The sequence below is a fragment of the Actinomadura miaoliensis genome (assembly GCF_039536785.1).
GTDB classification, from domain to species: Bacteria; Actinomycetota; Actinomycetes; order Streptosporangiales; family Streptosporangiaceae; genus Spirillospora; species Spirillospora miaoliensis.
The window spans coordinates 1-53,794 of sequence record NZ_BAAAZG010000062.1 but is presented as its reverse complement, the minus strand read 5'-3'; the positions used below and the strand labels follow the sequence as shown (position 1 = coordinate 53,794).

54 protein-coding genes are annotated in these 53,794 nt (G+C 73.4%); 13 read left to right on the top strand and 41 right to left on the bottom strand.

The window, feature by feature from the left end; translation table 11 throughout:
* Positions 1-21 precede the first annotated feature (21 nt).
* The 18 genes from ABD811_RS38950 to pgsA all read right to left on the bottom strand — a co-directional run bounded on the left by ABD811_RS38950 (position 22) and on the right by pgsA (position 18,825).
* Positions 22-2,196 carry a RelA/SpoT family protein gene (locus ABD811_RS38950; protein WP_344957947.1) on the bottom strand — a complete coding sequence of 725 codons (2,175 nt, stop codon included), beginning with the start codon at positions 2,194-2,196 and terminating at the stop codon, positions 22-24.
* 574 nt (positions 2,197-2,770) lie between these two features.
* Positions 2,771-3,316 carry an adenine phosphoribosyltransferase gene (locus tag ABD811_RS38945; protein WP_344957867.1) on the bottom strand — a complete coding sequence of 182 codons (546 nt, stop codon included), beginning with the start codon at positions 3,314-3,316 and terminating at the stop codon, positions 2,771-2,773.
* 106 nt (positions 3,317-3,422) lie between these two features.
* The gene (gene secF / locus ABD811_RS38940) at positions 3,423-4,625 is read right to left on the bottom strand and encodes a protein translocase subunit SecF (protein WP_344957865.1); all 1,203 of its coding nucleotides are present in this window, start codon (positions 4,623-4,625) and stop codon (positions 3,423-3,425) included.
* A complete protein-coding gene (gene secD / locus ABD811_RS38935; RefSeq protein WP_344957863.1) occupies positions 4,625-6,316 on the bottom strand; it encodes a protein translocase subunit SecD in 1,692 nt (563 codons plus the stop codon). The genes secF and secD overlap by 1 nt, the downstream gene beginning before the upstream one ends.
* A gap of 188 nt (positions 6,317-6,504) precedes the next feature.
* The gene (yajC, locus tag ABD811_RS38930; RefSeq protein WP_344957861.1) at positions 6,505-7,014 is read right to left on the bottom strand and encodes a preprotein translocase subunit YajC; all 510 of its coding nucleotides are present in this window, start codon (positions 7,012-7,014) and stop codon (positions 6,505-6,507) included.
* Positions 7,015-7,190: 176 nt separating this feature from the next.
* Positions 7,191-8,264: a Holliday junction branch migration DNA helicase RuvB gene (gene ruvB, locus ABD811_RS38925; RefSeq protein ID WP_344957859.1), complete on the bottom strand. Its 1,074-nt coding sequence runs from the start codon at positions 8,262-8,264 to the stop codon at positions 7,191-7,193.
* A gap of 25 nt (positions 8,265-8,289) precedes the next feature.
* On the bottom strand, positions 8,290-8,892 hold the full coding sequence (gene ruvA / locus ABD811_RS38920; protein ID WP_344957857.1) for a Holliday junction branch migration protein RuvA: 603 nt from the start codon (positions 8,890-8,892) through the stop codon (positions 8,290-8,292).
* Positions 8,889-9,449 (bottom strand): crossover junction endodeoxyribonuclease RuvC, encoded by a 561-nt coding sequence (ruvC, locus tag ABD811_RS38915; protein WP_344957945.1) that lies wholly within the window; start codon positions 9,447-9,449, stop codon positions 8,889-8,891. The genes ruvA and ruvC overlap by 4 nt, the downstream gene beginning before the upstream one ends.
* A 94-nt stretch (positions 9,450-9,543) precedes the next feature.
* A complete protein-coding gene (locus ABD811_RS38910; RefSeq protein ID WP_344957855.1) occupies positions 9,544-10,701 on the bottom strand; it encodes a GNAT family N-acetyltransferase in 1,158 nt (385 codons plus the stop codon).
* A gap of 152 nt (positions 10,702-10,853) precedes the next feature.
* Positions 10,854-11,606, bottom strand: a complete 753-nt coding sequence (locus ABD811_RS38905) for a YebC/PmpR family DNA-binding transcriptional regulator (protein WP_344957853.1) — start codon at positions 11,604-11,606, stop codon at positions 10,854-10,856.
* A 23-nt stretch (positions 11,607-11,629) separates the two neighbouring features.
* Entirely contained in the window at positions 11,630-12,271 is a 642-nt protein-coding gene (gene pdxT / locus ABD811_RS38900) for a pyridoxal 5'-phosphate synthase glutaminase subunit PdxT (protein ID WP_344957943.1), read from the bottom strand.
* 125 nt (positions 12,272-12,396) lie between these two features.
* Entirely contained in the window at positions 12,397-13,014 is a 618-nt protein-coding gene (locus tag ABD811_RS38895) for a DUF6928 family protein (RefSeq protein ID WP_344957851.1), read from the bottom strand.
* Between the two features lie 130 nt (positions 13,015-13,144).
* Complete coding sequence (gene pdxS / locus ABD811_RS38890; protein ID WP_344957849.1) at positions 13,145-14,065, bottom strand: pyridoxal 5'-phosphate synthase lyase subunit PdxS; 921 nt, start codon at positions 14,063-14,065, stop codon at positions 13,145-13,147.
* Positions 14,066-14,202: 137 nt separating this feature from the next.
* Complete coding sequence (locus ABD811_RS38885; protein WP_344957847.1) at positions 14,203-15,243, bottom strand: DUF3048 domain-containing protein; 1,041 nt, start codon at positions 15,241-15,243, stop codon at positions 14,203-14,205.
* 149 nt (positions 15,244-15,392) lie between these two features.
* A complete protein-coding gene (locus ABD811_RS38880; RefSeq protein ID WP_344957845.1) occupies positions 15,393-15,929 on the bottom strand; it encodes a LemA family protein in 537 nt (178 codons plus the stop codon).
* 9 nt (positions 15,930-15,938) lie between these two features.
* On the bottom strand, positions 15,939-17,099 hold the full coding sequence (locus ABD811_RS38875) for a glycosyltransferase family 4 protein (protein WP_344957843.1): 1,161 nt from the start codon (positions 17,097-17,099) through the stop codon (positions 15,939-15,941).
* On the bottom strand, positions 17,096-18,022 hold the full coding sequence (locus ABD811_RS38870; protein WP_344957841.1) for a phosphatidylinositol mannoside acyltransferase: 927 nt from the start codon (positions 18,020-18,022) through the stop codon (positions 17,096-17,098). The genes ABD811_RS38875 and ABD811_RS38870 overlap by 4 nt, the downstream gene beginning before the upstream one ends.
* Positions 18,019-18,825 (bottom strand): phosphatidylinositol phosphate synthase, encoded by an 807-nt coding sequence (gene pgsA / locus ABD811_RS38865; RefSeq protein ID WP_344957839.1) that lies wholly within the window; start codon positions 18,823-18,825, stop codon positions 18,019-18,021. The genes ABD811_RS38870 and pgsA overlap by 4 nt, the downstream gene beginning before the upstream one ends.
* A 489-nt stretch (positions 18,826-19,314) precedes the next feature.
* Here pgsA and ABD811_RS38860 point away from each other — a divergent pair, with 489 nt between their 5' ends.
* The 3 genes from ABD811_RS38860 (at position 19,315) to ABD811_RS38850 (ending at position 22,903) form a co-directional block, all read left to right on the top strand.
* The gene (locus ABD811_RS38860) at positions 19,315-21,474 is read left to right on the top strand and encodes an elongation factor G-like protein EF-G2 (RefSeq protein WP_344957837.1); all 2,160 of its coding nucleotides are present in this window, start codon (positions 19,315-19,317) and stop codon (positions 21,472-21,474) included.
* Between the two features lie 89 nt (positions 21,475-21,563).
* Positions 21,564-22,019 carry a hypothetical protein gene (locus ABD811_RS38855; RefSeq protein ID WP_344957835.1) on the top strand — a complete coding sequence of 152 codons (456 nt, stop codon included), beginning with the start codon at positions 21,564-21,566 and terminating at the stop codon, positions 22,017-22,019.
* Positions 22,016-22,903, top strand: coding sequence for an HTTM domain-containing protein (locus ABD811_RS38850; RefSeq protein ID WP_344957833.1), 888 nt, complete (start codon positions 22,016-22,018; stop codon positions 22,901-22,903). Before ABD811_RS38855 ends, ABD811_RS38850 begins: the two co-directional genes overlap by 4 nt.
* A gap of 76 nt (positions 22,904-22,979) precedes the next feature.
* On the opposite strand, the gene ABD811_RS38845 is transcribed toward ABD811_RS38850, so the two are convergent.
* On the bottom strand, positions 22,980-23,387 hold the full coding sequence (locus ABD811_RS38845) for a thiol-disulfide oxidoreductase DCC family protein (protein ID WP_344957831.1): 408 nt from the start codon (positions 23,385-23,387) through the stop codon (positions 22,980-22,982).
* Positions 23,388-23,413: 26 nt separating this feature from the next.
* Positions 23,414-24,040, bottom strand: a complete 627-nt coding sequence (locus tag ABD811_RS38840; RefSeq protein ID WP_344957829.1) for an HIT family protein — start codon at positions 24,038-24,040, stop codon at positions 23,414-23,416.
* 192 nt (positions 24,041-24,232) lie between these two features.
* Between ABD811_RS38840 and ABD811_RS38835 the strand changes: the two genes are divergently transcribed.
* Positions 24,233-24,850, top strand: coding sequence for an Asp23/Gls24 family envelope stress response protein (locus tag ABD811_RS38835; protein WP_344957827.1), 618 nt, complete (start codon positions 24,233-24,235; stop codon positions 24,848-24,850).
* Between the two features lie 24 nt (positions 24,851-24,874).
* Here the strand turns inward: ABD811_RS38835 and ABD811_RS38830 are convergent, their stop codons facing one another.
* The 9 genes from ABD811_RS38830 to ABD811_RS44095 form a co-directional block, all read right to left on the bottom strand.
* Complete coding sequence (locus ABD811_RS38830; RefSeq protein WP_344957825.1) at positions 24,875-25,477, bottom strand: hypothetical protein; 603 nt, start codon at positions 25,475-25,477, stop codon at positions 24,875-24,877.
* A 95-nt stretch (positions 25,478-25,572) separates the two neighbouring features.
* Complete coding sequence (locus ABD811_RS38825; protein WP_344957824.1) at positions 25,573-25,806, bottom strand: hypothetical protein; 234 nt, start codon at positions 25,804-25,806, stop codon at positions 25,573-25,575.
* Positions 25,807-25,969: 163 nt separating this feature from the next.
* On the bottom strand, positions 25,970-27,946 hold the full coding sequence (thrS, locus tag ABD811_RS38820) for a threonine--tRNA ligase (protein ID WP_344957821.1): 1,977 nt from the start codon (positions 27,944-27,946) through the stop codon (positions 25,970-25,972).
* 360 nt (positions 27,947-28,306) lie between these two features.
* A complete protein-coding gene (locus tag ABD811_RS38815) occupies positions 28,307-29,776 on the bottom strand; it encodes a sugar porter family MFS transporter (RefSeq protein WP_344957819.1) in 1,470 nt (489 codons plus the stop codon).
* Positions 29,777-29,843: 67 nt separating this feature from the next.
* Positions 29,844-31,004 (bottom strand): LLM class flavin-dependent oxidoreductase, encoded by a 1,161-nt coding sequence (locus tag ABD811_RS38810; protein WP_344957817.1) that lies wholly within the window; start codon positions 31,002-31,004, stop codon positions 29,844-29,846.
* Positions 31,005-31,091: 87 nt separating this feature from the next.
* Positions 31,092-32,096: an ABC transporter substrate-binding protein gene (locus tag ABD811_RS38805; RefSeq protein ID WP_344957815.1), complete on the bottom strand. Its 1,005-nt coding sequence runs from the start codon at positions 32,094-32,096 to the stop codon at positions 31,092-31,094.
* Positions 32,093-32,860, bottom strand: a complete 768-nt coding sequence (locus ABD811_RS38800) for an ABC transporter ATP-binding protein (RefSeq protein ID WP_344957813.1) — start codon at positions 32,858-32,860, stop codon at positions 32,093-32,095. The genes ABD811_RS38805 and ABD811_RS38800 overlap by 4 nt, the downstream gene beginning before the upstream one ends.
* Positions 32,836-33,675 carry an ABC transporter permease gene (locus tag ABD811_RS38795; protein WP_344957811.1) on the bottom strand — a complete coding sequence of 280 codons (840 nt, stop codon included), beginning with the start codon at positions 33,673-33,675 and terminating at the stop codon, positions 32,836-32,838. The genes ABD811_RS38800 and ABD811_RS38795 overlap by 25 nt, the downstream gene beginning before the upstream one ends.
* An 85-nt stretch (positions 33,676-33,760) precedes the next feature.
* Positions 33,761-33,841: a putative leader peptide gene (locus tag ABD811_RS44095; RefSeq protein ID WP_425549507.1), complete on the bottom strand. Its 81-nt coding sequence runs from the start codon at positions 33,839-33,841 to the stop codon at positions 33,761-33,763.
* A 141-nt stretch (positions 33,842-33,982) separates the two neighbouring features.
* Here ABD811_RS44095 and ABD811_RS38790 point away from each other — a divergent pair, with 141 nt between their 5' ends.
* On the top strand, positions 33,983-35,242 hold the full coding sequence (locus tag ABD811_RS38790; RefSeq protein ID WP_344957809.1) for a sensor histidine kinase: 1,260 nt from the start codon (positions 33,983-33,985) through the stop codon (positions 35,240-35,242).
* A gap of 64 nt (positions 35,243-35,306) precedes the next feature.
* Entirely contained in the window at positions 35,307-35,987 is a 681-nt protein-coding gene (locus tag ABD811_RS38785) for a response regulator (RefSeq protein WP_344957807.1), read from the top strand.
* A gap of 39 nt (positions 35,988-36,026) precedes the next feature.
* Here ABD811_RS38785 and ABD811_RS38780 read toward each other — a convergent pair whose 3' ends face one another.
* Both ABD811_RS38780 and ABD811_RS38775 read right to left on the bottom strand, forming a co-directional pair.
* Complete coding sequence (locus tag ABD811_RS38780; protein ID WP_344957806.1) at positions 36,027-36,983, bottom strand: quinone oxidoreductase family protein; 957 nt, start codon at positions 36,981-36,983, stop codon at positions 36,027-36,029.
* 29 nt (positions 36,984-37,012) lie between these two features.
* A complete protein-coding gene (locus ABD811_RS38775) occupies positions 37,013-37,804 on the bottom strand; it encodes an SDR family oxidoreductase (protein ID WP_344957804.1) in 792 nt (263 codons plus the stop codon).
* Positions 37,805-37,853: 49 nt separating this feature from the next.
* Here ABD811_RS38775 and ABD811_RS38770 point away from each other — a divergent pair, with 49 nt between their 5' ends.
* From ABD811_RS38770 to ABD811_RS38760, 3 genes are all read left to right on the top strand, one after another.
* A complete protein-coding gene (locus ABD811_RS38770; protein WP_344957802.1) occupies positions 37,854-39,122 on the top strand; it encodes an acyl-CoA dehydrogenase family protein in 1,269 nt (422 codons plus the stop codon).
* Complete coding sequence (locus tag ABD811_RS38765; protein ID WP_344957800.1) at positions 39,119-39,829, top strand: TetR/AcrR family transcriptional regulator; 711 nt, start codon at positions 39,119-39,121, stop codon at positions 39,827-39,829. The genes ABD811_RS38770 and ABD811_RS38765 overlap by 4 nt, the downstream gene beginning before the upstream one ends.
* Before the next feature lie 131 nt (positions 39,830-39,960).
* The gene (locus ABD811_RS38760) at positions 39,961-40,431 is read left to right on the top strand and encodes a luciferase domain-containing protein (RefSeq protein ID WP_344957798.1); all 471 of its coding nucleotides are present in this window, start codon (positions 39,961-39,963) and stop codon (positions 40,429-40,431) included.
* Positions 40,432-40,434: 3 nt separating this feature from the next.
* Here ABD811_RS38760 and ABD811_RS38755 read toward each other — a convergent pair whose 3' ends face one another.
* Positions 40,435-41,475, bottom strand: coding sequence for a hypothetical protein (locus ABD811_RS38755; protein WP_344957796.1), 1,041 nt, complete (start codon positions 41,473-41,475; stop codon positions 40,435-40,437).
* Between the two features lie 80 nt (positions 41,476-41,555).
* Here ABD811_RS38755 and ABD811_RS38750 point away from each other — a divergent pair, with 80 nt between their 5' ends.
* Positions 41,556-42,137, top strand: a complete 582-nt coding sequence (locus ABD811_RS38750; RefSeq protein WP_344957794.1) for a TetR/AcrR family transcriptional regulator — start codon at positions 41,556-41,558, stop codon at positions 42,135-42,137.
* Between the two features lie 18 nt (positions 42,138-42,155).
* Here ABD811_RS38750 and kynU read toward each other — a convergent pair whose 3' ends face one another.
* From kynU to ABD811_RS38715, 7 genes are all read right to left on the bottom strand, one after another.
* Positions 42,156-43,427, bottom strand: a complete 1,272-nt coding sequence (kynU, locus tag ABD811_RS38745; protein ID WP_344957792.1) for a kynureninase — start codon at positions 43,425-43,427, stop codon at positions 42,156-42,158.
* 65 nt (positions 43,428-43,492) lie between these two features.
* On the bottom strand, positions 43,493-44,518 hold the full coding sequence (locus ABD811_RS38740; RefSeq protein ID WP_344957790.1) for an amidohydrolase family protein: 1,026 nt from the start codon (positions 44,516-44,518) through the stop codon (positions 43,493-43,495).
* The gene (locus ABD811_RS38735) at positions 44,515-45,090 is read right to left on the bottom strand and encodes a 3-hydroxyanthranilate 3,4-dioxygenase (RefSeq protein WP_344957788.1); all 576 of its coding nucleotides are present in this window, start codon (positions 45,088-45,090) and stop codon (positions 44,515-44,517) included. The genes ABD811_RS38740 and ABD811_RS38735 overlap by 4 nt, the downstream gene beginning before the upstream one ends.
* Complete coding sequence (locus tag ABD811_RS38730; RefSeq protein WP_344957786.1) at positions 45,087-45,554, bottom strand: RidA family protein; 468 nt, start codon at positions 45,552-45,554, stop codon at positions 45,087-45,089. The genes ABD811_RS38735 and ABD811_RS38730 overlap by 4 nt, the downstream gene beginning before the upstream one ends.
* Entirely contained in the window at positions 45,551-46,297 is a 747-nt protein-coding gene (locus ABD811_RS38725) for a 2-keto-4-pentenoate hydratase (protein ID WP_344957784.1), read from the bottom strand. The genes ABD811_RS38730 and ABD811_RS38725 overlap by 4 nt, the downstream gene beginning before the upstream one ends.
* A complete protein-coding gene (locus ABD811_RS38720) occupies positions 46,294-47,112 on the bottom strand; it encodes a 2-keto-4-pentenoate hydratase (protein WP_344957782.1) in 819 nt (272 codons plus the stop codon). The genes ABD811_RS38725 and ABD811_RS38720 overlap by 4 nt, the downstream gene beginning before the upstream one ends.
* A gap of 11 nt (positions 47,113-47,123) precedes the next feature.
* Positions 47,124-48,563 (bottom strand): 2-hydroxymuconic semialdehyde dehydrogenase, encoded by a 1,440-nt coding sequence (locus ABD811_RS38715; protein ID WP_344957779.1) that lies wholly within the window; start codon positions 48,561-48,563, stop codon positions 47,124-47,126.
* Between the two features lie 124 nt (positions 48,564-48,687).
* Between ABD811_RS38715 and ABD811_RS38710 the strand changes: the two genes are divergently transcribed.
* Positions 48,688-49,626, top strand: coding sequence for a LysR substrate-binding domain-containing protein (locus ABD811_RS38710; RefSeq protein WP_344957777.1), 939 nt, complete (start codon positions 48,688-48,690; stop codon positions 49,624-49,626).
* On the opposite strand, the gene ABD811_RS38705 is transcribed toward ABD811_RS38710, so the two are convergent.
* Together ABD811_RS38705 and ABD811_RS38700 are read right to left on the bottom strand one after the other, a co-directional pair.
* A complete protein-coding gene (locus ABD811_RS38705; RefSeq protein ID WP_344957775.1) occupies positions 49,604-50,485 on the bottom strand; it encodes an alpha/beta hydrolase in 882 nt (293 codons plus the stop codon). The genes ABD811_RS38710 and ABD811_RS38705 overlap by 23 nt on opposite strands.
* Before the next feature lie 54 nt (positions 50,486-50,539).
* A complete protein-coding gene (locus ABD811_RS38700) occupies positions 50,540-52,138 on the bottom strand; it encodes an ABC-F family ATP-binding cassette domain-containing protein (protein ID WP_344957773.1) in 1,599 nt (532 codons plus the stop codon).
* A 74-nt stretch (positions 52,139-52,212) separates the two neighbouring features.
* Here ABD811_RS38700 and ABD811_RS38695 point away from each other — a divergent pair, with 74 nt between their 5' ends.
* On the top strand, positions 52,213-52,863 hold the full coding sequence (locus ABD811_RS38695; RefSeq protein WP_344957772.1) for a TetR/AcrR family transcriptional regulator: 651 nt from the start codon (positions 52,213-52,215) through the stop codon (positions 52,861-52,863).
* An 86-nt stretch (positions 52,864-52,949) separates the two neighbouring features.
* Positions 52,950-53,794, top strand: an 845-nt coding sequence (locus tag ABD811_RS38690) for a serine/threonine-protein kinase (protein ID WP_344957771.1), incomplete at its 3' end; no start/stop codon positions are given.

Below are 53,794 nucleotides of genomic sequence, written 5' to 3'. Positions count from 1 at the left end.
GTTCGCCGGGGTTCTCCGGGGTCAGCGGTGGGTGCCGCTGGTGATGCGGTAGACGTCGTAGACGCCGTCGATGGAGCGGACGGCCTTCAGGACGTGGCCGAGATGCTTCGGGTCGCCCATCTCGAAGGTGAAGCGGCTGACGGCGACGCGGTCGCGGGTGGTGGTGACCGAGGCCGACAGGATGTTCACGTGCTGGTCGGACAGGACGCGGGTGACGTCCGACAGCAGGCGGGGACGGTCCAGCGCCTCGACCTGGATGGCGACCAGGAAGACCGAGTCCTCGGTGGGCGACCACTTGACGTCGATAAGCCGGTCCGGCTGGGAGCGCAGCTGGGCGACGTTGGCGCAGTCGGCGCGGTGCACCGACACGCCGTGCCCGCGGGTGACGAAGCCGACGATGTCGTCGCCGGGCACCGGGGTGCAGCAGCGCGACAGCCGTACCCACACGTCCGGGTCGCCGGCCACGACGACGCCGGGGTCGCCCGCCGGGCGGACCCGCTTGCGGCGGGTCGGCAGGGCGATCTCGGCCAGGTCCTCCTCGGCGCTCTCCACCCCGCCCAGGGCGTCCACCAGGCGCTGCACGACGTGCTGGGCCGAGACGTGGCCCTCGCCGACCGCGGCGTACAGGGACGACACGTCGGTGTAGTTCATGTCGCGGGCCAGCGCCAGCAGGGCCTCGCCGGACATCATGCGCTGCAGCGGCATGTTCTGCTTGCGCATGGCGCGGGCGATCGACTCCTTGCCGGACTCGATCGCGGTGTCGCGGCGCTCCTTGGAGAACCAGTGCTTGATCTTGTTGCGGGCGCGGGCGCTCTTGACGAACCCCAGCCAGTCGCGGCTGGGCCCGGCATCGGGTGACTTGGACGTGAACACCTCGACGGTGTCGCCGTTGTCGAGCGCGGACTCCAGCGGCACGAGGCGGCCGTTGACGCGGGCGCCGATGCAGCGGTGCCCGACCTCGGTGTGGATGGCGTAGGCGAAGTCGACCGGGGTGGCGCCCTGCGGCAGCGCGATCACGTCGCCCTTGGGGGTGAAGACGAAGACCTCGGAGACCGACAGGTCGAAGCGCAGCGACTCCAGGAACTCGGCCGGGTCGGCGGTCTCCTTCTGCCAGTCCAGGAGCTGGCGCAGCCACTGCATGTCGCCCGCCTTGCGGCCGGCGACCGTCTCCTCCTTGTACTTCCAGTGCGCGGCGACGCCGTACTCGGCGCGGCGGTGCATGCCCCAGGTGCGGATCTGCAGCTCGACCGGCTTGCCCTCCGGGCCGATCACCGTGGTGTGCAGCGACTGGTACATGTTGAACTTCGGCATCGCGATGTAGTCCTTGAACCGGCCGGGGACCGGGTTCCATCGCGCGTGGATCGAGCCGAGGGCGGCGTAGCAGTCGCGGACGCTGTCGACCAGGACGCGGATGCCGACGAGGTCGTAGATGTCGTCGAAGCTGACGTCCCGGGCGATCATCTTCTGGTAGATCGAGTAGTAGTGCTTGGGGCGGCCGGTCACGGTCGCCTTGATCCGCGCCTCGCGCAGGTCGGCGGAGACGTTCTCGATCACTTCCTGCAGGTAGACGTCGCGGCGCGGGGCCCGCTCGGACACCAGCCGGGCGATCTCGTCGAACCGCTTGGGGTAGAGGGTGGCGAACGCCAGGTCCTCCAGCTCCCACTTGAGGGTGTTCATGCCGAGCCGGTGCGCCAGCGGGGCGAAGATCTCCAGCGTCTCCCGGGCCTTGCGCTCCTGCTTGTGCCGGGGCAGGTAGCGCAGCGTGCGCATGTTGTGCAGCCGGTCGGCCAGCTTGATGACCAGGACCCGGATGTCGCGCGACATCGCCACGACCATCTTGCGGACGGTCTCGGCCTCGGCCGCCTCGCCGTACTTGACCTTGTCGAGCTTGGTCACCCCGTCGACCAGCGCGGTGATCTCGTCGCCGAAGTCGGCGCGCAGCTCCTCGATGGTGTACGGGGTGTCCTCGACGGTGTCGTGCAGCAGCGCCGCGCACAGCGTCTCGGTGTTCATGCCGAGCTCGGCGAGGATGGTGGCGACGGCGAGGGGGTGGGTGATGTAGGGGTCGCCGCTCTTGCGCTTCTGCTCGCGGTGGTAGTGCGCGGCGACGTCGTAGGCGCGCTCGATCAGCCGCAGGTCCGCTTTGGGATGGGTGTTGCGGACGGTCTTGATCAGTGGTTCCAGTACCGGGTTCATAGCGGTGCCGCGCTGGGCCCCCAGCCGGGCGAGCCTGCGGCGTACCCGGGCGGCGGACGGCGGGGTCGTGGCCGGAGAGGGCCGGGACGGGACGGTGGGGGCGGAGGCGGCGGTGCGGGAGGGGGGCTGGGCGGTCTGGCCGCGGGAGGGCGGACGGGCGGCGGAGGCGGGCTCTTTCGCGGCGGAGGCGGGCTCTTTCGCGGCGGAGCCGCCGGCCTGCGGGCGGTCGCGCGGGGGCTCGGCGGGACGGGCCGCGTCACCGCCGCCCTCGCCTTTCGGCCCCTCCTCGCGGACCTCGGCGCCCTCGCCCGAGGTCTTCGGGTCGGCCGCCGGATCGGCGGCGCGGGCCGGGGCGGCGCGCTCCGCGGGACGGCGGGCGGTGTCGTCCGCCCCGTCCACCGCGGCGCCGTTCACCGCGTCGGTCGATGCCACCTCACCTGGCACCCAGCCTCCCTAGTCCAGTGGACGCCGTCCCCGTCGGTACCGCCCCGCGCGGGCGGCGCCCGTCCCACCGGATCCTGATTCCCGCCAGTCTATCCGCCCATGTCCGGTTCCAGGACCGTGACCAGGGCCGTCAGACCGTGACCAGGGTGTGCACGTCCAGGTCACCGAGCCGGTCGCGGCCGCGCAGGAAGGACAGCTCCAGCAGCACCGACAGACCCACCACCTGGGCGCCCGTCCGGCCCACCAGCTCGGCGGCCGCTCGCGCGGTGCCTCCGGTGGCCAGGACGTCGTCGACGATCAGAACCCGTTCGCCGGGACCGAAGGCGTCGGCGTGCACCTCGATGGTCTCGGTCCCGTACTCGAGATCATAGGTCTCCTCGTACGTCCGCGCGGGCAGCTTTCCCTTTTTTCGCACCGGAACGAATCCGGCGCCGAAGTGGTAGGCCACGGGGGCGGCCAGGATGAAGCCGCGCGCCTCGATGCCGACGATCTTGTCGATGGTGCCGCGGCCGTGGTGGTTGACGATCGCGTCGACCACGCCGGCGAACGCCACGTGGTCGGCCAGCAAGGGGGTGATGTCCTTGAACAGCACGCCCGGCTTGGGGTAGTCGGGCACGTCGCGGATCCGGTCGTGGATCAGCTTCTCGAGGTCCACAGGCGGTGTTCTCCTGCTCATGCGGCGGCCGTGTGCGGGCCTCCCGGGGGAGGCCCGCACACGGCCGGTTTCCGGTTCAATCCGCGCCCGGCGGCGCCGGGCGACGATCTGACGACCGCTCAGGCGGTCATTTGCCGCCGCGGCGCTGCTGGCGGGTGCCCCGCTTGGGCTGCTGCCGGGGCCCCTGCTGGACGACCTTGCGCACCGTGACCGACACGGGCGCCTCCTCGGCGGCCTCGGCGCCGCCGCCGGAGCGGCCGCCGTTCGGCGCGGCCTCGCCGGGGCCCTCGGAGTCGCCCGGCGGCACGTCGTCCTCGTCGGCGGTCGTCACCGCGGCCCGGGTCCGGGCGGCCTTGGCCTGCCGCTTGGCGCTGGCGTCGCGGCGGGCGATGTTCTCGCGCAGCTGCCGGTAGCGGGGTTCGCGCTCCTTGAGCTGCACCAGCATCGGGGTGGCCACGCAGATCGACGAGTACGTCCCGACGATCATGCCGACGAACAGGGCCAGCGACAGGTCCTTCAGCGTCCCGGCGCCGAACAGCGTGGTGCCGATGAACAGGATCGCCGCCACCGGCAGGATCGCCACCAGCGAGGTGTTCAGGGAGCGGACCAGGGTGCTGCTGAGCGCCTGGTTCGCCGCCTCGCTGTAGGTGATCTTGGACGTGGGGCCGAGCGGTTTGGTGACCTCCTTGATCATGTCGAAGACCACGACCGCGTCGTACAGCGAGTAGCCCAGGATGGTCAGGAAGCCCAGCAGCGTCGCCGGGGTGACCTCGAACCCGGACCAGGCGTAGATGCCCGCCGTGATGATCAGGTCGTGCACCAACGCCACCAGCGCGGCCAGCGCCATCCGCCATTCGAAGGCCAGGCTGAGGTAGGCGATGATCAGCACCATGAAGACGGCGAGCGCCTGCCAGGCCTTCGCCGAGACCTCACCGCCCCAGGACGCCCCCACCACCTGCGTGCTGACCTTCGCGGCGGGCACCCCGAGGTCGTCGGAGATGCTCTTCTTGACCTCGTTGACCTCGGTGGAGCTGAGGCTCTCGGTGGTGACCCGCCAGTCGCCGCCGGCCTTCTGCACGATGGCCTGATGGGCGCCGCCGCCCTGGACCGCCCCGCGCACGTCCTCGATGGAGTGGTTGGAGGCGCCGAAGGTGAACACCGACCCGCCGCGGAACTCCACGCCGAAGTTCAGGCCCTGGACCACCAGCCCGGCGATGGACAGCGCCAGCAGCAGGCCGGAGATCGAGTACCACAGCTTGGGCCGGCCGACGATGTCGGCGCTGATCTCGCCCCGGTAGACCCGGGATATGACTGCGCGCAGCCCCAGCATCACGCCTCCTGGCCGGTCGGACGGGTCGTGGTGGTCGTGGTCGTCGCGCGCAGCCGCCTGGGGTCGAGACCCGACAGCGCATGGCCGCGGCCGAAGAACCTCGTCCGCGACAGCAGCGCCACCAGCGGCTTGGTGAAGAAGAACACCACCACCACGTCGATGAGCGTGGTCAGCCCCATGGCGAACGCGAAGCCGCGGACCCCGCCGACGGCCAGGAAGTACAGCACCAGGGCCGCCAGGAACGTCACCGCGTCGGCGACCAGGATGGTGCGCCGGGCCCGGCGCCAGGCGGTCTCCACCGACGGTCTGAGCGTGCGTCCGGCGCGCAGCTCGTCACGCAGCCGCTCGAAGTAGACGATGAACGAGTCTGCGGTGATGCCGATGGAGACGATGAGGCCGATGATGTGCGGCAGCGACAGCCGGAACCCCATGTTCTCGCCCAGGATCACCACCGACACCCAGGTGATCCCGGAGGCCACCAGGAGGCTGCCGACCGCGACCAGACCCAGGCCCCGGTAGTACAGCAGGCAGTACAGCACCACCAGCACCAGGCCGATCGCACCGGCGATCAGGCCGCCGCGCAGCTGGTCGGAGCCGAGCGTGGACGACACCTCGTCGATGGAGCTCTGGGTGAACTCCAGCGGCAGCGCGCCGTACTTGAGCACGTTGGCCAGGTCCGTGGCGTAGCTCTGGGTGAAGCTCTCCGGCGGGCCGTAGATGCTGGCGGTGCCGCCGGTGATCGCGCCGTTGTCGATGCTCGGCGCGGAGATCACCTGGCCGTCCAGCACGATCGCCACCTGCCGCTGCGGGCTGCCCGCCGGGGCCTGGTAGGCCTCGCTGGTCACCTGTCCGAACTGGCGGCCGCCCTGCGCCTTGAACTTCAGCGCGACGGTCCAGCTGCTCTGGCCCTGCTGGGCGTCCGGCGGCATGGCGTTGGCGTCGGAGACCTGGGTGCCCTCCACCCGCACCGGGCCGAGGATGTACTTGGCCTCGCCGTCCTGGTCGCAGGCCGCCACCCACTTGCGGTTGGGGTCGTTGGCGCCGGGGGCGCGCTTGTCGGCGCCCGAGCAGTTCAGCTTCTCGAACTGCTGGATCACGGCCTTGTCGTCGATGGCGCTGTAGTCCTGCCCGCCGAGCAGGTCGGTCGGCAGCGGCGACGGGGCGCCCGTGGCCGACGGAGAGGCCGACGGAGACGCGCTGCCGCCGCTGGACGAGGCCGACGGCGACGGCGACGGCGCCGCCAGCGCCTTCGACACCGCCCTGCCGCGCGGCGTGGTCGTGCCCGAAGGACTCGCCGACGGGCTCGCCGACGGCTTGGCGCTGCCGCTCGGGCTGGGTGCGGGGCTCGGCGAGGTCCCCGAGGTCGGCCTGCCCTCGGCGACGGCGAACACCTGCCGGAACTGCAGCTTGGCCGTGGTCCCGATGAGCTGGACGACGCGGTCCTGGCCCTCTCCGGGGACGTTGACGACGATGTTGCGGTTGCCCTGCTTGGCGACCTCGGCGTCGGACACGCCCAGCCCGTTGACCCGCTGCGTCATGATCTTGACGGCCTGGGTCATCTGGGTGTCGGGCGGCGTCGCGCCGCTTTCGGTCCTGGCGGTCAGCGTGACGGTGGTGCCGCCGGCCAGGTCCAGCCCGAGCTTGGGCGTGGGCTGGCCCTGGAGGAACATCACGCAGGTCAGGACCGCCATGACCGCGAACAGCCCGAAGAGTGTGCGCCCGGGCTTGGGAACGTTGCTACGAGGCGGAGCCACTGGTCGTTGTACTTCCCGTCTTGGTGGTACGCCGTACGGCGTCGGGCGGCGACGTCACGTCCTCCCGGCCGCCCGAGCGCCCGCGCGACGGACGGGCGGTTCCGGGATATGGACGAAACGTCGCGTCAGGACGACGGCTTGCCCGCGGCCCTGGCCTTGGGTGCGTCCTCGTCCTCCTCGGCCTCGGTGTCCGCGGTGCCCTTGACGTCCTCGGCGTTCTTCCCGGCCGTGCCGGCGGCGCCGTCCTCGGCGTCGTCGGCGTCCTTCTTGGACAGGTCGATCCGGTCGTCGGCGTCGCCGGTCTCGTCGGCGTCATCGGCGTCGTCGTCGAGCTCGTCGTCGGCGGCGTCGCTCTCGGTGACGATCTGCATCACGGCCTGCTTGACGAACCGGGCCTCGACGTCCGGCGCGATCTCCAGGACCACGCCGTCGTCGTCCACCGCGACCACGGTGGCGTACATGCCGCTGGTCGTCATCACCCGCGCGCCCGGCCTCAGGGAGCTCTGCATCTGCATCTGCTCCTTGCGCCGCTTGCTCTGCGGCCGGATCAACAGGAAATAGAAGACCAGGGGGATGGCGAGCAGCAACAGCAGGTTCAGGGGCCCGCTGCTGCTCTGCTCTGCTGCAAAATTCATGTCGCTGCCCTTCGCTCGGGCATCCTTCCGATGTGCTGTGCCAGCCGGTCGCCGGAATTCGGCCTCGTCACAGGATCGTCGGCTGGAGAGGTGACCAAGTCCCGGAGTCTAGAGAGTACGTCAGACCCCGGCAACGACGTGACGAGCGACGCAGCCCGGAAGTTCCCAACCCGTTATCAGTTGATCACCGAGTCCTGGTCATCACCGTCGTCCAGGTCGAACAGCGTGCCCGCCATCGGCGCGGTGGGCGGGGGCGTCAGGCCCAGGTGCGCCCAGGCCGCGGGGGTGGCGATGCGGCCGCGCGGGGTGCGGGCCAGCATTCCCTGCCGTACCAGGAACGGTTCGGCCACCACCTCGACCGTCTCGGGCTCCTCCCCCACCGACACCGCCAGCGTCGACAGGCCCACCGGCCCCCCGCCGAACTTGCGCAGCAGCGAGGCCAGCACGGCCCGGTCGAGACGGTCCAGGCCGCGTTCGTCGACCTCGTACAGGGTCAGCGCGTCGCGGGCCAGTTCGCGGGTGATGACGCCGTCGGCGCGCACCTCGGCGTAGTCGCGGACGCGGCGCAGCAGCCGGTTGGCGATGCGGGGCGTGCCGCGCGAGCGCCCGGCCACCTCGGCGGCCCCGTCGTCGGTGATCTGGACGTCCAGCAGCCGGGCCGACCGTTTGACGATGATCTCCAGCTCGGCGGGCTCGTAGAAGTCCATGTGCGCGACGAACCCGAACCGGTCGCGCAGGGGGCCGGGCAGCATGCCCGCCCGGGTGGTGGCGCCCACCAGCGTGAACGGGGCGATGTCGAGGGGGATCGCGGTGGCGCCGGGGCCCTTGCCGACGACCACGTCGACCCGGAAGTCCTCCATCGCCATGTAGAGCATCTCCTCGGCGGGACGCGCCATGCGGTGGATCTCGTCGAGGAACAGCACCTCGCCCTCGGACAGGGTGGACAGCACCGCGGCCAGGTCGCCGGCGCGTTCGATGGCCGGGCCGGAGGAGATCCGCAGCGGCTTGCCCAGCTCCGCCGCGATGATCATGGCGAGGGTGGTCTTGCCGAGGCCCGGACCGCCCGACAGCAGCACGTGGTCGGGGGTGCGGCCCCGTCTGAGCGCGCTGTGCAGCACCAGCGACAGCTGCTCGCGGACGCGGTGCTGCCCGATGAAGTCGTCCAGCCGCTTGGGCCGCAGCGCCGCCTCGATGACCTGCTCGTCGGGCCCCTCGGCGTCGGCCGAGACGAGCCGTTCCTCCGCGCTCATCGCGCGCCCCTCCCCGCCGTGTCGATCACTTGCTCAGCTTCTTGAGGGCGGCCCTGAGCAGCGCGGAGACCGGCGGCGGGTCGCCGCCGTCGAGGTCGGCGGCGACGGCCGAGACCGCGGCCTCGGCGTCCCTGGTGGACCAGCCGAGGTTGACCAGCCCGGTCTGGACCTGCTCGCGCCACGGTTCGGCGCGGGCCGGGACGGGCGCGTCGGCGCCGTCGCCGGTCGGGGCGCCGAGGCGGTCGCGCAGCTCCAGGACGATCCGCTGGGCGCCCTTCTTGCCGATGCCGGGGACCTTGGTCAGCGCGGTCACGTCCTCGGCGGCGACGGCGCGGCGCAGGGCGTCCGGCGAGTGCACGGCCAGCATCGCCAGCGCCAGGCGGGGCCCGACGCCGCTGGCGGTCTGCAGCAGCTCGAACACGGCCCGCTCGTCCTCGTCGGCGAACCCGAACAGCGTCAGGGAGTCCTCGCGGACCACCAGCGAGGTCGGCACCCGCGCCGGCTCGCCGACCCGCAGCCCGGCCAGGGTGGCGGGCGTGCACTGCACCGCCAGGCCCACGCCGTGCACGTCGATCACGGCCCCGTCGGGTCCGGCGGCCGCGACCAGGCCGCTGACGAACGCGATCACTGCGCGAATCCTCCTCTGCTCCTGCCGCGGACGGCGGCCGTGCCGGGACGGGCGTCCCGGCGGGCGGCGGCCAGCCGGGCCTGCGCGCCGCCGCGCCACACATGGCAGATCGCCAGCGCCAGCGCGTCGGCGGCGTCGGCGGGCCTGGGCGCGGCGTCCAGCCGCAGCAGCCGCGTCACCATCTTCGTCACCTGGGCCTTGTCGGCGCGGCCGCTGCCGGTGACGGCCGCCTTGGCCTCGCTGGGGGTGTGCATGGCGACCGGCAGGCCGCGCCGGGCGGCCGCCAGCATGGCCACGCCCGCCGCCTGCGCGGTGCCCATGACGGTGCGCACGTTGTGCTGGGAGAAGACGCGTTCGACGGCCACGGCGTCGGGCCGCACCTCGTCCAGCAGCGCCTCGATGCCCGCCTCGATGCCCAGCAGCCGGACCGGGACGTCGTCGTCGGGGCTGGTGCGGATGACGTCCACCGTCACCAGCGTCAGCGGTGTGCCCGGCGCGCCGTCCACGACGCCGACTCCGCATCTGGTGAGCCCGGGGTCGACTCCCAGCACCCGCACGGCCGCTCCTTCGATCATCTGTTCGGCGTTGGCCACCGTACCGAACGCCCCGGACATCGTCGCGCACCGGCGGCGCCGTGTCCCTCGCGCCCGGCTAGAAGTAGTCCAGTGTGAACGGCGTGGCGGCGAAGACTGCGGACAGGGCGTCGGCGTCGGCGTCGCCGCACTCCACGAGACCGGCCCGCCGCAGGGCGGCCGGCGGCACCCCGGCGTAGAGGGCCGACAGGCCCCTGATCCCGGTGCGGACGGCGGCGGGGTCGCCGGCCGCGGGCTCCAGCACGCCCTCCCCGTCCTTGACCGTCAGCCGCCACGTCCCGGAGTTGGCGGGCAGCACGGGGTCGTCGACGCGCAGCGCGACCTCGGCGGTGACGGCGGCCGGGTACCCGCGGGCCGCGATCGCGGCCGGGGCGTCGACGACGCGCAGCATCCAGCGTTCCCGCCGCACCCGCTCGGTGGACCGCTCCCGGACCAGCCACAGCACGGGGTCGTCCGGCCCGACGCAGGCGTGGACGGTGCCGGCCGTGGAGGACCCGGACCCGACGACGCCCCACAGCGCCCGCAGGGTCCGCTCGGAGCCCGCCACGACCTTGTCGACGCTCAGGGCGGCGTCGTCGTCGGCCCAGCCGTAGGCGAGGAATCCGTCCTCGGCGAGGTAGGCGTAGAGCCTGGTGTCGGCCAGGCGGATGCGCCACCAGTCGGCGCCCCGGTCGAGCGGGCCGTCGTCGCGGGCGTCCCGGTGGACGCGGCGCAGCGTGGCGGCGACCTCCTCGGCGTCCTCGGGCCCCGCGCGCCGAATCGGCACCGGGTCCGCCGCCAGGGTGCGCAGCGCCTCGGTCGGCAGCGTGACGATGTGCTGCGCCCCCGCGTGCTCCCAGCCCAGCGACCGGTACAGCGGCGTGGTGGCCGGATACAGCACCGAGACGGGGTGGCCGAGTTCGGCGCACAGCCGCAGGATGTCGGTCATGATGCGGCGGCCCGCGCCGCGGCCGCGGTCCTCGGGGGCCACGGTGACCCCGGCGACGCCGCCCATGGACACCGGCCGGCCGTGCCACCACTGGGCGAGGTCGTGCACCTTGGCGGTGGCGACGAGACGGCCGCCGTCGAAGCCGCCGAGGTGCCGTCCGGCGGCGATGGCGGCCTCGGCGTGCCGCCGCCGGATGTCCGCCCCGTGGGCGGGCGGCTCGCCGAACGCGCGGGTGGCCGCGTCCATGAGGGCGTCGAAGTCGTCGGGACGCAGCGGTCGGATTTCCATGATCCCGACCGTAGGCCATCGCGGCGGGTGCCCGGCGGCGGCTCCGCGGACACGACAGCGGCCCCTCCGTGAACGGAAGGGCCGCTGTTCTCGTTAGGGACGGGCCTCGCGAGCCCGCTCGCAAGCGCGCGTGGCGCGGCCAGGGGTAGGGCTCAGGCCTCGACCTTGGCCATGACGTCGTCGGAGACGTCGAAGTTGGCGAAGACCTCCTGCACGTCGTCGGAGTCCTCCAGGGCCTCCATCAGGCGGAAGACCTTCCTGGCGTTCTCCTCGTCCAGCGGGACGGTGACGCTGGGCAGCCAGTTGGTGTCGGCCGACTCGTAGTCGATGCCGGCGTCCTGCAGCGCGCTGCGCACCGCGATCAGGTCGCCCGCCTCGCAGACCACCTCGAAGTTCTCGCCGAGGTCGTTGACCTCCTCGGCGCCGGCGTCCAGCACCGCCAGCATCAGGTCGTCCTCGGTGGTGCCCGCCTTGGGGACGATGATGACGCCCTTGCGGTTGAACAGGTACGACACCGAGCCCGGGTCGGCCATCGAGCCGCCGTTGCGGGTGACCGCGGTGCGCACCTCGGAGGCGGCGCGGTTGCGGTTGTCGGTCAGGCACTCGATCAGCAGGGCGACGCCGCCGGGGGCGTACCCCTCGTACATGATCGTCTGCCAGTCGGCGCCGCCGGCCTCCTCACCGGCGCCGCGGCGCCGGGCCCGCTCGATGTTGTCGTTGGGGACCGAGTTCTTCTTGGCCTTGTAGATGGCGTCGTACAGCGTGGGGTTGGCGTCGGGGTCCCCGCCGCCGGTGCGCGCCGCGACCTCGATGTTCTTGATCAGCTTGGCGAAGAGCTTGCCCCGCTTGGCGTCGAGGGCGGCCTTCTTGTGCTTGGTCGTCGCCCATTTGGAATGGCCGGACATCCGTCAATCCTCCTGCTCAGTGCTCATTCCGACCCCCGCATGGGGGACCCACCCCCGGCCGCCGCCCGGCGCACCAGGTCGGCGAAGTAGCGATGCACGCGAAAGTCGCCCGTCAGCTCAGGGTGGAAGGCGGTCGCCATCAGGCGGCCCTGACGGACGGCGACGATCCTACCGGCGTTCGGGCCGCTCTCGGCGCGGCCGAGGACCTCCACGCCGTCGCCGACCGACTCCACCCAGGGAGCGCGGATGAACACCGCGTGGTAGGGCGTGTCGCCCATCCCCGTCAGCCGCACGGGGCTCTCGAACGAGTCGACCTGGCGGCCGAAGGCGTTGCGCCGCACGGTCATGTCGATGCCGCCGATCGTCTCCTGCCCGGCCACGCCGCCGCGGATGCGGTCCGCGAGCATGATCATGCCGGCGCAGGAGCCGTAGGCGGGCATGCCCGCCTCGATCCGCTTGCGCAGCGGCTCCAGCAGCTCGAAGGTGCGGGCCAGGCGCCACATGGTGGTGGACTCCCCGCCGGGGATGACCAGGGCGTCGCAGCGTTCCAGCTCCTCGGGGCGGCGGACGGCGAGCGTCCGCGCGCCCGCGGCCTCCAGGGCGCGGGCGTGCTCGCGCACGTCGCCCTGCAGGGCGAGCACGCCGATCGTCGGCTCAGACGGCACGGTCGGCACAGCAGTCACCGGTGAACCTTCCGGGAGGTACGCATGGACACACGGGGGCGTCAGGGGAAAACCCTAGCCGTTCCTTACAACGCCCCCGGCGTCATCGCTCTTCCGGGGGCGCGGGGTCAGCACAGTTTGAAGCGGCGCAGGGGCAGTTCGAGGGGCAGGAAGCCGTCGGTGCCGCGGTCGGCGATGCCGCGTCCGAACATGTGGGAGCGGGCCAGCGCCAGGCCGAACTCCTCGGGGTCGAACGGCAGCGGGACGTCCTCGGCGCCCTGGTCGATGGCCGTCCAGAACGGGCGTTCGACGGGCAGCCGCTCGCCCTGGTCGACCACGACGCCGTCCTCCTTGGTGACGAACACGTCGCGGCGCAGCGCTCCCCCCTCGTACCAGCGGAACCAGCATCCGGAGATGACGCTGTGCAGGACGAGCACGCCGCAGCGCGCCCCGGGCAGGGCCGCGGCGACCGAGTCGGCGACGCGGCGGGCGTCGTCGTCGAGGCAGAACAGGCGCCGGTCGCACAGCAGCAGCGCCCGTTCGTCGTAGGCGCCGACGAACAGCTCGTCCTCGTAGGGCCACAGGGCGAAGTCGAGCACCGTGTCGCCGGTCTCGACCAGGGTCGCGGCCGGGTAGAGCCCGCGCGCCAGCCGCGCCGCCGCTCCCGGATCGGGCCGCAGCCCCGGGCCGAAAACCTCGGCGGGCTCCCCCGCGCTCGCGCAGGCGAGCGCGACCGACCAAGCCATCGTCGTCCCCTCCCACGGCCGGAGCCGCCCAGGAGCCCTGGAGCCCCCGACCGGCCGCGCGGCCAGCGTAAACCTTCCGGTGGCACCGTGTGGAGGGGGCAGCGGACCCCCTGTCACTCCCCCGCGGGGGTCACCAGCCGCGGCCGGCGTACTTCTGGTCCTCGCCGAGCGAGGCGACGTTGATGCCGACCATGGCCTCGCCGAGGCCGCGGGAGGCCTTGGCGACCACGTCGGGGTCGTCGAAGAAGGTGGTGGCCTTGACGATCGCCTCGGCGCGCTTGGCCGGGTCGCCGGACTTGAAGATGCCCGAGCCGACGAACACGCCCTCGGCGCCCAGCTGCATCATCATGGCGGCGTCGGCGGGGGTGGCGATGCCGCCCGCGGTGAACAGCACGACCGGCAGCTTGCCCGCCTGCGCGACCTCCTTGACGAGCTCGTAGGGGGCCTGCAGCTCCTTGGCGGCCACGAACAGCTCGTCCTCGGGCAGCGACTGCAGGCGCCTGATCTCGGCACGGATGCGGCGCATGTGGGTGGTGGCGTTGGAGACGTCGCCGGTGCCGGCCTCGCCCTTGGAGCGGATCATCGCGGCGCCCTCGGTGATGCGGCGCAGCGCCTCGCCGAGGTTGGTGGCGCCGCACACGAACGGGACGGTGAAGGCCCACTTGTCGATGTGGTGCTCGTAGTCGGCCGGGGTGAGCACCTCGGACTCGTCGATGTAGTCGACGCCGAGGGCCTGCAGCACCTGGGCCTCGACGAAGTGGCCGATCCGCGCCTTGGCCATGACGGGGATGGACACCGCCTCGATGATGCCCTCGATCATGTCGGGGTCGCTCATCCGGGCGACGCCGCCCTGGGCGCGGATGTCGGCGGGAACGCGCTCCAGGGCCATGACCGCCACCGCGCCCGCGTCCTCGGCGATCTTCGCCTGCTCGGGGGTGACGACGTCCATGATCACGCCGCCCTTGAGCATCTCCGCCATGCCGCGCTTGACACGGGCGGTCCCGGTCTCGGGGGCGGCGTTCTCGGTGGCGGGGACGTCGGTAGTGGACACGGGCAATCCTCACATGAAGGGACGACAAGTCACTCCCCATGATATTGCCTGCTCGGACGGGCCCCGGACCCGCCAGAGCGTCAACCTCCGCGCCACCGGCCTTACGCCGTGTCGGTTGCCAGGGCGCCGCGCGGGCGCTAGGGGATGTACGGCCGGCCGTCGTTGACCAGGACGACCCACACCTGGCCTGTGGCGAACGTCATGGGCTTTCCGTCGGCGGTGGTGAACGTGGTGCCCTGCGCGTCGGAGGGACGCGACCAGCGCGCGTCGTAGGCCATGCCGTCGCGCAGCACCGTCGCGCGTCCCGTCCCCGTGGTCTGGATCAGCGGGGTGTAGCTGCCGAGGAAGTCATGGAACTGTGACCGGGTGGTCTTCGCGTATTGGACGACGACGGTGTGGCCGCCCAGCACCGTGCCCTCGGCGCCCACGTTGGCACTACCGCCGAACGACGACAGCCAGCGCTTGTTCTTGGCCGACCAGGTGAACGCCATGGTCGCCGACGGCCATCGCGCGGTGAAGGTCCTGGTGGGCCTGCCGCCCTCGGGGGCGGGGCCGAACCGGAAGCCGATGTCGCGCGGCGGCTCGGCCCGGGGCGCCAGCTTCAGCAGGTTCCTGGGGTCGGCGTACAGGTTGTAGGGGATCGGCTTGGGTCCGGCCCGGAAGTAGGCGGATCCGCCGTTCTCCTGCGACACGTCGTACACCGGCGCCTGCCGGATGTACGGCTTCATCTTGCTCTGCACGCCGGAGAAGGCGAACGCGGGCCGGCCGAACTGCGGCAGGATGTGCAGGTCGGAGATGCGGGCGCTGCGCACCGGGCCGACGCGGCGCGGCAGCCGGGACGAGTACACCGCCATCAGCCGGGTCTCGCCGCCCTCCACCTGCTCGACGTAGACGATGTCGGCCGCGGTGACGCCGTACTGCGGCATCGCCGGACGGGTGTTCTCGATCTTGACGGCCAGCACGGGGTTGCGCAGCCCGCGCGTGCCGCCGGTGAACGGGTGGGTCGCCGGGGCCGGCGAGCCGGTCGGGGCGGTGCCGCCGGGCGCAGCGGGCGGCGCGGCGTTCTCGGCGCCGCCCCCGGAGCAGCCCGCCAGGACGCCGCCCAGGACGACGGCGCCGGCCAGCCCCGCGGCGGCCCGGCCGCCTCCCGTTCCCCGCACAACCCCTGCGAATCGCACGATGTCACCCTCCTCCTGCGACCCGCCCGAGGGTAGCGAACCAGCACATATGCCAGGCCCCGCCCGGACGGGAGCAGCCGCACAGGGGTACGGACGGCGCGGCTCCACGGCTCGACCCGGCGCCGTACGCACGTCCCCGGACGGCCTCGTCACAGGCGGGGCGGGTCGTCGTCGATCTCGAAGAAGTCCGGCAGGGGGGCCTTGCCCGCCAGCGGCAGCGCGCGGATCAGCAGCTTGCGGCGGGCGATGCGGGTGGCGGAGACGGCGTCGTTGTAGAAGCGGCGGGCGTAGACGACCTTGGCCGCGGCGCCCGCCAGCTCCTCCAGCACGGCCTTGCCGTCGTCGCGGGCCGCCACGGTGGCGGCGAACTCGGGCTGGTCGGCCACGGCCCGCAGCGCGCGCGACAGGTCGCTCTCGGCGAACTCGCGGGACTCGGCGTCGGCGGTGCGGGCCTCGTGCGCGGCCGTGGCCAGCAGCAGGCTCGTCGCGGGGTCCAGCAGCCGCGAGGCCGCCAACTCCAGGGCGACCGCCGCGCGGCGCACCAGCGCGGCGTCCAGCGCGGCCCGCGCGGTCTCCACGCGCACGTGCAGCCGGTCCAGACGGGTGGCCCGCCACGACACGTACACGCCGACCAGGAAGACGGCGGCGATCCAGAACAGGACGTCGATGATCCAGTCGTAGGTCACGGCCGCGCCTTACGCCCCGACCCGCCCGCCGCCGGGCGACTCCACGACCCCGGCGCCGTCCAGGGCGACCGTCTCGTACACGCGCAGCACGTCGCGCGCCACGGCCGACCAGTCGTAGCGCCGCACCGCCGCGCGCGCCTCGGCCGACAGCTGCTTGCGCCGCGGCGCGTCGTCCAGCAGTTCCCCGGCGACCCGGGCGAGGGCCTCGTGGTCGCCCACCGGGAACAGCGCCCCGGCGCGCCCGCCCAGCAGCACCCGGTCGAACGCCTCCAGGTCGCTGGCCACGATCGGCGCGCCCGCCGACATCGCCTCGGCCAGCACGATGCCGAAGCTCTCGCCGCCGGTGTTGGGCGCCACGAACACGTCCACCGAGTGGTAGGCGCGGATCTTGTCCTCCTCGCTGACCATGCCGAGCGTCACCACCCGGTCGCGCAGCTCGCGCGGGACCCGGCCGAGGGCCTCGTCGGTGTCGCCGGGGCCGGCCAGCAGCAGCCGCAGGCCGGGCCGCCGGCGGCCCAGGATCTCGAACGCGCGCAGCAGGACGGGCAGGCCCTTGCGCGGCTCGTCCATGCGCCCCAGGAAGCCCAGGGTCTGCACGCCGTCGGAGCGGCCGGGCTGCCAGCCCGGCAGCGGCTCGGCCATCGCGTACCGTTCGGTGGCCACCCCGTTGGGGATCAGCACCGCGTCGCCGCCCAGGTGCTCGACGAGGGTCTTGCGGGCCGCCTCCGACACCGCGATCCGCCCGGTGATCTTCTCCAGGGCGCTCTGCAGGATCGGCGCGGTCACCGCCACCACCCGCGAGCGCTCGTAGGAGGCGTGGAAGGTGCCGACGATCGGGCCGTCGGCCGCCCAGCACGCCAGGATGCCCAGCGACGGCGCGGCGGGCTCGTGGACGTGCAGCACGTCGAACCCGCCCTCGTTGATCCACCGCCGGACCCGGCTCGCCGACAGGAACCCGAACGCGACGCGCCCCACCGACCCGTTGTACGGGACGGGCACGGCACGCCCCGTCGACACCGCGTAGGGCGGCAGGGTCGCGTCGTCGTCGGCGGGCGTGATGACCGACACGTGGTGGCCGAAGCCGATGAGCGCCTCGGCCAGGTCGCGGATGTGCTGCTGCACGCCGCCCGGGACGTTCCAGGTGTACGGGCACACGATGCCGATCCTCACGGGGCGTCCTCCCCGGCGGGACGGCCGTCGGCGGCCAGGTCCTCCACCCAGACCTTCTGCAGCATGTGCCAGTCCTCGGGGTGGGCGGCGATGCCCGCCTCGAACTCCCGCGCCAGCCGCTGCGTCATGGCCCGGATCCTGTCGCGCCTGTCCCCCTCCTCGGGCACCGGGATCTCCTCGTGCACGCGGGCCGCCCAGTAGTCGCCCTCGTACCAGAGGGTCACCGGGAACAGCGCGGCGCCCGTCTGCATGGCCAGCGCCGCGGTCACCGCGGGCATGCGCGCGGTCGCGCCGAAGAATTCCACCTCGACCCCCGTCTCGGTGAGGTCGCGGTCGACGACCAGGCAGACCGCGCCGCCCGCGCGCAGCCGCTGGGCCAGCCTGCCGAACGCCGACGCGCCCCGGTGCGCCAGCACCTCCATGCCCAGGCTCTCACGAAAAGCAACGAACCGGTCGAAGAGCGACTCGGGTCTGAGGCGTTCGGCGACGGTGGTGAACGGGTGGCCGTGGTGCACCAGCCAGGCGCCGGCCTCCTCGTAGTTGCCCATGTGCGGCAGGGCCAGGATCGCCCCGCGTCCCGACTCCAGCGCCGCGAACACCTTCTCCGCGCCCTGGACCCGCGTGCGGCCGATGATGCGGTCGCGGTCGTACTCGGGCAGCCGGAAGACCTCCAGCCAGTACCGGAAGTACGAGCGCATCACCTTCTTGCTGAGCGCACGCACCTCGGCGTCCACGGCGTCCTTGCCCAGGACGCGGCACAGGTTCTTCTCCAGCTGCCGTACGCCCTCGCCGCGCTGCCGCCAGGTGCGGTCGGCCAGGGCCCTGAACACCACGCGGCCCGCCGATTCGGGCGTCTTGCGGACGACAGTCCACCCCAGGGCGTACGCGACGTCCATGGCCTCGTCGCGCAGGCCCGTCCTCATGGGCGAGGCTCCGAGGCCGAATCGAGCTTGCGCACGTGCCACTTGCGCCGTCCGCCGCCGCCCTTGGCCCGCTTGGCGCCGTCCCGGCGGGCGGCCTTGCGGACGTCCCTGGCGGCGTTCTCGGAGGCGTTCTCGGACGGCCGCTCCCGGGGGCGCTCGGCCTTCGGAGACGGGGACGGCGCCGGCGCGGCCGGCCGGGTCTCGGTGTCGGCGAGGGCCTGCGCGCGGACGGTCGCGAACCGCTGCCCCACGGTGACGGTGCTGAGCACGGCCAGCACCCACAGCGCCACGGTCAGGACGTAGGGCACGCCGAGCCCGTCCAGCCCGGTGGCCACCAGGATCACGATCAGGCGTTCGGCCCGTTCGGCGATGCCCACGTTGCAGGTGTAGCCCAGGCCCTCGGCGCGCGCCTTGGCGTACGACACCACCACGCCCGCGACCAGGCAGTACAGGGCGACCCCGGCCAGTTGCTCCTGGCCGTCCCGGTACAGGCCGATCATCACCCCGGAGAAGATCGCCGCGTCGGCGACCCGGTCCATGGTGGAGTCCAGGAACGCGCCCCACTTGGAGATCTTCCCGGTCACCCGGGCGACCGCGCCGTCCAGCATGTCGAACAGCACGAACGCGGTGATGACCAGCACGCCCCAGAAGAACTCCCCGCGCGGGAAGAAGCCGAGGGCCCCGGCCAGCACGCCCGCGGTCCCGATGATCGTGATGGCGTTGGGCGAGACCCCGGTGCGCGCGACGGTCCGGCCGACGGGGGTCAGGACGCGTCCCAGCGCGGGCCGCACTTTGTTGAGCATCGCCGTCCGATCTTCTCGTTTCCGTCTGAAGCTAAGGGCCCACGGGCCGCGCAGGGGGCCATCGTAGTGCGATCGATCGCCCCCGGGGTGCGTACGGGCCACGGAGCGCCCACGGCGCGCACACGGGCACGCACGGTGCGCACAGGCCCGGAATGCCCACCGACCCCCGCAACCTAGGCACCCGCACACAAGTCTGGCGCAATCCCCCCACGTACGGCCGTAGGCCCCCGTATGCCGTGACAAGGAACATGCGCCCTCCCAACAGAGGGCGTCGCGGCGGGAACGGCGGGGTGGCCAAGAGATGGCACGGTTTGGCGCCCACCCCTTGTGATCCGGCCCCTCACGGGAAATGGTGGTGCTACGGGTGTGACGCCGGTCACGCGCGTCAGGGAGGTGGCCCAGCGCCGCACTCGGACGTCAGGGCCGGGCCCTCGCGGTCCGGCTCCGTTCCAGACGGCCCCGCACGGGGCGGTCCGAGGAGGTAGAGCTATGGCGGACAAGGGAGGCCACCCAGGAGGCCCCGGCAGGGCACCGGAGGCCGGCCGGCCCGACAAGGTGCGCAACGTCGCGCTGGTCGGCCACTCGGGGGCGGGCAAGACCACGCTCGTCGAGGCGCTGCTCGCCGCGACCGGCACCATCCAGCGGCGCGGGCGCGTCGAGGACGGCTCCACGGTCAGCGACTTCGACGACGTCGAGATGCGCCAGCAGCGCTCGGTCAACCTCGCCCTGGCCCCGCTCGTCCACGCGGGCATCAAGGTCAACCTCATCGACACCCCCGGATACGCCGACTTCGTGGGCGACCTGCGCGCCGGGCTGCGCGCCGCCGACGCCGCGCTGTTCGTGATCTCCGCGGTGGACGGCATCGACGGCCTGACCCGCCAGCTCTGGGAGGAGTGCGCGGCGGTCGGCATGCCCCGGGCGGTCGTCATCACCAAGATCGACCAGCAGCGCGGCGACTTCGACGACGTGGTCATGACCTGCCAGGACGTCTTCGGCGAGGGCGTGGCGCCGGTCTACTTCCCGGTCGGCGCGGGCGACGGGCTGCGCGGCCTGATCGGGCTGCTGACGCGGCGCTGCTTCGACTACTCCACCGGCGAGCGGGTGGAGTGCGAGCCCGACCCCGAGTTCCTCGACCAGATCGCCGAGCAGCGCGCCGCGCTGATCGAGGGGGTCATCCAGGAGAGCGAGGACGAGACCCTCATGGACCGGTACCTGGCCGGCGAGGAGATCGACGTCAAGGCGCTCATCCAGGACCTGGAGACCGCGGTCGCGCGCGGCAGCTTCTACCCCGTGCTGGCCACCGCGGTCCCGCACGGCGCCGACCCCGGGCCGGTCGTCGGCATGCTGGAGCTGCTGGAGGTCATCACCCAGGCGTTCCCGTCCCCGCTGGAGCACGGCATCCCCACCGTGACGGCCATCGACGGCGACTCCCCCAAGCAGGTGCGCTGCGACCCCGACGGCCCCCTGGTGGCCGAGATCATCAAGACCGCCTCCGACCCGTACGTGGGACGCATCTCCCTGGTGCGGGTGTTCTCCGGGACGCTGCGTCCCGACACGGTGGTGCACCTGTCCGGGCACGGGCTGGAGGACCGCGGGCACGAGGACCACGACGTGGACGAACGCGTCGGCGCGCTGTCGTCCCCGCTCGGCAAGCACCAGCGTCCCGTGTCGGCGTGCGTGGCGGGCGACATCTGCGCGGTCGCCAAGCTGGGCCGCGCCGAGACCGGCGACACCCTGTCCGACCCCGGCACCCCCATGGTGATGGCGCCCTGGACGATGCCCGACCCGCTGCTGCCGGTGGCGATCCAGGCGCGCTCCAAGGCCGACGAGGACAAGCTCAGCCAGGCGCTGGGACGCCTGGTCGCCGAGGACCCCACGCTGCGCCTGGAGAACAACTCCGAGACCCGCCAGCTGGTGCTGTGGTGCATGGGCGAGGCGCACGCCGACGTGCTGATCGACCGGCTCAGCGCCCGCTACGGCGTGGAGGTCGAGCGGATCGACCTGCGCATCCCGCTGCGCGAGACGTTCGGCGGCCCCGCAAAGGGCCTCGGCCGGCACGTCAAGCAGAGCGGCGGGCACGGCCAGTACGGCATCTGCCACATCGAGGTCGAGCCGCTGCCGTCCGGCGCGGGCTTCGAGTTCGTCGACAAGATCGTCGGCGGGGTGATCCCCCGCCAGTTCATCCCGTCGGTGGAGAAGGGCCTGCGGCAGCAGATGGCCCGCGGCGTGTCCGCCGGATACCCGCTGGTCGACATCCGGGTGACGCTGCACGACGGCAAGGCCCACTCGGTCGACTCCTCCGACATGGCCTTCCAGGCCGCGGGGGCGCTGGCGCTCAAGGACGCCGCCGCCAAGGTGCCGGTCCTGCTGCTGGAGCCGGTCGACGAGGTGGGGGTGCTGGTCGCCGACGAGTACGTCGGGCCGGTCATGTCCGACCTGACCTCCCGCCGCGGCCGGGTGCTCGGCTCGGAGTCGGTGCCGGGCGGCCGCACGATGATCCGGGCCGAGGTGCCGCAGCTGGAGATCGTCCGGTACGCGATCGACCTGCGGTCGATGTCGCAGGGCACCGGCACCTTCAGCCGCACCTTCCTGCGGTACGAGCCGCTGCCGTCGCACCTGGCCGACAAGGTCGCCGCCGCCTCCGGCTGAACCGCGCCCCCCTTCCGGCGACGCCCGTCCCGCCGCCGGGACGGGCGACGCCCCGGGCCGCCGGGCGTGATCACGCTAGGCTGCTGCCCGTGGATCCGGGGGTCTTCCGACTCAGCGCGCCACGCCGCCTGTGGCGCACCCTCGTCGCCGCCACGGTGATCGGCGCGCTGCTGTACACCAGTTCGTGCGGGACCGACGACGACTTCCCGCTGGGGCCGATGACGCAGTTCGCGTTCTCGGTGAAGGACGACGGCGGTGAGATCCACTCGCACTGGCTGGAGGCCGACACCGCCGCGGGGACGCATGTGAGGCTGCCGATGGACGCCGTGGGGGCCGGCATGAAACGCGCCGAGATCGAAGGCCAGATGACCAGGATCGTGCGCGACCCCTCCCTGCTGCAGGGCATCGCCGACGCCCAGCGGCGGCTGCACCCCGAGCGCCCCGCGCTGACCCGGATCTACCTGGTGCACCAGACCAGGACACTGCGCGACGGCAAAGTCGTGTCCACCAGCGTCCGCAACCGCGCCGTGTGGACCGTGCGGTGAACGCGGCCACGCCCTGGGGCCGCTGGTGGTACGCCCCGATCCCGCGCGCCCGCGTCGCCTGGCTGCGCCTGCTGGCGTACGGGTTCCTGCCGATCGACATGCTGCTGTTCACCAACAGCGCGCTCGCGCACGCCCGGCTGCCCGCCAACCTGTACCAGCCCGTGCGGCTGGCGCGCTGGCTGCACCTGCCCGCCCCCACCCCCGCCGCGATGTACACGCTGCTCGCGGTCACGCTCGCGGCCGGCCTGGTCGCCGCGACGGGACGGTTCGCGCCGCGCGCGTCCGGCTTCGTCGCGGCGGGCGGATACCTGTGGTGGGTCACGATCAGCATGTCGTACGGCAAGGTCGACCACGACCACCTGGCGCTGGTCGTGGCCCTGTTCGTGCTGCCCACCGTGGGACGGGCCCGCCTCGCCGACCCCGCGCCCTGCGAGGCGTCCGGCTGGTCGGTGCGGTGCGTGCAGGTGGCGGTGGTGGCCGCCTACTTCCTGTCGGCGTGGGCGAAGATCCGCATCGGCGGGTTCCCGGACTGGCCGAACGGCTCCACCGTCCAGTGGGCCCTCAGCCGCCGCGGCACCCCGTTGGGCCGCGCCCTCATCGAGTACCCGGTGCCGCTGAAGGCGGGCCAGTGGGGCATGTTCGCCGCGGAGCTCGCCTCACCGCTGCTGCTGTTCGCGCGCGGCCGTCCGCTGTACGCGGGCGTGGTGTTCTTCGCGGGGTTCCACCTGATCACCTACGCGCTGCTGTCCATCCACTTCCTGCCGCACACGATCTGGCTGCTGGCGTTCCTGCCCCTGGAGCGGCTGCCGTCGCTGCGCGAGCGGGTGCGCCGCCGGTCCGGGGCCTCCGCCCCGTCCGTCGGCAAGGCGCCGCTCCCCTCCTGAACGCGGGCCCGGCCTAAGCAGGGGCCCGTCGTGGGCGCGGGCCCGTGCTCGGAGCAGGACGGGCGTCCTGGGCGCGTCAGCCCTGCTGTCGCGCTCCGGGGCGCTGGGCGGCGGGCAGCACGCACGCGGCGGTGCCGCCCGGCATGCGGTGACGGTTGTTGGCCACGAGCCGGTACACGCCGTGGGCGATCCACCGCACCGGCGGCACGCGCAGCACCGCGCCCAGCGGCCACCACACACCGCCCGCGTCCATCAGCAGCCGCGCGATCGCCTGCGCCCCGCCGGTCACCCGGCCCGCGCGGTCCACCCAGAGCACCTCGTACTCGGCCCGCTGCGCGGTGGTGCCGAGCGCGTCCAGGTCCGCGAACTGGAACGCGACGATCCGCGCGGACGTCGGGACGCGGCGTTCGACGAAACGCACCGACGTGGTGCAGAAGCCGCAGTCCCCGTCGTAGACCAGCACCGGCCGTTCGCGTCGTGTCATGCCCCCATCATGGTCGATCTTGGGGCTCACGCGTGCGGCCAGGCGTCGGCGAGGATCTGCCGGGTCTCGCGCAGCAGCTGCGGCAGCACCCTGGTGTGCCCGACCACCGGCATGAAGTTGGTGTCGCCGCCCCAGCGCGGCACCACGTGCTGGTGCAGGTGCGCGGCGATGCCCGCCCCGGCGACCTGGCCGAGGTTCATCCCGACGTTGAAGCCCTGGGCGCCGCTGGCCTTGCGCAACGCGGTCAGGGAGCTGCGGGTCAGCTCGGCCAGCTCGGTGTACTCGGCCGCGTCGAGCTCGGTGTAGTCGGCGACGTGCCGGTAGGGAACGACCATCAGGTGACCGGAGTTGTACGGGTAGAGGTTGAGCACCGCGTACACCGACGTGCCGCGGGCCACGATCAGGCCCTCCTCGTCGGACATCTTGGGGATCTCGCAGAACGGGCAGCCGTCCTCCGCCCCCGCACCCGAGGGCTTGTTCTCGCCCTTGATGTAGGCCATCCGGTGCGGGGTCCACAGCCGCTGGAAGTTGTCCGGAACGCCCGCGCCGCCGCGTTCCTCCTCGACGACGGGCTCGTCCCCGGCCCGCTTCCCCGACTCGGGCGCGTCCTCGCGCGCCTCCTCCACCACGGGCTCCTCCGGCTCTACGCTCAAGGCGGCGCTCTCCTTATTGTCCACGGCCTGACCAGCAGCATAGAGAGAGAAGCCGGACGGCCTGAAGTCGGGATGCCGGCCCGCCCGTCCCGCCGCGTCCCGCACGGACACATGGTCGACGCCCACATTGCGTGACGAAACAGGCGTCACTACGCCACCATGGACTTCCTGTCAGAAAGGGTGGACCGATCGATGACCGACCTCGACAAGGGCCGCCCCGGGGACGGCGGGGACGCCCCGCACCCCGAGGTCCGGTCCGCGCCCTTCTTCCCCGGCCTCGGCGGACGCGCCGGCGGCGCCCCCTCCACGGCCGGGGTGCCGCTGAGCTCCCCGCCGTCGGTTCCGCCTCCGGCCTCCGGCTCGCCCCCGGCGGCCCCCGCCGCGCCGGCGGCTCCGCCGGCTCCGGGGCCCGCCGGGCCGCCCGCGCCGGAACACGAACCCGCCGACCGGCCCGCGGGCGAGGACGTCCCGCCCGGCCCCGGCACGACCGCGACGGTGAAGGGCCGCGTGACGATCAAGGACGAGGTCATCGAGAAGATCGCGAGGCTGGCCGCGCTGGAGGTCGGCGGGGTGGCCGCGCTGGCGGGCGGCCCGTGGCCGGCCGGTCAGCCGGGCACCCCCGGCGTGCGGATCCACCTGCAGGACAACGCGGTCACCCTGGACCTGGCCGTCGTGGTCGAGTACGGCAGCGTGATCATGGACGTGGCCAAGGCGGTCAAGTCGAACGTGGCCCGCGTCATCGGGCTCATGCTCGGCATGCGGGTGCTGGCCGTCAACGTGTCGGTCGAGGACGTGCGCGTGCCCGAGTGAGCCGCCGCGCTCCCCGTGCCGGGGTCACGCGGCGGGACGGGCGTAGCACGTCTGCGTGGACACGCCGACCGAGATCGTGGTGACCTTCACGCGCTCCACCTCGGCCGCCGGCACCCCGGTGAACCGGAACGTGTGCGGGACGCCGTCCCGGACCGTGGCCTGCTCCTCGGCGGTGTGCCCGCTGCGCAGCGACACCTGCGCCCGCGCGAACCCGCTGGCCGAGGCGTTCACCGTCACCTCCAGGCCGCCGTCGCCGGCGCGGTACACCGCGCTGCCCGCCGGGCACCAGGTCACGGTGGTCCCGCTCTGCTGCTCGGGACGCGGCCCGGACTGCTGCTGCGGAGAGGACCGCCCTCCCCCGTCCTGCCGGGGCACGGTGCCCGTCGGCGTCACCGTCGGCTGGACCGTCGGGACGGTGCCGACCGGCGGCACCTGACCCCCGGACGGGGTCGCCTCCGGGGTCGTCTGGTCGGCCGCCTCGCTGGACGCGGCCTTGCGCCCGTCGTCGAACAGCGGCATGAGCAGCACCACGACGGCCGCCACCACCAGCACCACGGACCCGCCGTACCCGAGCACCCGGCCCACGACCGGACGACGCGTCGTCCCCGGCCGTCGCGTGGTTCTCATCGCGCCCGTCTCCCGATCGCCTCAACTGCCCGCTGAGGCTACCAACTCCCGCGCGGGGCGGGCGGCGACTCGGGAGCCGTCGCGCGGACGGCCGGTCAGTCCTCCTCGCGGAGGGCCTGGTCCATGCAGGCGAAGATCTCGGCGGCGGTGGGATCACCGGCGTCGCAGGCGCGGCAGTAGGTGACGGGGATGGCCGCCACGCCCGCGGTGTCGGGGTCCAGGGGGACGGCGGCGGTGATCTGGTCGTGTCCGCCGCAGCCGGGGCAGGCGGCGGGGGTGTCGGCCCGGGCGATGAGCCGGGCGACTTCCTCGATGTAGCGATCGTCCATGACGGGGGCGACCCTTCGGATGGGCTTGCTTACGCAGAGTGTCTCGCGTAGAAGGGGCGCTGCGCTCGGAAACCGCGCAACGATCACGCGGCGGCCCGGGCCGGTGAAGGCCGGGGCCGCCGCGGACGGGTCGGACCGGGTCGGAGCCGGGTGCGGTCCGGGGTCAGATCTGGACCCGGGCCTCGACCGCCTTGACGATCTCCTCCACCGCCTCGTCGATCGGGACCCCGTTCTTCTGCTCCCCGTTGCGGTAGCGGAACGACACCGCGTCCTTGGACACGTCGTCGTCGCCCGCCAGCAGCATGTACGGCACCTTCTGCTTCTGCGCGTTGCGGATCTTCTTCTGCATCCGGTCGGAGGAGGAGTCGACCTCGACCCGGATGCCGCGCTCGCGCAGCCGCGCCGCGACCTTCTCCAGGTGCGGTACGTGGGCGTCGCCGATCGGGATGCCGACCGCCTGCACCGGGGACAGCCACGGCGGCATGGCGCCGGCGTAGTGCTCCAGCAGCACGCCGAAGAACCGCTCGATCGACCCGAACAGCGCGCGGTGCAGCATGACCGGACGCTGCCGCGAACCGTCGGCGGCCTGGTACTCCAGGTCGAAGCGGTCGGGCTGGTTGGGGTCGACCTGGATGGTGGACAGCTGCCAGGTGCGGCCGATGGCGTCCTTGGCCTGCACGGAGATCTTCGGGCCGTAGAACGCCGCGCCGCCCGGGTCGTCCACCAGGTCCAGGCCGGACTCGGCGGCGGCCTCGCGCAGCGCCGCGGTCGCCCACTCCCAGTACTCGTCGGAGCCGATGAACTTCTCCGACTCGTCCCGGGTGGACAGCTCCAGGTAGAACTCGTTGAGCCCGAAGTCGCGCAGCAGGTCCAGCACGAAGGTGAGCAGGTTCTTGATCTCGTCGACCATCTGCTCACGGGTGCAGTAGATGTGCGCGTCGTCCTGGGTCATGCCGCGCACCCGGGTGAGGCCGTGCACCACGCCGGACTTCTCGTACCGGTAGACGCTGCCGAACTCGAACAGCCGCAGCGGCAGCTCCCGGTACGACCGCCCCCGCGCCCGGAAGATCAGGTTGTGCATGGGGCAGTTCATCGGCTTGAGGTAGTACTCGCCGCCGTCCACCTCCATGGGCGGGAACATGTCGTCCTTGTACCAGCCGAGGTGCCCGGAGGTCTCGAACAGGGCGCCCTTGGTGATGTGCGGGGTGTTGACGAACTCGTACCCGGCCTCCTCGTGGCGGCGCCGGGCGTAGTCCTCCATCACCCTGCGGACCACGCCGCCCTTGGGGTGGAAGACCGCCAGGCCGCTGCCGATCTCGTTGGGGAAGGAGAACAGGTCCAGCTCGGCGCCGAGCTTGCGGTGGTCGCGCTTCTCGGCCTCCTCCAGGAACTTCAGGTACTCGTCCTGCCGCTCCCGGGACTCCCAGGCGGTGCCGTAGATGCGCTGCAACTGCGGGTTCTTCTCGCTGCCGCGCCAGTACGCGCCGCCCGAGCGCATCAGCTTGAACGCGGGGATGACCTTGGTGGTGGGCACGTGCGGGCCCCGGCACAGGTCCTTCCAGCGCAGTTCGCCGCTCTTGGCGTCCAGGTTGTCGTAGATGGTCAGCTGGCCGGCGCCGACCTCGACGTTCGCGCCGTCCTCGGAACCGGCGGCCCCCTTGAGCCCGATCAGCTCCAGCTTGTACGGCTCGTCGGCCAGCTCCTCGCGGGCCTGCTCGTCGCTGACGGGACGGCGGCAGAACCGCTGCCCCTGCTTGACGATCTCGCGCATGCGCTTCTCGATGCGCTTGAGGTCGTCGGGGGTGAACGGCTCGGCGACGTCGAAGTCGTAGTAGAAGCCGTTCTCGACGGGCGGGCCGATGCCGAGGCGGGCGTCGGGGAACAGGTCCTGCACGGCCTGGGCGAGCACGTGCGCGGTGGAGTGGCGCATGATCGCGCGGCCGTCGTCGGAGCCGATCTCGACGGGCTCGACCACGGCGCCGTCGCTCAGCTCGTGGTCCAGGTCGCGCAGCTCGCCGTCCACGCGCGCGGCGATCACGGTCCGGCCGTCGGCCTGCAGGGCCTGCCCGGCGGTGGTGCCGGCCGGCACCACCCGCTCGTCGCCGTCGAGGGTGATGCGCAGTTCGGACACGGTGGACACGGTCTCTCCTCGCGATGGTGGGACGGGATCGGCGGGTTTCGATGCTAGCGACTCGGCGGCCGCGTCGGACGCATCCGGCTCCATGGTCGGGCTCCTGTCGTTCGGGCGGGCGGTGGCCCGGGAGGCGCCGGCGGCCCGGAACGCGGCAGGGCCCCGGGAGCACCTCCCGGGGCCCTGCCGCCTGCGATGTCTAGGACATGCGGTCGCCGCGCCGGGAGTCGCCCGGCGTCGTCGTCAGCGCGCGGCTCGCGCCCACCGCCATCGGACGGGGCGCCGCCTGTGACACGACCTGCATGGGCCCATGGTACCCGACGGCCCGCACCGACGCCGGGCCGTATCCGGCGCGTTCCCGGCCGCCCGTCAGGCCGGGGTGCGGCCGCGGCGCGCGGTGGTGAGGCCGTCCATGTCCTCCAGTTCGCGGCCCTTGGTCTCGGGGACGGCGCGGAACACGAACAGGAAGGCCAGCACGGCGAACAGCGTGTAGAGGCCGTAGGCCAGGCCCAGGGACACGCCGGACAGGCCGGGGAAGCTCGTGGTGATCGCCCAGTTGGCGATCCACTGGGCGGCGGCGGCCACGGCCAGTGCCGACGCGCGGATGAAGTTGTTGAACATCTCGCCGAGCATGACCCACACCACCGGGCCCCAGGACGCGGCGAACGAGAAGACGTAGACGTTGGCGGCGATCAGCGCGACCATCCCGGCGGTGCCGCTCAGCCGCGGCTCGCCGTCCACGACGGGCGCGGTGGCGAAGCAGATCGTCAGGGTGGTCAGGGTGACCGCCATCCCGGCGGCGCCGGTCAGCAGCAGCGGGCGCCGGCCGACCCGGTCGACCAGCGCGATCGCCACCAGCGTGGCCACCACGTTGACGGTCGAGTTGATCACCGAGGTGAGCATGGCGTCGTTCTCGGTGAAGCCCACCGCCCGCCACAGCGAGGTCGAGTAGTAGAAGATCACGTTGATGCCGACGAACTGCTGGAAGACCGACAGCAGGATGCCCACCCAGACGATCGGCAGCAGGCCGAACCGGCGGCCGCGCAGGTCGCGCAGGTGGACGGGCCGGTCGGCGGCGATCGACCGGACGATCTCGCGGATCTTGGTGTCGACGTCGCCGCGGCCCATCACCTTGGCCAGCACCTGCCGGGCGCGGCCGATCTGGCGCTTCTTGACCAGGTAGCGGGGCGACTCGGGGATGGTCGTGGCGATCACCCCGTACATCACGGCGGGCACGATGGCGCTGGCGAACATCCAGCGCCAGGCGGTGCCGCCCCACGGGAACCGCCCGGACGCGCCGCCGTCCGACACCCGGGCGATGACGTAGTCGACCACCAGCGCCGCGAAGATGCCCAGCACGATCGCCATCTGCTGCAGCGAGCCGAGCCTGCCGCGCAGCTCGGCGGGGGCGATCTCGGCGATGTAGGCGGGCGCGATGACGGACGCGGCGCCGATGGCCAGCCCGCCCACCACCCGCCAGAACGTCAGGTCGACGGCGTTGAACGCCAGCGCCGAGCCCAGCGAGCTGATGACGAACAGCACCGCGGCCACGAGCATGGTGCGGACCCGGCCGATGCGGTCGGCCAGCGGCCCGGCGAACCAGGCGCCGACCGCGCAGCCGAGCAGCGCCGACGACACCACCAGGCCCACCGCCACGGAGTTCAGGTGGAACTGGGACTTCAGCGCGTCGACGGTGCCGTTGATGACCGACGAGTCGTAGCCGAACAGGAAGCCGCCCAGCGCGGCCGCGCCCGCCAGCAGGGCGGCGGTCGCGGCGGTGTGGGACGGCGTCGTCGCTTCGGCGGCATCCGCTGGTCTGCCGCTCTCTCCCACAGTCATGCGAGCGGATCTTCCCGGCAAAAAGGTTCTAATGCGGCCAGACTCGAACGTCTTGGCTGATCAGCCGCTACGCGGTGGTCCGCGGCCCCCACGGGTCGCCGGCGACGCCCCGGCGGCGCAGCTCCGGCAGCACGCCCTCGCCGAACCAGTACGCCTCCTCCAGGTGCGGGTAGCCGGACAGGATGAACTCCTCGATGCCGAGCGCCGCGTACCGCTCGATCAGGTCGGCGACCTCGGTGTGGGAGCCGACCAGGGCGGTGCCCGCGCCGCCGCGCACCAGCCCGACGCCCGCCCACAGCCCCGGGTGGATCTCCAGGTCGCGGGCCGAGCCGCTCGCCCGGTACTTCTCGTGCAGCCGCACCATGCGCCGCTGGCCGACCGACTCGCTGGCGGCCAGGCTGCGCTGGGCCTGCTCGATGTGGGACGGGTCCAGGCCGCCCAGCAGGCGGTCGGCCTCGGCCCAGGCGGCCTCGGAGGTGTCGCGGCTGATGGTGTGCAGGCGGATGCCGAAGCGCGGCTCGCGTCCCCGCTCGGCGGCCAGCCCGCGGATCCATGCGATCTTCTCGGCCACCTGGTCCGGCGGTTCCCCCCAGGTCAGGTAGACGTCCACGTGCCGGGCCGCGACCGGGCCCGCCGCCTGCGACGACCCGCCGAAGTAGATCTCCGGCGGCGGCTCCGGCGGGCGCGCCACCATGGCGCCCTCGACGTGGTAGTGCTCGCCCTTGAAGTCGTACGGCTCGCCGCTCCAGGCGCCGCGCACGATCGACAGGAACTCGTCGGTGCGGGCGTAGCGTTCGGCGTGCGGCAGGTGGTCGCCGAAACGGCGCTGCTCGGCCGAGTCGCCGCCGGTGACGACGTTCAGCAGCAGGCGGCCGCGTGAGATGCGCTGGTAGGTGGCGGCCATCTGCGCGGCCAGCGTGGGCGAGACGAATCCGGGCCGGAACGCCACCAGGAACTTCAGCCGGGACGTCTCGCGCAGCAGCGCGGCGGTGACCAGCCAGGCGTCCTCGCACCAGGTGCCGGTCGGGGTGAGCACGGCCTCGAAGCCGAGCTGCTCGGCCGAGCGGGCGATCTGCGCCAGGTAGTCGATGTCCGGCGGGCGGACCTGGTCGGCGGTGCCGGGGCGGGGCTGCGGCCGTCCCACCCCGCGCGGGATGCTGTGGCCGCCGCCGATCAGGGCGCGGCTGTCGCCGGTGGTGGGCAGGAACCAGTGGAAGCGCAACGTCATCGCGGTGTCCTCGTCGCTCGACCTGGAGTCCGTCGGTCCGGAGTCACGTGGGCAGGGCCACGTGAGCCGGGGCCACGTGTGCAGGAGTCATTTGACCTGGATGTCGTTGAATCGGCGGTCGACGAAGTCGGCCATCGTGACCCTGCCGGGGATCAGCTTCTGGTCGGCGAAGGCGTCGGCGACCTCCTGCTCGTGGCGCACCAGCGCGTCGTCGACCTGGACGAGCCGGGCGGCGCGGCGCTCGGCGGCCTTCTCGGCGATGGGGACCGGCAGGCCGGTGTCCTTGGCCCACACGGCGCCCCACTCCCTGGTGTGGTCGTTGGACCACAGGACGGCGCGCTGCCGCCGGGTGACGAAGTCGCGCAGCGCGGCCTCCTTGGCCTTGTCGTCCAGCGCCTTGTCGGCGGCGACGATCACGTTGTAGCCGGTGGTGTAGCCGCGGCCGTCGACCAGGATCCGGGCGCCGGCCTGGGCCTCGCCCTGTGCGGTGTAGGGGTCCCAGACCGCCCAGGCGTCGATCTTGCCGGAGCTGAGCGCGGCCAGCGCGTCGGGCGGCGCCAGGTACTGGGGCCGGATGTCGGCGAAGCTCAGCCCGGCCCTCTTCAGGACGGTCAGCAGGTGGTAGTGGGCCGAGCTGCCCTTGGCCACGGCGATCCGCCTGCCCCTGAGCTCGGCGGGGGTGCGGATGGGCGAGTTCTTCGGCACCAGCACGGCCTGCCCGGTGAGCCCGATGTCGGCGGCGGAGACGATCTTGATCTTGGAGCCGGCGGCCGCGGCGAACACCGGCGGGGCGTTGCCGACCGCGCCGAGGTCCAGCGCCCCGGCGTTGACCGCCTCCAGCAGCGGCGGCCCGGAGGTGAACTGCTTCCACTCGATCCGGTACTCGACGCCGTCGAGCTGCCCGGCCGCGCCGAGCAGGGCGCGCTGGCCGCCCTTCTGGTCGCCGACGCGCAGCGTGACCTTGGACAGGTCGACCGAGCCGTCCGCGCGGACCGCCGCGTCGCCGGTGTCCGTCCCGCCGCCGCAGCCCGCCGACACGGCCAGGGCGGTCGCGGTGAGCAGGGACGTCAGCAGCGTTCTGAGCCGGTTCATGCGGTTCCTTCGTCGGGGGTGACGCCGAGCTGGGCGAGCAGCGCGGCGCGCAGGGCGGTGAGGTCGGGGTGGTCGCGGCGGCGGGGACGGTCCAGGCCGACGCGGGACTCGTGGGCGATGCCGCCGCCGTCCAGCACCAGGACACGGTCGGCGAGCAGCAGCGCCTCGTCCACGTCGTGGGTGACCAGCAGGATGCCGGGGCGGTGCCGCTCCCACAGGTCCAGGACGAGCCGGTGCATGGTGATGCGCGTGAGCGCGTCCAGGGCGCTGAACGGCTCGTCCAGCAGCAGCAGGTCGGGTTCGCGCACCAGCGCGCGGGCCAGGGAGGCGCGCTGGGCCTCGCCCCCGGACAGGGTGAGCGGCCAGGCGTCGCCGCGTTCGGTCAGCCCGACCTCGGCGAGCGTCCGGTCGGCGGCGGCGCGCGGGTCCGGCACCCGCAGGCCCAGCGTGACGTTGGCCCACACCCGTTTCCACGGGACCAGGCGCGGCTCCTGGAACGCCACGGCCACGGTGCCGTCGACCGACAGCTCGCCGCCGGTGGCGTGGTCGAGGCCCGCCAGGGCGCGCAGCAGGGTGGACTTGCCCGAGCCGCTGCGGCCGAGCAGGGCGACGAACTCGCCGCGGGCGATGTCGAGGTCGGCGCCGTCCAGGACGGTGCGCTCGCCGAACCGCCTGGTCAGCCCGCGCACCCGCACGACCCGCCGGGCGGCCGCCGCGGCGGGCGCCGCCGTCCGCGCGGTCACACCGGGAAGCCCTTGCGCCATGTCAGGGCCCTCCTTTCCAGCAGCCGGACCAGCGCGTCGGTGAGCAGGCCGAGCGCCGCGTACACCACCAGCCCGAGCACCACCACGTCGGTGCGCAGGAACTCCCGGGCGTTGTTGATCATGAAGCCGAGGCCGGACGAGGCGTTGATCTGCTCGGCGACGATCAGCGCGAGCCAGGCGACGCCCAGGCTCTGCCGCAGCCCCACCAGCGCCTGGGGCAGCGCGCCGGGCAGCACGATGTGCCGGACCAGGCCCCACCGGCCGAGCCGCAGCACGTCCGCGACCTCGGCGAGCTTGCCGTCCACGCCGCGGATGCCGGAGAAGGTGTTGAGGTAGAGCGGGAACGCCACGCCGAGCGCGACCAGCGCCACCTTGGGCGTCTCGCCGATGCCGAACCACAGGATGAACAGCGGGATCAGCCCGAACAGCGGAAGGGCGCGCAGCATCTGCATCAGCGGGTCGACGGCGTGCTCGCCGAGGCGGCTCAGCCCGGCCACGACCGCCAGGCCGACCCCGGCGGCCGCGCCGAGCAGGAACCCGGCGGCGGCGCGGCGCACCGACACCGCGATCGCGTCGGTCAGGGTGCCGTCGCGGATCAGGTCGAGGCCGGTGGAGGCGATCGTGGTGGGCGCGGCGAGCAGGCGTTCGGGCAGCAGCCCGGTGCTCGCGGCGAGCTGCCAGAGCACCAGCACCGCCAGGGGCGCGACGAGACGGGCCAGCGCCGCCCGCTGCCGCCTGGCGAACCCGGGGGCGGGGCGCGCGCGGCTCGGGGCGCGGGCGAGGGACGACGGGCTGGACACGGAGGACGTTGACACGGCGGAACGGACCCTTCGCAGGCGATCGCTTGCAGGGGACTCGGTGATCGGGGGGAGGCCGCGCGAGAGGGCGGCGGGGGTCTGATCAGGCGGACCGACACAGGCTGCTCGCCTGCCGCCGGAGGTCGACGTGCAGGCGCGCCACGAGACGTGCGGTGCGGCTCACGCGCTCCAGGCTGACGCAAATTCCCTATTAAGTCAATCAGGAATACATGGAAGAGGCCGGGCTGATACCCAGGGATCGGTCGGCATCTCCCTCCTGCGGGTCACGCCCCGTCCGTCGCGCAGGGCCTAGGCTCACCGTCAAATGAACGTCTCCGACCCCCCACGGCACCACGGCCTGTCCCTACCGCGCCTCCTGTGGCCGGCGGTGAGCCGGGGCACCGCCGAACCGCCCGGCCTGCTGATGCCCGCGACGCCCTGGCTGCGCGTCGCGCTGCTCGTGCTGCTGTTCGCCATGACGGTCGGGTTCACCGGCGGCGCGATCGCCATCCCGCTCAACGTGTTCGAGCCGCGGCCGGCGCCGATCGTCGCCGCGGTGCTGGGGCTGCTGCAGGCGGCCCCGCTGCTGTTCGCGGCGCGCTGGCCGCTTCGGGCCTGGCGGGTGAGCGCGGTCGGCTTCCTGCTGGGCGCGTTCGTGCTGCAGGAGCGGTACTTCTGGCCCTGGCCGGTCACCTCGTGGCTGGCGTTCGTGGTGATCGTGTTCCTCACGGCGGTCGGGCACGAGCGCCGTGTCACGGCGGGGGTCGGGGTGATCAGCATCTGCGGGCTGATCGTGCCGGCCGTGGTGATCGGGGCCATGCCCGACTGGTACGGACTCATCCTCGCCGGCATCGTGGTGCTGGCGCTGGCGTTCGGCGACGCGATCCACGCCCGCTTCGTCGCCGAGCTGACCCTGCGCGAGCAGGCCGAGCTGCGACGGCAGGACCTAGCGCGGCAGGCGGTGCTGGAGGAGCGCGCCCGCATCGCCCGCGAGCTGCACGACGTCGTCGCCCACCACATGTCGGTGATCGCGATGCAGGCGGAGGCCGCCCCCTACAAGATCCCGGACCTGCCGGACGAGGCGCGCCGGACCTTCGGGGTGGTGCGCGACGCGGCGCGCGAGGCGCTGACCGAGACGCGGCGGGTCGTGGGCCTGCTGCGGTCCGACGACGACGGCGCCGAGCGGACGCCGCAGCCGGGCCTGGACCGGCTCGACGACCTGGTCGCCGCGGCCCGCCGGTCCGGCCTGAAGGTCACCGCGACGATCGTGGGCGTGCCGCGTCCGGTGCCCGCCGGGGTGGACCTGTCGGCGTACCGCATCGTCCAGGAGTCGCTGAGCAACGCCGCACGCTACGCGCCCGGGTCGCAGGTGGGCATCGAGGTGCGCTACGAGGGCGACCTGCTGCGGCTGGCCGTCACCGACGACGGCCCGCGCGGGACGCCCGAGGAGTCGCACGGGGGCGGCCACGGCCTGGTCGGCATGCGCGAGCGCGTCGCGATGCTGGGCGGCACGCTGGAGGCGGGCCCGCACGAGGAGGGCGGCTGGGCGGTCGCCGCCGCCCTCCCCTACGGCGCCCTGGAGTGACCGCCGCCCGCGCCACCTCGGGAAACCGAGCATCCGGGGGTGAGCCGGGCCATAGGGTGCTGTCGTGACGATTCGGGTGCTGATCGCTGACGACCAGGTGATGATCCGCGACGGGCTGGCCGCGCTGCTGGCCTCCGATCCGGAGATCGAGGTGATCGGGCAGGCGGGCAACGGCCGGGAGGCGGTGGAGATGGCCCGCGCCCTGGACCCCGACGTGGTGGTCATGGACATCCGGATGCCGGAGATGGACGGCCTGGCCGCCACCGCCGAACTGGCCGGCGGCCCGGCGCCGGCCGGCGCCGACCCGGCCGAGCAGCGTCCCAAGGTGCTGGTGCTGACCACCTTCGACCTGGACGAGTACGTCTACGAGGCGCTCGGCTCGGGGGCCAGCGGCTTCCTGCTCAAGGACGCCTCCGCCGCCGACCTGGTCAACGGCGTGCGGGTGGTGGCGGGCGGGGACGCGCTGCTCGCCCCGTCGGTCACCCGCCGGCTCATCGGCGACTTCGCCCGGCGCCGCCGCCACCAGCGGCCCAACCCGGCGGCGGCCGCCGCGCTGACCCCGCGCGAGCTGGACGTGCTGCGGCTGATCGCGCGGGGCCTGTCCAACGCCGAGATCGCCGCCGAGCTGGTGCTGGCCGAGCAGACCGTCAAGACCCACGTCGGGCATGTGCTGACCAAGCTGTCGCTGCGCGACCGCACCCAGGCCGTCGTCTACGCCTACGAGAACGGCCTGGTGGGCTCCTGAGGCGTCCCGCCGCGGGCCGCCGCCGGCCCGCGGCGCCCCTCAGCGGGACGGGTCGAGGACGAGCTTGCCGGTGGTGCGGCGCGCCCGAAGGTCCTCGTGCGCGCGGCGGGCCTCCGACAGCCCGTACTCGCCCCCGTTGATCACCCGGATGCGCCCGTCGGCGGCCAGCGCGAACAGCTCGTCGAGCGCGGTGCGCATCAGGTCGCCGCGGGACTGGAAAACGTGCGCCAGCCACATCCCGGCGATGGCGGTCGAGTGCCGCAGCAGGTTGCCGGGCTTGACCGGCTTGGGCTCCTGCCGCGAGGCCGTCCCGTAGTACGCCAGGCGGCCGAAGGGGGCCAGCGCGGCCAGGCTCTGGTCGGTGACGGTGCCGCCGGTCATCTCCAGCACCACGTCGACGCGGTGGCCGCCGTTGGCCTCGATGAGCGCGGCCTTCATGTCCGGCTCGGCCGCGTCCACGGCCGCGTCGGCGCCCAGCTCCAGGGCCAGCTCCCGCTTCTCCTTGGACGAGGCGGTGGCGATCACCCGTCCCGCGCCCCACGCCTTGGCCAGCTGCACCGCCAGCGTGCCGACCCCGCCCGCGGCGGCGTGCACGACGACCGAGTCGCCCGGCTCCAGGTGGACGCTCTTGCGCAGCAGCACCCACGCCGTCGCGCCCTGGATCACCATGCCGAGGGCGGTCACGTCGTCGATCCCGTCGGGGACGTCCCAGGCCATGGCCTCGGCCGCCAGCGCCTTCTCGGCGTACCCGCCGGTACCGGTGAGGGCGACGACCCGGCGGCCGCCGGGCGTGCGGCCGACGACCTCGCCGCCCGGCACCAGCGGCAGCGACGTGGCCGACAGGTAGCTGTTCTCGGCCTGGTGGGTGTCGGCGTAGTTGATCCCCGCCCGCGACACCTCCACGAGCAGCTGGCCCGGGCCGGGCTCGGGGTCGGGCAGGTCCGTGACGTTCAGCACCTCGGGGCCGCCGAACTCGGTGATCTGGATCGCGCGCATTGTCTCCTCCTCCGTGGTCCTTGTCCCGCTCAGCGCGGACCGGGAACGCCGCGGAACCGGAACGGCTCGGGGACGCGGCCGGGCACGACGTACCACGCCTCGCCCGTCCCGTCGGCGGCCAGGATCGCCATGAACGCCTCCACCACGTCGGCGACGTCCAGGATCGGGAAGCCGGTCTGTTCCAGGTGGTCCTTGAGCGGGCCGATGATGTCGGTGTCGGCGAACGACGGGCACAGCGCGTTGATCCGGATGCCCTCGCCGGCGTGGTTGGGGCCGAGGGCGCGGACCAGGCCGACCACCGCCGCCTTGTTGGCGCCGTAGACCGGGTCGAACGGCGTGGCGGTCAGGGCCGCCATGCTGGCGGTGGCGATGATGTTCCCGCCGCCGCGGGCGCGCAGCGCGGGCAGCGCGGCGTGCACCCCGTACACGACGCCGTCGACGTTGATCGCCATGGCGCGCCGGTACAGCTCGGGGTCGAAGTCGCCGTCCAGGCCGCAGCCGCTGGCCACGCCCGCGTTCAGGAACGCCAGGTCCAGGCCGCCGAACCGGTCCTGCGCGACGGCGACCGCGGCGCGGCTGTCGGCCGGCTCGCGCACGTCGCAGCGGACGAACTCGGCGTCCAGCTCCTCGGCCAGCGCCGTGCCGCGCTCGGCGTCGACGTCGGCCAGCACCAGCCGGGCGCCCCCGGCGGCCAGCCGCCGGGCGACGGCCGCGCCGATGCCGTTGGCCCCACCGGTGATCAGCGCCACGGTGCCGTCCAGGCCGTGCCGGCCGTCCGGGCCGCCCGGTCCGGTGCCGGCGGCGGCGTCGTTCGGGGTCATGCGACGACTCCCCTCCACAACTGACTGACTCGTCAGTTACTCTAACCGAATGGACTTCGGTTTGAGCGAACGGGCCCGCGACCACCTCGCCCGGCTGCAGGACTTCATGGATGCCCACGTCTACCCCGCCGAACCCGTGTACGCGGCGCAGCGGCGCGAGCTGCGCGCCGCGGGCCAGGAGCACACCCTCCCGCCGATCGTCGAGGAGCTCAAGGCCGAGGCGCGCCGGCGCGGGCTGTGGAACCTGTTCCTGCCAGCCGAGCACCCCGGCGGCCTGGCCCCGCTGCACCCGCCGGTGAGCGAGGAGGAGACGCCCGCGCACGGCCTGAGCGTGGTCGACTACGCGTCCCTGGCCGAGGTCACCGGACGCGTCCCGCACATCGCGCCCGAGGCGCTCAACTGCTCGGCGCCCGACACCGGCAACATGGAGGTGCTGCACCTGTTCGGCACCCCCGAGCAGAAGCGGCGCTGGCTCGTCCCGCTGCTGAACGGCGAGATCCGCAGCGCCTTCGCCATGACCGAGCCGGACGTGGCCAGCTCCGACGCGCGCAACATCTCCACCCGGATCGAGCGCGACGGGGACCACTACGTCATCAACGGCCGCAAGTGGTGGATCAGCGGCTCGGCCGACCCCCGCTGCAAGATCATGATCGTGATGGGCAAGACCGATCCCGAGGGCCACCCGTACCGGCAGCAGTCCATGGTGCTGGTACCGGTGGACACGCCCGGGGTGGAGATCGTCCGGGCGCTGCCCGTGTTCGGCTACTCCGACCAGGAGGGCCACTGCGAGATCCGCTTCACCGACGTGCGGGTGCCGGTGGAGAACCTGGTCGGCGAGGAGGGCGGCGGCTTCGCCATCGCGCAGGCCCGGCTCGGCCCCGGCCGCATCCACCACTGCATGCGCGCCCTCGGCATGGCCGAGCGGGCCCTGCAGCTGATGTGCGAGCGGGCGGTGTCGCGCGTGGCGTTCGGCAAGGAACTGGCCCGGCAGGGCGTGATCCAGCAGTGGATCGCCGAGTCGCGGATGGCGATCGAGCAGGCCCGGCTGCTCACCCTCAAGACCGCCTGGCTGATCGACAGGGAGGGCGTCAAGGCGGCCCGCTCGGAGGTCTCCGCGATCAAGGTGATCGCGCCGCGCGTCGCGCTGGACGTGCTGGACAAGGCGATCCAGGTGCACGGCGGCGCGGGCGTCAGCGACGACACGCCACTGGCGGCCATGTGGGCCGGGGCGCGGGCGCTGCGCCTGGCCGACGGCCCCGACGAGGTGCACGTGCGGTCGGTGGCGCGCACCGAGCTGGGGAAGTACCTGGGCACATGACGGGCGGCACGGGGGACGCGGCGGCCGCGCCGGAGGAGGGCCCGGAGACGACCGCGCCGGCGGCGGGCGCGCGGCGGCGGATGTCGCACGCCCGGCGCCGCGAGCAGCTGCTCGCGGTGGCCCTCGGCGAGTTCGGGCGGCGCGGCTACCACCTGACCCAGATGGATCACGTGGCGGCCGCCGCCCGGGTCTCCAAGGCGCTGCTCTACCAGCACTTCGGCTCCAAGGAGGACCTGTTCGTCGAGGTGACCGAGATGATCGTCACCGAGCTGACGGGACGGCTCAACGCGGCCGTGGCGCCCGCGCGCGACAGCGTCGACAACATCAGCGCGATGGTGGGGGCGCTGTTCGACTACGCCACCGAGGAGCCGGACGCCTGGGCGCTGGTGATCCGGCACCTGGACAAGCCGGAGGTCGGGCCGGGCCTGCACGAGCTGCGCGAGCGGATGGGCACCGCGCTGGCCGACATCCTGCTGCGCCGCCGCCGCGCCGACCCCGCCCTGTCGCCCGCCGCGCTGGAGGTCAACGAACGGCGGGCGCGGCTGCTGGTGCCGCTGATGTACGGGGCGATGCTGTCGATGGTGTCGTGGTGGCTGGAGCACCCCGGCACCCCCCGGGAGCGGGCCGAGCAGATGGCCGTGGAGTTCATCTGGCTCGGCCTGGACCGGCTGCGGCACGGCGAGCGCCTGGACCGGCCCCGGAACTGAGCCTTTCGGCCACTTCGTGCCGTTCCATCCGGTCGCCGGCGACCCGGCGGCTCGAACGGGTTCGCACCCGATGGTAACGATTTCGACTCGGCCGGTTCCGCTGCCCGTCGCCGGGGCGCAACGATGGCGCTGTGACGGGGAGCGGCAAGACCTCCCACGCCGGGCGGATCGCCGCCCGGCTGGCGGCGTGGCCCGGGGTGAGCAAGGTCCGCGCCGACTGCGGCATCGGCATCGCCCTGCAGGCCGGCGGCAGGCAGATCGTCCATCTGCACTGTGACGACGAGGCCGAGCTGCGGCTGACGCGCCCGGTGGTGGAACGCCTCGGCGGCGCGCTCGCCGAGTCCGGGCGGGTGGCGATCCGGGCGGGCGGCGAGTGGGTCGCGGTGCGGCTCGACACCGACTCCGACGTGGCGCTGGTCGTGTCGCTGGCCAGCGTGGCGATCAAGGCGAACACCACGCCGTCGCCGCCGCCGTCGCCACCGCCGTCGAAGGCGTCCTCGCCGTGCGGCGCGGCGGTGCGGCCGCCGTCGGCCGCGCACACCGGCCGCCTGCGCCGCCTGACCGCGGTCATCCCCGGCGCCGGCCCGCGCCCGCCCCTCTGAGGGTCATCTGATCCCGAAGACGTGCGTGACGTGCGGGGTGTCGACGAGGGTGTGCGGCACCAGCGCGTGGTACGCCCACACGTGCACCCAGGCGTTGCCCGTCCGCACGGTCAGGGTCGTCTTCACCATGCCCGGCGGCACATAGGTGAACAGCAGGAAGACGATCGACAGCGCCGCGTGGCCCGGGGAGTCGAAGACCGTCCAGGCGTCCCACAGGTGCATCGCCGCGTAGGTCAGCCCGCCGAGGACGACGGTGGCGGCCACCGAGCCGGTCAGCCGCAGGAAACGCGGGACGAGCAGGCAGTAGATGAACACCATCGCCGGGAGCACCGCGCCCAGCAGGAACAACGCGAAGGTGAGCGGCACGCCGAGCGCCAGCTGCGCGCCGTCCAGGCCCACGATCGCCGGTCTGAGCGCGGCGAACTGCACGACCGACTCGACCAGCAGCACGACCGCGACGAGCCGGGCGTCGGCGCGCCGGTCCCGGGAGGTCAGGTTCAGGGCGGCGGCCGGGTGGCGGCGGCCGAACCACAGCAGCGGGACGACGCCGTAGACGGCCGCGTTGTAGCAGGCCCAGGTGAGCGCCTCCGCGGGCGCGACGTGCTCGTGCGTGCCGAAGACCGATCCGGCGAGGTGGAAGCCGAACGGATGCCAGCCGAACGCGCGGGCCAGGACGAACCCGCCGAGCAGCCCGCACGCGCCGTACGCCAGCAGCAGGAGGGTCTCGCGAAGCGCCGCGCGGCGGCCGGGGGCGCGCGCCGCCAGTTCGGGGACGGGGACGGCGCGGCGGCGGGTCAGCGCGTACGCCAGGGCGATGATCAGCAGGGCTTCCAGGGCCCTGAGGTCGGCGTCGAGCACCTGCCCGGCCGCCGACCGGTCGCCGACGCCGGGCCAGTCGAAGGGGAGCGCGCGCCCGGCGGCGGCGAGCGCGACCGCGTTGGCGGCCACCCAGCCGAGCAGGGTGATCACGATGACGCGACGGCGCCGGCGGTCGCGGGGCCGGAGGGTGGGCGGGGAGTCCTGGCGTGGGGTGGTCGTCGGCATGGCGGTTCTCCGTCCGCGCAGTTTTTAGCACGACTGTGCTATATCAGCGGATGGTAGCACGACTGTGCTAGAAAGGGGGCATGCCGAAGGTGGTGGACGCCGAGCGGCGGCGGCGCGAGGTGGCCGAGGCGGTGTGGCGGGTGATCCGGCGCGACGGCCTGGAGCACGCGTCGGTGCGCAACGTGGCGCGCGAGGCCGGGCTGTCGATGGGTTCGCTGCGGCACTACTTCGCCAGCCAGGGGGAGCTGATGACCTTCGCCCTGCGCATGGTGATCGAGCGGATCGAGCGGCGGGTGGCGGCGCTGGACGCCGGGCCCGACCCGCGGCGCCGCGCCGAGCTGGTGCTGGCCGAGCTGCTGCCGCTGGACGCCGACCGCCGCGCCGAGAACGAGGTGTGGCTGGCGTTCACCGCGCGCGCCATGGTGGATCCGGAGCTGCGCGCGCTGCGCGAGGAGGGCCACGACACGCTGCTGGCGGGCTGCCGCCGGATCGTCCGCGACCTGCTGCCCGCCGGCACGCCCGGCGAGGACGTCGAGATCGAGGCCCAGCGGCTGCACGCCCTCGTCGACGGGCTCGCCGTGCACGCGGCGATGCGTCCGGACCTGCACACCCCCGAGCGGCTGGCGGCCCTGGTGTCACGGCACCTGGACCGCCTGCGGTGAACCGCCTGAGGTGACGGGTCAGCGCAGCAGGGCCGCCAGGGCCTCGGCGGCGCGGTGGCAGTCGGCGAACGTGCAGTACAGCGGCGCCGGGGCCAGGCGGACCACGTCGGGCTCCCGGGCGTCGGCGATCACCCCGGCCTCGTCGGCCAGCCGGCGGACCAGGCCCGCGGCGTCGGCCACCCGGATCGACAGCTGGCAGCCGCGCCAGGCGGGATCGGACGGCGTGATCACCTCCAGGCCGTCGATCCCGGCGAGCCGGTCGGCCAGGTAGCCGGTCAGGCGGCGGCTCTTGGCGCGCAGCGCGTCCATGCCGACCCGGTCGAAGATCCGCAGCGAGGCCAGCACGGGCGCCATCGCCAGGATCGGCGGGTTGGACAGCTGCCAGGAGTCGGCCGAGGCGACCGGCACGAAGTCCGGCGCCATCGCGAAGCGGGTGGCCGGGTCGTTGCCCCACCAGCCCGACAGGCGCGGCAGCGAGGCGTCCCGGACGTGGCGTTCGTGCACGAAGCAGCCCGCCACCGCGCCGGGCCCGCCGTTGAGGTACTTGTAGGAGCACCAGGCGGCGAAGTCGACGTCCCAGTCGTGCAGGCGCAGCGGAACGTTCCCGGCGGCGTGCGCCAGGTCCCAGCCGACGACGGCGCCGGCGGCGCGGCCCGCCTTGGTGATCGTCGGGATGTCCATGAGCTGCCCGGTCAGGTAGTTGACGCCGCCGAGCAGGACCAGCGCGACGCGGTCGCCCTCGCGTTCGAGGCGGCCGACGACGTCCTCGGTGCGCAGGTGCTCCTCGCCGGGGCGGGGCCGCAGCCGCACCACCGTCTCCGCCGGGTCGAGGCCGTGGTGCACCGCCTGACTGCCCACCGCGTAGGAGTCGGACGGGAACGCCGAGTCCTCGATCAGGATGCGGGTGCGGTCCCCGGCGGGCCGGTAGAAGGTGGCCATCATCAGGTGCAGGTTGACCGTCAGCGAGTTCATCGCGACGACCTCGTGCGGCAGCGCGCCGACCAGGCGGGCGGCGGGCTCGCGCAGCAGCTCGTGGTAGCCGACCCAGGGGCGGCGCCCGTGGTGGTGGCCCTCGACGGCCAGCCGCGCCCAGTCCAGCAGCTCCTCGTTGACCAGCTGCGCGGCGGCGCGGGGCTGCAGGCCGAGGGAGTTGCCGGCGAAGTAGGCGGCCTCGCCGCCGTCCGGGGCCGCCGGGACGTGGAACTCGGCGCGCAGCGTCGGCAGCGGGTCGGTCTCGTCCAGCCGCCGCGCCTCGGCGGCGCCGGGGTCCTCGGACGGCAGGAAGTCCATGTGGGGCATTCTCACCAGTTCTTGTTCTCGTGGGGCGGTCGCGGGCTCGCCGGGGTGATTCCCCGTCAGGGCGCGTCCAGGGCGAAGAAGGCGCGGGCGTTTCCGCCGAGCAGGGCCGCGCACTCGTCGTCGGTGAGGCCGGCGCAGGCGCGGATGACGGCGCCGGGCTCGACCTCGCCGAGCGGGAAGGGGAAGTCGGTGCCGAGCATCACCCGGTCGGCGCCCATGACGTCCACCAGCAGGCGCAGCGCCCGCGGGTCGAACACGGCCGAGTCGACGTGGAAGCGGCCGGTGTAGGCCGAGGGCGGGCGGGGCGAGTCACGGCGGACGATGTCGCGGTTGCGCCAGGCGTTGTCGGCGCGTCCCAGCAGGTAGGCGAAGCTGCCGCCGCCGTGGCAGAAGCACAGCCGCAGCGTCTCGGGCAGGCGCTCGAACGCGCCCGACAGGATGAGCGTCAGGATCGACAGCTGCGTCTCGGCGGCCATGCCGACCAGCCACGGCAGCATGTAGCGGCCGTTCATGCGGTCGTCGCCGAGCATGTCCCAGGGGTGCACGAGGACGGGCACGCCCTCGTCGGCGCAGTGCGCCAGGAAGTCGACGATCGCCGCGTCGTCGAGGTACCGGGCGCCGACGTGGTTGCCGATGTGCACGCCGCGATGTCCGGCCGCCGCCGCCTTGGTGACCATGGCGCAGGCCGTCTCGACGTCCTGCAACGGCACCTGGCACAGGGGGACCAGGCGGCCGGGGGCCTGCGCGCAGTAGTCGAGGATGCGCTCGTTGACCAGCTCGCACCAGTCCGCCGCGCGCGCGGGCTCGGCCGCGTATCCGAACATCAGCGGCGTGGACGACACCACCTGCACGTCCACCCCGGAACGGTCCATGGCGGCCAGGCGCGCGTCAGCGTCCCACAGCTCGGCGCGCACGGGACGGTACTCGTCGTCGCCGCTCATCATCATCCCGGTGCCGTCGCCGTACTCGCGCAGCCACGGCTCCCCCGCGCCCGCCAGCAGCCGGGCCTCGGCGCGCGACACGCGGGGGAAGACGTGGGCGTGGACGTCGATGACGGTGTGCGCGGACGTTGGCGTGTTCATCGGGTCTGGGGTCGCATGTGCTCGGGCCATTCCTTGCCGGGGTGGACGGCACCGCAGTGGGGGCACCGGCGGTCGCCGTTGTAGAAGCCCTGGAACACCGGGGGCAGGTCGTCCACGATCGACCGGACCTGCAGTTCGGCGCGGTGCACCAGGTGGTGGCACTCGGTGCAGTACCACTCGAACGCCTCGCGCCGCCCCTCCGGGCGGGCGATCTCCACGACCAGTCCGACGCTGCCCGGCTCGGGGCGCTGCGGCGAGTGGCGCACGTGCGGGGGCAGCAGGAACACCTCGCCCTCGCCGATCTGCACGTCGACCGGGGGCCGCCCCTCCTCCTCCATGACGCGCAGCACCATGGTGCCCTTGAGCTGGTAGAAGAACTCCTCGGTGGGATCGTCGTGGAAGTCGGTGCGCTGGTTGGGGCCGCCGACCACCATGACGATCATTCCGGCGTCCTCCCAGACCTGGACGTTGCCGACCGGCGGCCTGAGCAGATCGCGGTGCTCCTCGATCCAGCGGGCGAAGTCGAACGGTCGCCCGTGCGACAGTTTCGGCAGTGTCCTGGGCACGGTCATGTTCCGGCCTCCTCGTGGGGGCTTCGGTCCCGGTCGGAGTTGCGGTCGCGGTCCTGCGGGATGTGGGCCACGCACGACATCTCGATGAGCAGGTGCGGGTGCGGAAGCTGGTGCACCGCGACGGTGGTGCGGGCCGGGCCGGTCTCGTCGAAGTACTCGCCGTAGACCTCGTTGTACCCGCCGAAGTCGTTCATGTTCACCAGGTACGTGGTGACGCTGACCAGGTCGGACAGGTCTCCCCCGGCGGCGCGCAGCAGGTCGCGGACGTTCTCGACGACCGCCCGCGTCTGCTCCCGGATGTCCAGGTCGGTGACGCCCATGGCGTCGGCGCGCGCGCCCGCGAACGTGCCGTCGGGCCGCCGCGAGCTCGTCCCGGACACGAACACCAGGTCGCCCGCCCGCTTGAGGTGCGGGAACCGGCCGCGCGGCCGGGCCTTGCCGTCGACCAGGTAGGCCTCGTTCACCGCGCGGTCACCTCCACGCCGCCCAGGCCCGCGCCGGTGACGCGGACGTGGGCGCTCTTGGGCAGCGGGACCGCGGCGGTGGCGGCCCCGGCGAGCACCACCCACCCCGGTTCCAGGGTGATCCCGGACGCGGCGGCCAGGCGGGCCGCGGCGCGCAGCGACCGGACCGGGTCGCCGAGGATCGCGGCCGACGAGCCGCTCTGCGCGGGCCGCCCGTCGATCTCCATCAGCAGCCCGACGTTGGACACGTCCCGCGGCCGGTGCCAGGGCCCGACGGCGAACCGGGCGGCCGAGGCGTTGTCGGCGACGACGTCGGGCAGCGTGAACGAGAAGCCGTCGTAACGGGAGTCGAGGATCTCGTAGCCGACCGCGACGGCGTCGATCGCGGCGTCCGCCTCGGCGGGCGAGCGGATCTCCCGGCCGATCAGGAAGACGATCTCCGGTTCGATCCGGGGGTGGATGAGCCGGGAGACGTCCACGTCCGGCCCGGCGGGCATCGCGTCGGTGAGCAGGCCCCAGATCACGTCGTCGACGCCCATCTGGATCATCTTGGCGCGGCTGGTGAAGCCCATCTTGACGCCGGCGAGCCGTTCGCCGCGCGCCCGGCGCCGCTCGATGACGGCGTGCTGGACGGCGTACGCGGTGGGCACGTCCAGGTCCGCGGAGTCGGTGAGCCTCGGAATGGGCCGCACGTCGCGTTCGGCCGCCTCCAGCGCCTCGGCCAGCGCGTTCACATCGGTCACGACTCCTCCTCGGCGGATTCCTTCGCGAAGGCGACGCGGACGTCGCCGAGGCCGTCGATGCGGGCCTCCAGCACGTCGCCGGGCGCCGGGGGGACCATCGGGCCGAGCGCCCCGGTCAGGACGGTGTCGCCCGCCCGCAGCGGGGTGCCGAGGGCGACCATCGCGTCGGCCAGCCACAGCGCCGCGTTGAGCGGGTGGCCCAGGCAGGCGGCGCCGGTGCCGGTGGACACCTGCTCGCCGCGCCGCTCCAGCACCATGCCGCACAGCCGCAGGTCCACGTCCGCCAGCCGGACGGGCCGGTTGCCCAGCACGTACATGCCGGAGGAGGCGTTGTCGGCGACGGTGTCGGCGAGCGTGATGTCCCAGTCGCGGATGCGGCTGCCGGCGACCTCGATGGCGGGCAGCGCGAACGCGGTGGCGCGGATGATGTCGGCGACGGTGTGCCGCTCGTGCGTCAGGTCGCGGTCCAGCACGAGCGCGACCTCGGCCTCGGCCCGGGGCTGCAGCACCGTCCCGGCCGGGATCTCCGCGCCGTCCGGCACGGCCATGTCGGCGAACAGCGCGCCGCAGTCGGGGCTGTCCACGCCGAGCTGCCGCTGCACGGCCCGCGACGTCAGGCCGATCTTGCGGCCGGTCAGGCGGCGCCCCCGGGCCAGCCACCGCTCGATGAGGCGGCGCTGCACGGCGTACGCGGCGTCGGGGCCGTCGATCAGGTCGCGGACGGGCGCGCACGGGGTGCCGGAGGCGTGGGCGCCGAGGATGCGGTCGGCGGCGGCCTGGACGCCGGCGGCGGTGGGGTGTGTCGTCTCGGTCACGGGCTCGCTTTCTAGATCTGCACGCAGACGTTCACGGGTTCGGAGAAGAAGTCCAGGGAGTACTCTCCCCCCTCGCGGCCGATCCCGGACGCCTTGACCCCGCCGAACGGGGTGCGCAGGTCGCGCAGGTTCCAGCAGTTGACCCAGACGATGCCCGCCTCGACGCGCGGCGCCACCCGGTGCGCCCGCGACAGGTCGCTCGTCCACACGGTGGCGGCCAGGCCGTAGGGGCTGTCGTTGGCCAGGCGCACCGCCTCCTCCTCGGTGTCGAACGGCGCGACGTGGCACACCGGCCCGAAGATCTCCTCGCGGACGACCCGGGCCGTCTCGGGCAGCCCGGTCAGCACGGTCGGCTCGACGTAGAAGCCGCCGTCGCGCCGGTCGCCGAACGCGGGGACGCCGCCGCCCGCCGCCACCGTGGCGCCCTCCTCCACCGCCAGCCGGTAGTACGACAGCACCTTGTCGCGGTGCGCGGCGGAGATCATCGGGCCGTAGTCGCGCAGCGCGCGGGCGCGTTCGGCGAGCGCGGCGGTGAACTCGGCGAAGACCGGGCGTTCGACGTAGACGCGTTCGGTGCACAGGCAGATCTGCCCGGAGTGGGTGAACGTCGAGCGGACCGTGCCGTCCAGGGCTTTGTCCAGGTCGGCGTCGGCGAAGATCAGCGCGGGGTTCTTGCCGCCCAGCTCGAACGAGACCGGCGTGACGTGCTCGGCGGCGTTGCGCATGATCGCCGCGCCGGTGGCCGACTCGCCGGTGAACGCGATCGCGTCCACGCCGGGGTGGCCGGTCAGGAACTCCCCCGCCGCGCCGGGGCCGTGCCCATGCACGAGGTTGAACGCGCCCGCCGGCAGCCCGGTCCCGTGGATCACGTCCGCCAGCAGCGTGGCCGTGGACGGCGTCTGCTCCGACGGCTTGGCCACCACCGCGTTCCCGGCCGCCAGGGCGGGCGCGACCTTCCAGGTGAGCAGCAGCAGCGGCAGGTTCCACGGGGAGATGACCGCGACCACCCCGAGCGGGCGCCGCACGGTGTAGTTGAGCGCCTCGCCGGTGCCGCCGCTCCAGCCCGGCACGCGTGTGGTGTAGGCGTGCTCGCCCCGTCCGTACAGCAGGTCGGCGTAGGCGCGGAAGTTGCCGACGGCGCGCGGGATGTCGACGGTGGCGGCCAGGTCGCGGGGCTTGCCGGTGTCGGCGGCCTCGGCGTCCACGAACTCCTCGAACCGCGCCTCGACGCCGTCGGCGATCTCGCGCAGGGCGGCGGCCCGGTCCTGCGGGGAGGCGGCGCCCCAGGGGCCCTGGAGCGCCCGCCGGGCGGCCCGGACGGCCGCGTCGACCGTCTCGCGGGACGCCTCGGGCACCCGGCCCCGCTCGGTGCCGTCCACCGGGTCGATCAGCGGGAAGTCGCGCTCGCCGTCTCCGCTGAACGCGCCGCCGACGTAGTGCTCAGGCTTCATGGTCATCCCTCGGACGGGTCCCCGCGCGCACGGGCCGGACACTGCGATGATGCGCCCCGTCAGCTATACCTGACAAATACTCTTTGCCTTCGCGGCTATCACGAGATGGTGATAGGAAGGCGGCATGCGACCGATCGACCTGCTCAACGGGCGGCTGAAGCTGCGGCATCTGGTCCTGGTGGTGGCGATCGCCGACCACGGCAGCGTGCTGCACGCCGCCCGGCACCTGCGGCTGGCGCAGCCCGCGGCGACCCGCAGCCTGCGCGAGGTCGAGGACGTGCTCGGCGTGGAGCTGTTCACCCGGGGGCCGCGCGGGGTCACGCCCACCCTGTTCGGCGAGGCGTTCGTCGAGCACGCCCGCGCCGTGCTGGCCGAGCTGCGCCGCGCCGGGGAGCGCATCGCCGAGCTGGCCGACGCGCGGGTCGGCACGGTCACCATCGGCACCCTGCTCGCCGGGTCGAACGTGCTGCTGCCGCGCGCCATCGCCGCGCTGAAACGCGACCGCCCCGGCATCACCGTGATCGTGCGGGAGGCCACGTTCGACGTCCAGGCGCCGCGCCTGCTGGACGGCGAGCTCGACCTGATCGTGGGCCGCCTCAACCCCATCGACGACCTGCGCGGGCTGCGGCAGGTCACCCTCTACGGCGAACCGGTCCGCCTGGTCGCCCGCCGCGACCACCCCGCCCGGCGGCGCCGCGGCCTCGCGCTGCGCGACCTGCTGGACTACCCGTGGGTGCTGCCCCTGGAGCAGACCGCGCTGCGCCAGGAGCTGGAGCAGGTGTTCCGCGACGAGGGCCTGCCGCCGCCGTCCGACCTGGTGGAGTGCACGTCGATCCTGACCGTGCGCACCCTGGTCCGCGACACCGACATGATCGCGGCGCTGCCCGAGCTGGTGGCGGTGACCGACGGCGAGATCGCCCCGCTGCCCGTGCCGCTGGAGCCGGTGCGCCGCCAGGTCGGCGTGACGCTGCCGGACGGACGCCCGCTGACGCCCTCGGCCCGGCTGATGCTCGACCACCTCCGGCGGGAGGCGGCCGCGCTCACCGGCCGGTTCGAGCGATGAGCCCCAGCAGCGCCCGGCTCACCGCGGAGCCGGCGTCGGCCAGGTCCAACACCACGTCGAAGTGGTTGCGCTCCGGGACGACCAGCAGTTCGGCCGCCTCGCCCCAGTGCCGGTGGAACCCGCGCGACTGCTCGACGAACCCGGTGCCGTCGTCCTCGGCCACCGCCACCACCGCCGGGCAGCGCCGTCCGGCCGGCAGCAGTCCGGGGCTGAGCCGGGCCGCCCTCCGCACGTCCAGGCCGAGCCACTCGTTGACGTAGACGCGCACCAGGGGCCGTATGTCGAACAGCCCGCTGAACGGCATGGCGGCCTTGACCACGTCCGGGGGCAGCCCGAGCGCGTCCTGCCAGCCGTCCACCATGAGCATCCCGGTCAGGTGCCCGCCCGCCGAACTGCCGCCCACCACGATGCGCTCCGGGTCGAGCCCGTGGTGCGCGCCCTCGCGGTGGACCCAGGCGACCGCCGCCCGCACCTGCCGGACGATCTCCTCCAGCGTCGCCGCGGGCGCCAGCGTGTAGTCGGGCACGACGGTCGCGACGCCCTGCTCCCACAGCATCCGCGCCATGAACGCCGAATCGTGCCGCGACAACGCCCGCCAGTAGCCGCCGTGGACGAACACGAACACCGGTCTGAGGTCGGGGCCGGTGCCCCAGACGTCGAGGCGCTCACCACTGGTCTCGTCGTACACGACCCCCGGATGCCCGGGCAGCCCTTCCACGGCCTCGTCCGACATCCGCCGGTAGCGGGTCATGAGGCGCGCGAACTCGTCCTCCCCCGCCTTGCGCCGCACGTTGTAGGCGACGTCCAGCTCCTCGTCGGACAGCTCCCGCCCCGGCCAGTCCTCCAGCGACACGGTCATGCCCCCAGCCTCCGCCGCCCGGCCGGCGCAATCAAATACCGTTACGGGCGTCCGCTATAACGAACCGGGACGACCCTCGTCCCACACCGGCTCGTCGGCCTCGTACACCGCGCCGTCGCCGCCGAAGATCAGGTAGCGGTCGAAGTCGTCGGCGAACCAGCGGTCGTGCGTGACCGCCAGGACGGTGCCGGAGAACCCCTCCAGCCCGTGCTGCAGGGCCTCGGCGCTCGCCAGGTCCAGGTTGTCGGTGGGCTCGTCGAGCAGCAGCAGCGTCGCGCCCGACAGCTCCAGCAGCAGGATCTGCAGCCGTGCCTGCTGCCCGCCCGACAGCGTCTCGAACGGGCGCCGTCCCGCGGGCGCCAGCTCGTAGCGCGCCAGCGCCGCCATCGCCTCGTTCAGCGTCAGCGCGTACTCGGTGGTGATGATGTCGGCGGGGGTGCGCCCGTGCAGTTCAGGACGGGCGTGCGTCTGGACGAAGTGCCCGGGCGACACCCGCGCCCCGAGCCTGGCGACACCGGTGTGCGCGACGTCCTCCCCCGCCAGCAGCCGCAGGAACGACGACTTCCCCGAGCCGTTGGACCCGAGCACCGCCACCCGTTCCCCGTACCAGATCTCGGTGTCGAACGGCCGCATCAGCCCCGTCAGCTCCAGGCGCTCGCACGTCACCGCACGCTTGCCGGTGCGTCCGCCCCTCAGCCGCATGCGCACGTTCTGCTCCTTGGGCGCCGCCCGGGGCGGCCCCGCCTCCTCGAACCTGTGCAACCGCGTGCGCGCCGCCTGGTAGGCCGACGCCACCGCGTCGTTGTTGGCGGCGCGCTGCCGCAGCGTGTGGACGAGCCGCCTGAGCCTGGCGTGCTCCTCGTCCCACCTCCTGCGCAGCTCGTGCAGACGCTCGGTGCGTTCCCTGCGCGCCTGCGCGTAGGTGGCGAACCCGCCGCCGTGCACCCACACGTCCCCGCCCTCCACGGTGACGATGCGGTCGGCGGCGTCGGCGAGAAGCCGCCGGTCGTGGGAGACAAGCAGCACGGTCTTGGACGTGCCGGTCAGCCTTTCGGCGAGCCACTGCTTGCCGGGGACGTCCAGGTAGTTGTCGGGCTCGTCCAGCAGCAGCACGTCGTCCGGGCCGCGCAGCAGCGCCTCCAGGACGAGCCGTTTCTGCTCCCCGCCCGACAGCGTGCCGACGGGACGGTCCTTCGCCCGCTCGTAGGGCAGCCCCAGCGCGACGGTCGTACAGGTGTCCCAGACGACCTCCAGCTCGTATCCGCCCGCATCGGCGTAGTCGTTGATGGCCTCGGCGTATGCCAGCTGCGACGCCTCGTCCTCGCCGAGCGCGCGCTCGGCCCGCGCCAGCCGCCCGGCCGCCGACCGCACCCGTCCGGGCGCCACCGACACCAGCAGGTCGTGCACGCTCCGCCCGTCCCGCACGCTGCCGATGAACTGCCGCATGACGCCCAGCCCGCCCGACACGCCCACCACGCCGTCCGCCGGGCTCAGCTCGCCCGCGACCAGCCGCAGCAGCGTCGTCTTGCCCGCCCCGTTCGGGCCGACCAGGGCGGCCTTGGCGCCCTCGCCGATCCGGAACGACACGTCGTCCAGCAGGGGACGGCCGTCGGGCAGCACGTAGGTCAGCCGGCTCACCTCGACATGTCCCACGACGCTCCCTCGTACACTGTTCGAGTAACTCGACCAACGATCCGGTACCGGCTCAATGTACTAGGCTCGCCCGCATGACCGACAGCGTGTGGCTCAGACCGCGCAGGGCCCGGCGCGACGCCCCGCCCCTGACCCGCGAGCGCATCGTCGCCGAGGCCGTGGCGCTGCTCGACGAGGAAGGCCCCGACCGCCTGACCATGCGCCGCCTCGCCGAACGCCTCGGCACCGGCTCGACGACCCTCTACTGGCACGTGGAGACCAAGGACGACGTGCTCGACCTCGCGCTCGACGCGATCCTCGGCGAGTTCCCCGTGCCCGCCCGCACCGGCGACTGGCGCGCGGACGCGACCGCCCTGCTCGGCGAGTGGCGCGCCGCCATGCTCCGCCACCCGTGGTCGGCCGCGCTGCTGGGCCGTCCGCTCCTCGGCCCGAACGTGCTGGCCCGCACCGAGTACCTGCACGCCGTCCTCGTCGACGCGGGGTTCACCGGCCCCCGGCTCGTGGCCGCCGCCTACGGCCTGGCCAACTTCGTCGTCGGCTCGGCCCTGATGCAGGTCAGCTCGACCGGCGAGGACCAGACCCGCCGGACCGCCGACGAACTGCTGGCCCGCCACCGCGACCTCTACCCCACCCTCGCCGCCCACGGCCACCCCAGCGCCAACGACTGGGACACCGCCTTCACCCAGTCGCTCACCTGGCTCCTCACCGGCATGACCCCGGACTGAGCGGAGAAGGCGATCGCGGGCGGGGGGATCGTCCGGAAAGATGGGGCCTCGAAGACGTCGGCCCCTGCCGGAAAGGCGATCCCGCTGTGCCCGAGAGTCAACCGCTGAACGGCTCCGACCCGCGCCGGCTCGGCCCGTACCGCCTGCTCGGACGGCTGGGGCGGGGCGGCATGGGCACGGTGTACCTCGGCGAGGACGGGCGCGGACGGCACGTCGCGGTCAAGGTCATCAATCCCGAACTCGTGCAGGAGGAGCCCTTCCGCGCCCGGTTCGTGCGGGAGGTCACGGCGGCGCGGCGGGTCCGGCCGTTCTGCACGGCGCCGGTGCTGGACGCCGACCTGACCGGCGACCCGCTGTACGTCGTCACCGAGTTCATCGACGGGCCGACGCTGGACCGCGCGGTGCGCGAGGGCGGGCCGCTGACCGGCTCGAACCTGGACGCCCTGGCCGTGGGCACCGCGACCGCGCTGTCGGCCATCCACGGCGCCGGGCTGGTGCACCGCGACCTCAAGCCGTCCAACGTGCTGATCTCGCCGTACGGGCCGCGCGTCATCGACTTCGGGATCGCGCGGGCGCTGGACGCGACGTCCGCCACCCGCACCGGGCAGCTCGTCGGCACCCCCGCCTACATGGCGCCCGAACTGCTGCGCGGCGGCGAGCTGACCCCGGCGGCCGACGTGTTCTCCTGGGGGTGCGTGCTGGCGTTCGCCGCGTCCGGGCGCCCGGCGTTCCCCGGCTCCACCGTCGAGGAGATCCTCTTCCGGGTCGTGAGCGATCCGCCGAGGCTGGACGGGCTGACCGGCCCGCTGCGCGAGCTGGTCGAGCAGGCCACCGCGAAGGACCCGGCGCGGCGGCCGTCCGCCGGCGACCTGCTGCACCGGCTGACCGGCGGCCGGGACGCCGCGGCGGCCGCGCGCACGGTGGCCGAGCA

What these genes read in the sequence shown, in the direction of transcription:
- yajC (WP_344957861.1), bottom strand. Translation starts at nt 7,014, where the DNA reads ATGAATTTTGCAGCAGAGCAGAGCAGCAGCGGGCCCCTGAACCTGCTG.
- ABD811_RS38770 (WP_344957802.1), top strand. Translation starts at nt 37,854, where the DNA reads ATGGACTTCGGTTTGAGCGAACGGGCCCGCGACCACCTCGCCCGGCTG.
- ABD811_RS38945 (WP_344957867.1), bottom strand. Translation starts at nt 3,316, where the DNA reads ATGAGCAGGAGAACACCGCCTGTGGACCTCGAGAAGCTGATCCACGAC.
- ABD811_RS38815 (WP_344957819.1), bottom strand. Translation starts at nt 29,776, where the DNA reads ATGACTGTGGGAGAGAGCGGCAGACCAGCGGATGCCGCCGAAGCGACG.
- ABD811_RS38895 (WP_344957851.1), bottom strand. Translation starts at nt 13,014, where the DNA reads ATGGCTTGGTCGGTCGCGCTCGCCTGCGCGAGCGCGGGGGAGCCCGCC.
- ABD811_RS38860 (WP_344957837.1), top strand. Translation starts at nt 19,315, where the DNA reads ATGGCGGACAAGGGAGGCCACCCAGGAGGCCCCGGCAGGGCACCGGAG.
- ABD811_RS38705 (WP_344957775.1), bottom strand. Translation starts at nt 50,485, where the DNA reads ATGACCGTGTCGCTGGAGGACTGGCCGGGGCGGGAGCTGTCCGACGAG.
- ABD811_RS38835 (WP_344957827.1), top strand. Translation starts at nt 24,233, where the DNA reads ATGACCGACCTCGACAAGGGCCGCCCCGGGGACGGCGGGGACGCCCCG.
- ABD811_RS38790 (WP_344957809.1), top strand. Translation starts at nt 33,983, where the DNA reads ATGAACGTCTCCGACCCCCCACGGCACCACGGCCTGTCCCTACCGCGC.
- ABD811_RS38765 (WP_344957800.1), top strand. Translation starts at nt 39,119, where the DNA reads ATGACGGGCGGCACGGGGGACGCGGCGGCCGCGCCGGAGGAGGGCCCG.
- ABD811_RS38735 (WP_344957788.1), bottom strand. Translation starts at nt 45,090, where the DNA reads ATGACCGTGCCCAGGACACTGCCGAAACTGTCGCACGGGCGACCGTTC.
- ABD811_RS38800 (WP_344957813.1), bottom strand. Translation starts at nt 32,860, where the DNA reads ATGGCGCAAGGGCTTCCCGGTGTGACCGCGCGGACGGCGGCGCCCGCC.
- ABD811_RS38870 (WP_344957841.1), bottom strand. Translation starts at nt 18,022, where the DNA reads ATGAGGACGGGCCTGCGCGACGAGGCCATGGACGTCGCGTACGCCCTG.
- ABD811_RS38740 (WP_344957790.1), bottom strand. Translation starts at nt 44,518, where the DNA reads ATGAACACGCCAACGTCCGCGCACACCGTCATCGACGTCCACGCCCAC.
- pgsA (WP_344957839.1), bottom strand. Translation starts at nt 18,825, where the DNA reads ATGCTCAACAAAGTGCGGCCCGCGCTGGGACGCGTCCTGACCCCCGTC.
- ABD811_RS38710 (WP_344957777.1), top strand. Translation starts at nt 48,688, where the DNA reads ATGCGACCGATCGACCTGCTCAACGGGCGGCTGAAGCTGCGGCATCTG.
- ABD811_RS38845 (WP_344957831.1), bottom strand. Translation starts at nt 23,387, where the DNA reads ATGACACGACGCGAACGGCCGGTGCTGGTCTACGACGGGGACTGCGGC.
- ABD811_RS38695 (WP_344957772.1), top strand. Translation starts at nt 52,213, where the DNA reads ATGACCGACAGCGTGTGGCTCAGACCGCGCAGGGCCCGGCGCGACGCC.
- secF (WP_344957865.1), bottom strand. Translation starts at nt 4,625, where the DNA reads ATGCTGGGGCTGCGCGCAGTCATATCCCGGGTCTACCGGGGCGAGATC.
- ABD811_RS38950 (WP_344957947.1), bottom strand. Translation starts at nt 2,196, where the DNA reads ATGAACCCGGTACTGGAACCACTGATCAAGACCGTCCGCAACACCCAT.
- ABD811_RS38775 (WP_344957804.1), bottom strand. Translation starts at nt 37,804, where the DNA reads ATGACCCCGAACGACGCCGCCGCCGGCACCGGACCGGGCGGCCCGGAC.
- ABD811_RS38910 (WP_344957855.1), bottom strand. Translation starts at nt 10,701, where the DNA reads ATGGAAATCCGACCGCTGCGTCCCGACGACTTCGACGCCCTCATGGAC.
- ABD811_RS38755 (WP_344957796.1), bottom strand. Translation starts at nt 41,475, where the DNA reads ATGCCGACGACCACCCCACGCCAGGACTCCCCGCCCACCCTCCGGCCC.
- ABD811_RS38715 (WP_344957779.1), bottom strand. Translation starts at nt 48,563, where the DNA reads ATGAAGCCTGAGCACTACGTCGGCGGCGCGTTCAGCGGAGACGGCGAG.
- kynU (WP_344957792.1), bottom strand. Translation starts at nt 43,427, where the DNA reads ATGGACTTCCTGCCGTCCGAGGACCCCGGCGCCGCCGAGGCGCGGCGG.
- ABD811_RS38825 (WP_344957824.1), bottom strand. Translation starts at nt 25,806, where the DNA reads ATGGACGATCGCTACATCGAGGAAGTCGCCCGGCTCATCGCCCGGGCC.
- ruvB (WP_344957859.1), bottom strand. Translation starts at nt 8,264, where the DNA reads ATGAGCGCGGAGGAACGGCTCGTCTCGGCCGACGCCGAGGGGCCCGAC.
- secD (WP_344957863.1), bottom strand. Translation starts at nt 6,316, where the DNA reads ATGGCGGTCCTGACCTGCGTGATGTTCCTCCAGGGCCAGCCCACGCCC.
- ABD811_RS38750 (WP_344957794.1), top strand. Translation starts at nt 41,556, where the DNA reads ATGCCGAAGGTGGTGGACGCCGAGCGGCGGCGGCGCGAGGTGGCCGAG.
- ABD811_RS38830 (WP_344957825.1), bottom strand. Translation starts at nt 25,477, where the DNA reads ATGAGAACCACGCGACGGCCGGGGACGACGCGTCGTCCGGTCGTGGGC.
- ABD811_RS38905 (WP_344957853.1), bottom strand. Translation starts at nt 11,606, where the DNA reads ATGTCCGGCCATTCCAAATGGGCGACGACCAAGCACAAGAAGGCCGCC.
- ABD811_RS38780 (WP_344957806.1), bottom strand. Translation starts at nt 36,983, where the DNA reads ATGCGCGCGATCCAGATCACCGAGTTCGGCGGCCCCGAGGTGCTGAAC.
- ABD811_RS38810 (WP_344957817.1), bottom strand. Translation starts at nt 31,004, where the DNA reads ATGACGTTGCGCTTCCACTGGTTCCTGCCCACCACCGGCGACAGCCGC.
- ABD811_RS38805 (WP_344957815.1), bottom strand. Translation starts at nt 32,096, where the DNA reads ATGAACCGGCTCAGAACGCTGCTGACGTCCCTGCTCACCGCGACCGCC.